This is a genomic window from Citrobacter freundii complex sp. 2024EL-00216, assembly GCF_043945515.1.
Taxonomy (GTDB): domain Bacteria; phylum Pseudomonadota; class Gammaproteobacteria; order Enterobacterales; family Enterobacteriaceae; genus Citrobacter; species Citrobacter portucalensis.
In genome coordinates this window covers 1-57,529 of the sequence record NZ_JBIMRA010000007.1, presented here as the reverse complement: position 1 = coordinate 57,529, position 57,529 = coordinate 1, and the positions used below count along the sequence as shown (strand labels likewise).

Genomic DNA, 57,529 nt, shown 5'->3' with positions numbered 1-57,529 from the left:
GTCATGTTTTGCACCAGATCGAACAGCCCCACGCTGCTGGTTAACTGATCGCCTTCACTGAGTTGCGCAATTTGTGCGTCAGTGGGGGAAAAGGCATGCCCTAACACCACTGTGATAAACGCGCACAACAACGATACCAGCAAGATGGTAATGAATTGATTACGGAAAAAGTTTCCCGTGTCACGGTAAACGGATTTCGCCGTGATAGACATGCACTCTCCTTGAGTTTTGCAGGTGTTCATTTGCGGGCAATTGTACCCTGGATAACTCTACAGTGGCAGCATCGCGCGATGTATGGAAAAGCATATCTTTGTAAAGCTGCAGTAATTTTTGGCTATGACTTCAGCGTCGTGCATGAACGCTGTTTGTTATCTGCGCATCACGCGCAGATATCCATCACCCATCAGCAATGAGCTGGAGGTACTTGCACATTGAAAATATATCAAAATTGATCTGAATTAATTTAACCAGGATTTTGAATGCAAGTTCTAACTTAATCTGGATCAATAAATGTTAAATTATCAAAGTCAATGTGATCCATGTTAGATCACTTATTACTCCAATGTGGGTATATTCGTTCCACTTTTATAACCATAACGATGGAGCGGACATGAAAAAATTAACAGTTGCAGCATTGGCTTTAACAACTCTTCTCTCTGGTAACGCATTTGCGCATGAAGCTGGAGAATTCTTTATTCGTGCAGGTTCAGCCACCGTCAGGCCGACGGAGGGTGCAGGTGGTACGCTGGGCAGCTTAGGTGGCTTTGATGTCAGCAATAACACGCAGTTGGGCCTGACATTTACCTACATGGCAACCGACAATATCGGTGTTGAATTACTGGCAGCTACGCCGTTCCGCCATAAAATCGGCACTGCTGCAACGGGTGATATTGCCACCGTACATCATCTACCGCCGACGTTAATGGCGCAGTGGTACTTCGGTGACTCCAGCAGTAAACTGCGTCCGTACGTAGGTGTTGGGGTGAACTACACGACCTTCTTCGATGAAGGCTTTAACGATAACGGTAAAGAAACGGGGTTATCGGACCTGAGCCTGAAAGATTCCTGGGGTGCAGCAGGGCAAGTCGGTATGGACTATCTGATTAACCGCGACTGGCTGATTAACATGTCGGTCTGGTACATGGATATCGATACCACCGCAAGCTATAAAATGGGTGGCGTCCAGCAGCGAGACAGTGTACGCCTCGATCCGTGGGTGTTTATGTTCTCTGCGGGTTATCGTTTTTAAGTTCTTCTGTAAAACCCCTGCAAAACTGGTCATCAAATGACCAGTTTTTTTTCATTCTTTTCCGCGCGTGTCGTTGTCTTGATCGGCCATTATTTTGCGCCTCTGGCCTGACAAAATTTGTGTGTCGATACCTCGCTATAAGCAGTGCAGCAGCAACTTTAATAGTAGAAGTGTTTGTCTGGAATATTACTTTTGTTTCTCTTCTCTTATGCATTATTGTTGCGGTTCATTTATTACGCACAAAAAAACCTGAAGATAGTCAGGGGATAATTTATCCAAAATGTTAACTATTGATAAAATTAAAGTAACATATCGTAAAATTTGGATATTTTATTTTTCATGGACGAGGATTTATACATCATGATATAATGTAATGCTAGGTTATTTACCTGTCGACTATGTAAATGAATTTTCGAGGAGATCATTCCAGTGGGACGTAAGTGGGCAAATATTGTTGCTAAAAAAACAGCTAAAGACGGTGCAACGTCTAATGTATATGCAAAATTCGGTGTAGAAATTTATGCAGCTGCTAAACAAGGCGAACCAGACCCAGAATTAAATACATCTTTAAAATTCGTTATTGAACGTGCGAAACAAGCGCAGGTTCCAAAACACGTTATTGATAAAGCCATTGATAAAGCCAAAGGCGGCAGCGATGAAACGTTCGTGCAAGGGCGTTATGAAGGCTTTGGTCCCAGTGGCTCACTGATTATCGCTGAAACATTGACTTCAAATGTTAACCGTACGATTGCTAATGTCCGCTCAATTTTTAATAAAAAAGGTGGGAATATCGGGGCGGCTGGTTCTGTCAGCTATATGTTTGACAATACCGGAGTGATTGTATTCGAAGGAACAGATCCTGATCATATTTTTGAAATTTTGCTTAATGCTGAAGTAGATGTTCGTGATGTAACCGAAGAAGAAGGAAACATCGTTATTTATACTGAATCTACAGATCTTCACAAAGGCATTGCAGCTCTAAAAGCAGCAGGGATTACTGAATTCTCTACCACAGAATTAGAGATGATTGCTCAATCAGAAATTGAACTTTCACCAGAAGATTTAGAAGTCTTTGCAGGGCTTGTTGATGCCCTTGAAGATGACGATGATGTTCAAAAAGTATATCATAACGTTGCAAATCTCTAATGATAGATTAAAGGAATCTGTCATTATGGCAGATTTTTTTTAACTCATAGAGTTGTTATGAAGAAGAATGTCTGGCCAGATATGTCTATTCTAAAAAATAGATAAAAACCACTATCTTTAAAAAGAAAATGTAATAATTAAAATCTCTGGCCTTAACTTTATAAGTACGCGATATCCTGCATCCACTCAGCGCCGCTATGAACAATTGAGATGTTAACTCCATCATTCCAGATCATTCTGATGCAAGCACAACGTGAGTTCCTCACTTATCGCTGTCCCGACATTATGAGTGAAGCTTTTCATCAGATAGTGTGGTCCGCTTCACGCTCAGAGTCGTCCAGCGATTGACAGTCTCAGGCAGTATGGAAACAATGAGTACAAGTACACTGTTATTACAAACTCGGATATTTTCCATCGTCATCAACTAAAAAAATCTGAGATAGATACCAGGTATCATTTTCTTTGGACAACTGATATTCATAAATAGGTGAATAATACTGCCTTGATAATTTTGTCGTTACGACCGCTATTTTTTCAGTAATCTGAACCGATATGATCTTCTCTTGCTCAGGGTCATGACTAGACTCAGAACCAAAAGCTATAGGCTCGCCCTGAAAACCAGGTTTTGTATATTTTTTCAAAAGCTCATTCCAACCCTTCTGGGCCTGGAGCATAACTTCTTGCTTTCCATCGTTCTGATTTCTCTGAAATGACTGGTCATTCCAATATTTATAATCCCTCTGGAAAGCGGTGACTACCTGTTCCGGAGTATTTGCCAGTATGTCCCCAGCGCTTAAAAATCCAACGCTTAACACAACTAATTTAATCAACAGATGTCTCAACAAGTTCACCCATATTTGGCATGCTTTAAAGCAGTGTCTCGCAAGGGACTTTTTGAAGTCAACTTAATTAATAGCTGCACAACCAGGATGATTGAACTGTATAGATTCCGAGCATGCCTGATAGTGGTTAGCAACCAGGAAACATTCCCCTCGTTCTTCATTTAAACATTCTGGGGAAAACATCGAGCCTTTCTCCCCTTTGATGTAGTGCTACTCTTTAAGCAAACCAACTTTGAGGGTATTGCTGATGATGTTGACCCGCCATCTGCTACAGCAAAAAATCACACTTCTGGAACCGTTCTCCGAAGACCAAACGGCAGCGTTTGCCGTGAGTGCTGCACGTGAGTTATTGCTTTACATGGATAAAATTGAGGCGCTGGAGAAAATTATTGCGACTCCGGTTACACTACCTTATTGCAGCGCAAGTCCGGTTTGTGAGATTGAGGCGGGCTATGCCGCAGGCGTAAACGACTGCCGCGAGGCCATCCGGCGGGCAGGATATCCTATCGAAGGTGATGATTAGTTTGCGCTTATGTTAACAAATATGTGCTTTTAATGTATAAATCTGTAACCTAAGCGCGACTGCGGGCTACATCAACTTACCTGCTTCGGAGTGGCAAACATTCTCTATCAACGTACAACGCTGTTATGCAACAACATAAACGGGTAACCGATTTGGCAATACTGTTAACTATCAGGGTGGACTCGTGAAGATTGTGCAGGATAAGCTCAGAAACAGGCAGGCACTGCTGGTATCAGGGCTCATTACGTTGATATTTACTTCGTTGTTTCTGTTTATTATTTATGAACAGCGAATGGCCGCTGCCAGCGAAGGTGTCAACCGCCTGCAAGCGCGCATGATGGACATTTTTAACGATAACGAGCTGATCGCCGATGCGATTGGTGAGCGTTATCACCATATCAAAACGGGGGAACAATGCGGCGATATTTCAAAATTTGTTCTCCGGGATGAGGATGAATGGGGAATTAACGCCGATCCAAAGCGACTGCATTCGGCGACGGGGACAATGGTTGCCCAGCAAACCAGTCACAACGCGCTGTGTATGTATACGGCGGCTGAATTTATTCGCGGTATGGTCAATGAGCTAAACCCGGGCAGCTTCGATGCACATCGTTATATCATCGCCAAAAATTCAGATTATTTTTACTGGTTTATGGCTTCCGATTCACGCAATTTCAGCTTCTCAAATTCTGAAATGGCGCGGGATATCACTCAATTTTTCTACCCGCCCGTCGATTTCTATACCCGATTGCTGCAAAAAAACGTCAAAAACAAAGCCCTCAGTTCAACGAATTTCTATACCGATAAAATTACCGGTGAAAAAGCTTACAGCGTGGTGAGTTATATCTACGATCTGTCTGGCAAAGAGATATCAGACCAAATCGTAGCCTATCTGGTCTATGACCATTCAAAATCCGAATTGCAGGAAGCGTTGGCGCAGGCATTTGACTATCAAGTTCCACCGGAGCTGAATGTGGAGTTGGTGAATTTAACAAACCATGAGAGTCTCTGTTTATCCGGTAAATGTACCGGTCAATCCCGCTTTATGGTGCGTAATTTTTCGGAGAAATATGCGCTGCACTATTCGCTTTCATTAGGCCGTTTTATGGCGCGCGACGCACATGCCGGGATTGTTATCCTGCTGGCACCGTTCTTTTTCATCATCATTAGCTTCTCGTTAAAGTCATGGCTAAACGAAAGCGACCTAAAAGTTTATATCGATACTCTGACCGGCTGTTTTAACCGCCGAATTCTCGACATCATCAAGCGTCGGGATTTATCACACTGCTCGGTGGTGCTACTTGACTGTAATAAGTTCAAGGCCGTCAATGACACCTGGGGCCACGCGGCAGGCGATCGTGCGCTGCAAATTATCGCCAACAGAATGCTGTCAAACACCCGCACCAGTCACGATATTGTGATTCGTACCGGCGGGGATGAATTTATGATCCTGCTGTTTCGATCGCAGGCAACTGACGCTATAGCAATCGCGCAACGTATTAGTGGGCAGGTGACCAGCCATGTGTTTGTGGTGGATGGCCATACCGTGCTATTGTCAGTATCGTGGGGGATTGCAGAGGTGAATGGTGAACTTGATGCGGCCATTCAGAATGCGGATAGCGCTATGTATAGAATGAAGCACACGAAAGAAGGATAAAACCGCCAGAAATTTCTGGCGGTTGATTTAGCTTACTGGTGGGTGGCGGCTTTCATCGTGCTGACAAACGCTTTCAGCTCAGCCAGCATCTGTTCCGGTGCCGCAACATTTTTCTCAATGATTTTCACAATTGCCGAGCCGGAAATTGCACCGGCGGCACCGGCTTCAATAGCACCAGCGACCTGTTCAGGCGCAGAAATACCAAAGCCCTGTAAAGAAGGTGGCGCACCATATTCTTTCAGCTTTTCGACCAGATGATGCAGCGGTAATGCCGCACGATTTTCGGCACCGGTCACACCTGCACGTGAAAGCAGATAAGTGTAGCCACGACCATAAGAGGCAATCTGGCGTAGCAGTTCTTCATCAGCGTTCGGCGGGCAGATGAAAATCGGCGCGATGTTGTGGCGCAGCGCTGCAGTTCTGAACGGAGCTGACTCCTCAACCGGCACATCGGCTACCAACACAGAATCCACACCGACTTTCTCACAATGGGCGTAAAATTCATCAATGCCCTTACTAAAGACCAGGTTGGCATACATCAGCAACCCAATGGGAATCGTCGGATGCTTCTGGCGAATCAGCGCCAGCATTTCAAAGCATTGCGACGGTGTAACGCCGGCGGCAAACGCTCGCAGGGTGGCTTCCTGTATGGTCGGACCGTCTGCCAGCGGATCGGAGAACGGAATGCCGAGCTCAAGCGCGTCGGCACCGGCTTCAATCAGCGTATCAATGATTTTCAGTGACTGCTCAACAGACGGATCGCCCAGGGTTACGAAGGGGACAAAAGCGCCTTCTTTGCGGTCCTTCAGCTGTGCAAACAGGTTTTCGTAACGTTCCATCAGATTTCCCCTCGCGCTTTCAGAATATCGTGTACGGTGAAAATGTCTTTGTCTCCGCGACCGGAGAGATTAACCACCAGTAACTGCTCTTTTTCCGGATTCTCACGCATCATTTTCAACGCGTGCGCCAGGGCATGGGAGGACTCCAGTGCCGGAATAATTCCCTCGTGCAGACACAGCGTTTTGAAGGCTTCCAGTGCTTCATCATCGGTGATTGAAACATAATCGGCGCGACCAATGCTGTTCAGGTACGCATGCTGTGGCCCAACTGACGGGAAGTCCAGCCCTGCAGAAATAGAGTAAGACTCTTCAATCTGTCCTTCTTCAGTCTGCATCATTGGGGACTTCATGCCGAAGTATATCCCGACACGACCATGCTTCAACGGCGCGCCGTGTTCTCCAGACTCAATCCCGTGACCGCCTGGCTCTACGCCAATCAGACCTACGCTGGTTTCATTAATAAAATCGGCAAACATCCCGATGGCGTTAGAACCGCCGCCCACGCAGGCGATAACGGCGTCCGGCAGACGGCCTTCTTTTTCCAGAATCTGCGCCTTGGTTTCTTCACCGATCATGCGCTGGAACTCACGCACAATGGTCGGGAAGGGGTGCGGACCAGCTGCCGTACCGAGCATGTAGTGCGCGGTATCGTAGCTGCCAGACCAGTCGCGAAGCGCTTCGTTACAGGCATCTTTCAGCGTTGCGGAACCGCTGTGAACGGGGATAACTTCAGCGCCCATCAAACGCATACGGAAAACGTTAGGCGACTGACGTTCAACATCTTTCGCGCCCATATAAATACGGCATTTCAACCCCAGCAATGCGCTGGCGAGAGCAGATGCAACACCGTGCTGACCCGCGCCTGTTTCGGCGATGATTTCCGTTTTACCCATGCGCTTCGCCAACAACGCCTGACCCAGCACCTGGTTGGTTTTGTGCGCGCCGCCGTGCAGTAAATCTTCGCGCTTGAGATACAGCGTCGTGTTGGTGCCTTGAGTAATGTTCTGGCACTTGGTCAGTGCGGTTGGGCGACCCGCATAGTTTTTCAGCAGATCTGTAAACTGCGCCTGAAATTCAGGATCCTTTTGTGCGCTGACAAAAGCTTCTTCCAGCTGGCGCAGGGCAGGCATCAGAATCTGTGGCACATACATACCGCCAAATTCACCAAAGTACGGATTGAGTAATGTTGTCATGTCCTTTTCCTTAATATGCGCGCAGCGTCTGAAAGACCGAAGCCAGAAGACGTGCATCTTTGATGCCCGGCTGTGACTCTACGCCAGAATTGAAATCGAGACCGGCACAGCCGGTTTTTGCCGCGTCAACGCAGTTATCTGCGCCGAGTCCGCCAGCCAGTAAAACGTTATCCAGCGATTGTCCGCCTAAAAGTGACCAGTCGAAGCGTTGACCGCTGCCGCCCTGGCCGTTGTCGAAGACGTATTTATCGACATGCTGATAATCACGGGCTGGCAACGTCTCGCTGACGCTGAGTGCCTTCCAGATTTGCACCTGTGCGGGCAGTAAGTCGCGCAGAGCGTCAACATAGGACTGGTCTTCGTTACCGTGCAGTTGCACGGCAGTTAGTCCCAGCTCCGCCGCTGTTGCGCTCACGTCGGTAATATCTGAGTTGCGAAACACCCCGACGTATTGCAGCGGCGCGCCGGTCATGACCTCTCGCGCCTGTGCTACGTTGACCGCGCGCGGTGATGTGGGGACAAAAATCAAGCCGCCGTAAATGGCGCCCGCTTCGTATGCCGCATTTGCATCCTGAGCCCGGGTTAAACCGCAGACTTTATTCTCGCCGAGCAGTACGCGACGCACGGCGGCGTGCAGATCAGCATGCGACATCAGCGCGGAGCCAATCAGAAAACCGTTAGCGAAGTGGCTGAGCTCGCGCACCTGACCGTAAGTATTGATGCCGGACTCGCTGATGACGGTCACACCATGACCCAGTCGCGGTGCCAGTTGACGGGTGCGATTCAGATCAATCGACAGATCGCGTAAGTCACGGTTGTTGATACCAACGACTTTGGCGCCCAGTGCGATAGCACGCTCCAGCTCTTCTTCGTTACTGACTTCGGTCAGTACGCCCATTTTCAGGCTGTGGGCGACGGCGGCGAGTTGACGATATTGCTCATCATCGAGCACCGACAGCATCAGCAAACAGGCGTCCGCCTGGTAGAAACGCGCCAGGTAAATCTGGTAAGGATCGATAATAAAGTCCTTGCACAGAATCGGCTGCGGTGCGATGCGGCTGACGATAGGCAGGAAATCAAAGCTCCCCTGGAAATACTTCTCATCGGTCAGTACGGAGATCGCGGAAGCATAATGTTTATAGATGCTCGCAATCTGTGCCGGGTCGAAGTCATCACGGATCACGCCTTTTGATGGAGATGCTTTTTTGCATTCCAGAATAAAGGCGGTGCGTGCACCTTGCAGCGCATCGTAGAAATCACGTGAGCCAGGCTGAACATCATTTTGAAAGCTGGCCAGCGGTTGTTGCTGTTTGCGGGCTTCTACCCAAATCGCCTTGTCTGCGACAATTTTCGCTAAAACGGTTTGCATCATTTACCCTCTTGCTGCCAGTGCAGTGACGCGGTCATAGGCCGCACCGCTACGCAGTACATTAATCACGGTTTGCGCATTGGCTTTTAAATCTTCTTCACCGTGCAGGCGCATTAACATGGCGACATTCGCGGCAACAGCAGCTTCATGAGCGGCTTCACCTTTACCTTGTAACAAGCGACTAAGAATGTCACGGTTTTCTTCCGGCGTGCCGCCAGCCAGCTGTTCCTGGTGGTAAGGCGTCAAACCAAAGTCTTCTGCCGTCAGTTGATAACTCTTGATTTCCCCATCGTGCAGCTCTGCCACAATGGTCGGCGCATGCAGCGAAACTTCGTCCATGCCACCACTGTGCACCACGGCTGCTCGTTGATATCCCAGCACGCGCAGCGTTTCAGCAATCGGTAGCACCAGTTCCGGGCTGTAAACGCCGATCAGCGCCAGCGGCGGATGCGCCGGGTTAATCAACGGGCCGAGCACGTTAAACAGCGTGCGGGTTTTCAGCTGCTGGCGTACCGGCATGGCATGGCGAAAACCGGTGTGATATTTCGGCGCAAACAGGAAGCACACCCCGAGGTCGTCTAGCGCCTGACGGGATTTATCAGCGTTCATATCCAGATTGATGCCAAATGCCGCTAACAGATCCGAAGAGCCAGACTTGCTGGAGACGCTGCGGTTGCCGTGTTTGGCAACTTTCAGTCCGCAAGCCGCCGCAACAAAGGCGCTGGCGGTAGAAATATTGATGCTGTTGCTGCCGTCGCCGCCGGTACCGACAATATCGGCAAACAGATAATCAGGGCGCGGGAACGGGGCGGCGTTTTCCAGCAGCGCGGTTGCCGCACCGGCAATTTCATTCGGGTGTTCGCCACGAATTTTCATGCTCACCAGCGCTGCAGCCAGTTGTTCCGGCTTCAGTTCACCGCGAACGACTGCGGAAAACAGCTGGTGACTTTCCTGCTGGGACAGCGTCTGGGCCTGATACAGTTTCTCCAGAATGGGTTGCAGCGTATTGGTTTGTTCAAGCTTCTGTTGCGCCCAGGCCAGCGTTTGTTCCAGCAAACGCGCGCCCTGGGTGGTCAGAATTGATTCCGGATGGAACTGGAAGCCGCAGACGCGATCGGTATCGTGACGTACCGCCATCACCATGCCGTTAAAGTGGGCGTTAATGGTCAACCCAGCAGGTACGTTGCTGCCAACCAGTGAATGATAGCGTGCCACCGGCAGCGGATTCGCCAGACCAGAAAACATCGCCTGACCGTCGTGTTCAATGCTGGACGCTTTGCCGTGAAGGATCTCTCCGGCCTGACCCACATATCCACCATAGGCTTCAACAATGGCTTGGTGTCCCAGACAAATACCGATGATTGGCAGCTTGCCGCGCAAACGGGTTAACAGCTCCGGCATGCAACCTGCCTCGCTTGGCGCGCCTGGTCCTGGAGAAAGCATCAGCACCGGATTTTTCATGGTTGCTAAGCGGTCAATCAACGTCTGGGCCGGAATATGGTTGCGGTAAATCACCACATTGTGACCATTAGTACGCAGCTGATCCGCCAGGTTATAGGTAAAAGAATCGATGTTATCAAGCAGCAGAATGTCAGCCATTAGAAGGTCTCCTGTGCGTGGTGCGCGGTAGCGATAGCACGTAGAACCGCGCGCGCTTTATTACGGGTTTCATCGGCTTCAGACTGCGGTACAGAATCCAGAACAATCCCGGCACCGGCTTGTACGGTGGCAATACCGTCTTCCACGAGGGCGGAGCGAATGACAATACAGGTATCCAGATCACCATGCGCCGTGAAGTAACCTACCGCACCGCCGTAGCTGCCACGGCGGCGACCCTCTGCCTCGGCGATAAGCTGCATGGCGCGAACTTTTGGCGCTCCGCTTAACGTGCCCATATTCATACAGGCGCGGTAAGCGTGCAGCACATCCAGATCGCTACGCAGTTCGCCGACCACGCGCGAAACCAGGTGCATAACGAAGGAGTAACGATCGACTTTGGTGAGGTCAGCAACATAGCGGCTGCCAGGCGTACAGATGCGCGCCAGGTCGTTACGCGCAAGGTCAACCAGCATCAGGTGCTCAGAAAGCTCTTTATGGTCGGTACGCATCTCCAGCTCGATACGGCTGTCGAGATCGCGATCAAGCGAACCGTCCGCACGACGACCGCGCGGGCGAGTACCAGCAATCGGGTAGATCTCAATCTGGCGGCTGGTGGCATCGTATTTCAGCGAGCTTTCCGGGGAGGCGCCAAACAGCGTGAACTCGTTGTCTTGCATGAAAAACATGTATGGGCTGGGGTTACTTTTCTTCAGCACATAGTAGGCCGCCAGCGGAGATGGGCAGGGCAGCGAGAAACGGCGGGATGGCACCACCTGGAAAATTTCGCCCGCGCGAATCGCTTTTTGCATGCCACGAACTACGGCGCCAAACTCTTCATCGCTCTGATTGCACTCGCAGCGCATCTGCGGGACTTCAGTGACCGGCAACGGCGGCGCAGGCTCGGTAAGCTGCTGGCTCAACTGCGCCAGCCGAGCGTTAAGACGCTGTTTTTCCGCATCATTGGGGGTAAAAATACTGGACTGAATACGAGTGCTTTTTTTCTGGTGGTCGATAACCATCAGCGTTTCTGCCAGATAGAAGCAGTAGTCAGGGCAACGGTTGCCCGCTTCAAGCTGAGGTAAATCTTCAAAACCGGCAACCAGGTCGTAGGAAAAAAGACCGCCGAAGAACATCGCTTCACGTTCTTGCACAGGAACATTCACCAGCTCCTGCAATAAACGGAATGCATCAAATACGGACAGGGAGCATAAGCGGGCGTCTTCATCGAGCAGTGGGCTGACGGCAGGGAATCGCAGATGACGACCATTCGGCTGTTGTTCGTTCTCAACGCCAGCGGGCAGGGCAGCATCCAGCAGGGGCAGCAGCGATGCGCCGTTTGCGGACAATGCCTGAATAGTGACAGTGTCACCGAGAGCGGTAATGCGTAATGCGCTGTCGACCAGCAGCAGACTCTTCAGATCGTCTTTGCTGTCGATGTCTGCAGATTCCAGCAGCAGTGTTGCTGGACGTGCGCCACACACCTGATGAAACAGCGCCGTCGGATTCTCACGGTAGGCGGCATCGCAGGCAAGCAGTTCGAGTGTCGGTTTTTGAGTTTGCATCGTTATTCTCATTAATTTTGTTCAAAAAAAAGCCCGCTCATTTGGCGGGCCGGGTATCTGGTTGCATATTGCAGACGTAAGACACTGCCCGAAATCAGGAAGTGCGCCACCAACCGTGCAGAACAAATGTTGCTTTCATCTCAGATACCTTCTTCATGTGAACTTGCGTACTAGTTAACTAGTTCGATGGAATAAAGTCAACACCTGATTTCAGTATATTTGTCGAAACCGCTATGATGGGCGTGATACGACATTTATTGAAACGGGAGCCGCCTTGAGCGACACGAATTACGCAGTGATTTATGACCTGCACAGTCATACTACAGCCTCCGATGGGCGGTTAACGCCAGAAGCCTTAGTACACCGTGCGGTAGAGATGCGAGTCGGTACACTGGCGATCACCGATCATGACACCACGGCCGGCATTGCGGCGGCAAGAGAAGAAATTTCACGTTCAGGTTTAGCCTTAAATTTGATCCCTGGCGTAGAGATATCAACGGTCTGGGAAAACCATGAGATCCATATAGTGGGTCTGAACATTGATATCGCCCATCCCATGATGTGTGAGTTTCTGGCGCAACAAACGGAACGTCGTCAGCAGCGTGCGCGCCTGATTGCCGAACGACTCGACAAAGCGCATATCCCCGGCGCGTGGGAAGGGGCGTTACGCCTGGCTGATGGCGGGGCGGTTACGCGGGGCCATTTTGCGCGTTTCCTGATGGAATGCGGAAAAGCCACAACCATGGCGGATGTCTTTAAAAAATATCTTGCCCGTGGGAAAACCGGTTACGTTCCGCCACAGTGGTGTACAATAGAACAAGCTATTGATGTCATTCATCATTCTGGCGGTAAGGCTGTTCTGGCTCATCCTGGGCGGTACGATCTTAGCGCTAAGTGGCTGAAAAGACTGGTTGCGCATTTTGCTGAACATCGCGGCGACGCGATGGAAGTAGCACAGTGCCAGCAGTCTCCCAATGAACGCACCCATCTGGCGACGCTTGCGCGTTCGCATCAACTGTGGGCATCGCAAGGGTCTGATTTTCATCTACCCTGCCCATGGATTGAGTTGGGTCGTAAACTTTGGTTGCCCGCAGGCGTAGAAGGCGTCTGGCAACTTTGGGAGCAGCCCGCGATCACAGAGAGGAAAGTATGAGTCAGTTTTTTTATATTCATCCCGAAAACCCGCAGCAGCGACTGATCAATCAGGTCGTTGAAATCGTGCGTAAAGGTGGGGTGATCGTCTATCCAACCGATTCCGGTTATGCGTTGGGCTGCAAAATTGAAGATAAAGGCGCCATGGAGCGCATTTGCCGCATCCGTCACCTGCCGGACGGACACAACTTTACGCTGATGTGTCGTGACCTGTCCGAACTGTCGACCTATTCGTTTGTCGACAACGTGGCATTCCGTTTAATTAAAAACAACACGCCGGGTAACTACACCTTCATCCTGAAAGGGACGAAAGAAGTTCCGCGCCGTTTGTTGCAGGAAAAACGTAAGACCATCGGCCTGCGTGTGCCATCGAATCCGATTGCGCTGGCGCTGCTGGAAGCACTGGGCGAGCCGATGCTATCTACATCGCTGATGCTGCCGGGCAGTGAATTTACTGAGTCAGACCCGGAAGAGATTAAAGACCGTCTGGAAAAACTGGTGGATTTGATTATTCACGGTGGCTATCTCGGTCAGCAGCCGACCACGGTCATCGATTTAACCGACGATTCCCCGGTGGTGTTGCGTGAAGGCGTCGGCGACGTTAAACCTTTCTTATAAGGGCGCGAACCGCTATACTACGCGGCCTTAAAATGGCGCTGACTGGCGCCGTTGATTCTCCTGTTCGACGCCTGTGAAGGTAAAAAATCACCAAATCCAATCAAGACGTTAGCGTTAACTCCATGAAATACATAACAAAATGGGTGGCGCAATGAGGAACAGAGTGTACAACAAGACTCCGCGATTCACGACGAAACGCGGTAACATCTACTACATCAACTTTCGACTTACAGATGGAACATTTTTTCGTCGAAGCCTCGGCACAGATTCCTTGCAAGCTGTCGAGGTTACAATGTCACGTCTTAGCGCTTACATCCCCCTTGTTCAAAGTGGTTCACTATCTGTTGAACAGTTCAAAATGCACATTGACGGCTTCAGAGAAGCGACACAGAGAGACTTTGATACTTATCTGTTGGATTGGCTTAGGATGGGCGTTGAAGAAGCTCAACGGATGCCGGAACTTGGACGGATGCAGCGAAAGATCGATCCTGAAAGTGCAATCTCTCCGATTGACAGTGTAACTGAGGCGAAAGGTCGTACGGAAGTTCATCTGAATCGTATATATAGCGGCGATGATTCAACGGCGCGGATGTTGCTTGCCACTTTGTTTAAGAAGAAAGTTTCTTTTGACCAAAGTGATGTAGAACAGGCTTACTACGTGGCGGGGCAGATTGATTTACATCAGGCCATGCTCCAACAAGCCTATGATGCTTTCTATTCTGGTGATCTTGTTCGATATCGCTCTTTGGTTGAGGAGATGCAATTCAAGCTAACAGAAGCAGAACGGCAGAAAAAGCCAGTAGCTAAAAAGGCTGTATCCCCTACGGTTGAACCTGAAAGCCACAATACACCTCTGCTCTCTGTCGCCTGGAAGATGTTTACCAGTGAGAAAGGAAAGGGCTGGGCGGTGGCTGTCGCCAACGAAAACCAGCGTTTCTATGACGTTTTGCTATGTGTTATCGGTGATCTTCCTGTTGGAGTGATCACGAAGCAGCAAATACGGCAGACGCTGGAAGTGATTAAAAACCTCCCGCGTAGAACTAAACTTCCATACTCTCGTTTGAGTCTTGAGGAATGTATTGAGTTCGATGTACCAGAAGATGATCTGATCAGTAGTGCCAACGTTAAAAAGCATCTCAAGATCTATTCTTCTTTTTTCAAAGTGTTCCTGAAAGATGAAAAAGACATTTTAGAAAAAGCGCCAACGGAAGGGATCAAATACGAAGTAATGGAGAATAAGGGCGGCTCTTACTCAAAATCTGAGATGCAGCGCTTTGTAAAATATCTGAATACTTGCACCGATTGGCGGCGTGATTATTTCCTGACTCTGATTTATACCGGGGCACGTCGGGGCGAAATTGCTGCTATCCGTAAAGAGCATATTCGAAAAGATGAAGAAACAGGACGCTGGTACATCTTCATTGACGGCGGGAAAACTGATCAGGCTGTGCGGCAGATACCGTTAAACAAAATTTTAGAAAAGTTACTTTTAGCGCGTATTAAATCGCTCAAATCTACTGAGCCTGTTTTCGGTGAGTTGCCAACGTATGAACAGATCGGGCTTGAGTGGCATAGCATCATGTCTGCTTGTGAAATACAAAAGTTTAATGAATTTGGACAGAAGAGGGTGATCCATGCCCTTCGTCACACTTTCATTTCGGGGGCAATGACAAAAGCTTTGCCCGTAATGGTGCAGTTTGTCGTTGGCCACAGTCGGACACAATCATTAGGTATAACAGCACGTTACACCCATAGACCACTATTGAGAGATTTACTTCCGGTAGTTGATTGCATAAACTGGTAACGTTGTTCCACCAAGGGGTTAAGTATTTTTTCCCTAAATTCAGTTGGTTGCAAAAATTATGCTTGATAGATTTCCTATGATACATCTTAGTTGTTGATGAGGGTTGGGTATGTCAAAAAAATCTAAGCGAACTTACAAGTATGGTGATCAACCAATGAGGGTTATCATTGTTCAGGTGGTGGAACTATTGGGTGGAGCTGCAACTTTGAAAAATGTCGATGCTTATCTGAGGTCAAAATTTCCTCATTATAGGGACAACACTCATTTAAACCTCGCCATTAACACTGTTAACTGTAATAGAAGCCATTGGGATTGTAATAAAGTTGCCAGAAGAACAGATGATGTAACTCATCGTTATCATGAATATGATCGATTATTCAAGCGTGGAAAGATTTTTGAAATCTATCAACCCTCTGTGCATGGCATTTGGGAGTTGTACCAAGATCAACAGGGTAAATGGTGTTACCGTCAAGTGAAGTCGGAGTTTGAAGAAGCAGTAGAGGCTGCTGCTAAATTACCCTCATCTATACGGGAGCGGATTTTAGCAACGGAAAGTAAAACTCCAGAGCTAACCGAAGTCACAACTCGAGTTTATAAGCGAAGCCCGTATGTGGTTGCAGAAGTTCTTTTAAGGGCTAATGGTAAGTGCCAAAACTGTAAGCGTGATGCACCCTTCCTGAAAGAAGATGGCACACCATTTCTTGAGGTTCACCACATTGAGTGGCTTTCTAAAGGTGGAGAAGATTCTGTTGAGAATGCGATTGCGTTATGTCCTAACTGTCATAGACAAGCGCATTATGGCATTCTGGAGTTATTATCAGTTAATAAATAAACCTAAATTTCATGAAGCCGCTACGCTCCGTTTGTCTCCTTACCACTAACGGGGCGTTATGGCTTCTATTGCTAGACACTTAACAAATTGATAAACCGTGTTTGCACGGACACAACTAAAAAAGGTTTTCAAATGGAAATGTTAAAAAGTGCAGTGTTCTCAGATTGCAAACAGTATCGCTATTCAATAACCAGAACCTGGGATGAAACAAAACCCTATGTGGTCTTTATAGGTCTGAATCCTTCTTATGCTGATGCTGAAAAAGATGATCGCACTATGGGCCGTTGTATCTCGTTTGCAAAAAGCTGGGGATGGGGTGGGGTGCGTATTGTCAATCTGTTTGCATACGTCCATACAAATCGCTTCGAAATGATGAGGATGGCTAATCCTGTTGGTTCAGATAATGATCGCTACATAGTTGAAACGGTAGCTAATGCTGGATTGGTAGTTGCTGCATGGGGTGATGACGGACGGCATTTGAATCGCTCTGATGCTGTGCGTGCGCTTCTGCCTTCTGATACGAAATGTTTTAAAATCAATGTAACAGGTGAACCAAAACATCCTCTCCTTGTGCATAGAGATGCGGTGCTGATTCCCTTTATTTAATTGGTAAGGCATTCAGTGAGCATAGTTATTCCGTATTGTGAAAAGGAGCATTGCGCCTCCCTCGTATTATTCCTGTAAAGCCCGTAGCCACATCAAAAGCAAATTAAGCTGACTTTCTGCCACGGCAGGTATTCGGACGGTTCTAGCCTTTCTCACTTCGCTTTCGTCCGTGTTACCAGCCAGCTATTCAATCAGGATTTCTAACAACTCCTTCGCTCTGTTCCAGTTGTGATTCTTTGGTCGCTCCTTGCTTGCATCTGCCATGAAACAGGCTTCTACATGGTCGTAATGAAACAGAAGGGCAAGAAAACTTTCATGTTGCCATTGTTCCGGCTTTTTCAATCCGTAACTGTTTTCCATGTTGATCACCATTCTAAAGAAAACTCCTCTGTTAAATCGTCCTGCACGTCCTGACCATACCCGATGTAGTACATTGTTGAGCGCGGATCTGTCTGTCCCAGGAAATGGGCGATTGTCTCTATAGCCACCCCTGCATCGAACATCACACGTCCACGGCTTTTACGAGGTGTATGGCATCCCACGTTAGAGAATCCCGCTCTACGGCCCATCTTTCCAAATTCAGCAAACACGGTGTTACGGGTTACGGCGTGGCCTTTGCTACGGAGATCGCCCTTGCTAAAGATGAAATCAGTTTTCACTGGCATAGTGGCTTGCTCTACCTTGCGTTGTTCCACTACTGACAACATGGAAGTAGTAACCTTTGGTCTTACCACGTTTCCTGTTTTCTCCTGCTTTACCTTCAAGTGAGATTGCCCCACTACGTCTTCATACTTGAGCTTGAGTACGTCAGAGATACGTAACCCGCTCTCATACATGAACACCCACAGGCAATAGAACAGATTGCTTCTGGCGTTGCGCTGTAGCTCTGCCGCCACTGCCTTAACTTCGTCTGCACTCTTTAGCGTTTGGCTAATACCTTTCATCTTTATCTCTCCTCTTGTTCGTTTCGGTGAAAACATCATTGATCAGAAAATGATTATTTTCAACATATTACACGATACGTTATTTATAAAGAGCACAGAATGATTAAAATGTGTGCGCGGTTGCCTGACGTGCTGAACGGCGTGATCGAGGCCACTCTCATTCCAGGCGTAGAAATGCCCAAATATCAGTAACTAATTGAAAAATAACTTAAAAATTGTTTGTTTAAATGATTCATGAAACGGCGTTTTTGTCAAGAGATTTATTTTCGATGGCGGGGAGTTACCCCTTTTTGCATGGTGAGGTGATGAAAAGGTGTGCTGAGTGAGTTAAATCAAAAGGTTACAGAATACACTTTGCTAAAGTGTATCGAATCGGGAGAGATTTTCACGGTAAATGATAGTATTTATCATTTGTAGTGAAGAGACCTCACGTGATGAGAGTTATTCTCAGTAATGACGGTTTTGGCATGAAAAATAGAGTTGTTACATTATTAACAATAAAACAAGGGAACTCGTTCAACGAATGTTGCACAGGTGAAAGTGCTCATTGTGGACAATGATCGATGATAGCCGCACGGCGTAAGGCTTTATAAAAGTTAAGTGATTCTGAAATAGAAGTTCAAAGTTTAACTTAGGCTACATTCCCGAGTTTATTTTATGGTTAATAACGTTGGATTACCGCTTGATTTGTAGTGTGTTTAATGGTCTATTTGTGCCACTTTCGGTGGCGATAGTGGCATGGAATAAATGACAGAACAGGGCGTAGACCTCAGCAGGTATTTAAGACACGGAACGAAGATTACAGAAAATGGTTCTGACGATTGGCAAACACCGAAAGTTATTTATGAGGTGTTGAATAAACGTTTCAAATTCACTCGTGATGCAGCAGCGTCGAAAGATAATAGCCACTGTGATAGATATTGGACAAAAGAAGATAATGCTTTATTGATGGATTGGAGCCAGGAGAAATCTATATTCTGTAACCCACCATATTCTAAAGTGGCTGAGTTTTTAGCAGAGGCACACAAGCCAGAAAGAGCAATATTTTTAATTCCGTTCAGACCTCAGACGGGATTTTTCTTGCGGTATGTTTGGGCTTCGCCGTATTTGCATGAAATGATGATTATCCATCGTGGTATGAGGTTTATTCATCCAGACCGTGCTGAAAGTGTCCGTTCGCCTATGCCTGTTGTATGTCTTGTTTATCACAAAGCACAACGAGAGCGTGATCTTCTGATAACTGTCAACTGTGCTGATACGCTGCAAACCTTGCATGTGGTGGCGGGGCAGAGACCAGGCCATCCCCTAGAGCATAGTCACAGCATTAAAGATAAAGTGATGCAGGACTATCTTAGGAATAATCTTAAGGTGAGTGACCTTGTTGAGAAATACCGCGCTGATGTTTCAAGACGGACGATCTACCGTTGGGTGAAGGTCTGATCGGTAATCGACGCGAAGCGCCGGAACCTTACTGTTATGCGCTGGCATCGGTGACAGGCTCACGCCGCGCATGTAAGATAGCCATTACAGGAGAGAGTATTTTTGGCAAGTTACCTTTATCAAAGGTGCTTCTCCTGTACAGATGCTTGTTATGCGCGCTACGCTCCCAAACATAACCCCATTAAACCCAACTAACTTAAAGTTAGTTAATCGGTATTCTATCTCTTGGGCTACTACCGCCCAAACTTTGCTTAATGCCATACAGCGACTACGCCGCCATTAACAACACTCTGCAATGATCCAATGGCATTCCTGCCTAATGTCATCCACCGATCTTGATTAACCACCAACCAAACAACCACCCTAAATCCTTTAGGCTGTCTGTTTATCTGGTGCAAGGTAGCTATGACATTACCATACGTGCAAACATCCCAATCCAATCATCACTGATTGTCTCGTGCTGATGCACTTCAGTGCAGAGAGAGAATCTCTCTACTATTATAGCGAATTTGGTAGGTATCTGTATTTAAAGGGAAAAATAGTGTGAAAATCGCCATTTTTCACTTTTTTTCTCAAGAAATGGCGAGATGGTGTTCGTGAATGGAAGGCAGGGCTGTCTTCTATGGTGGCAACTTCTACCACGGATTTTGATTGACAGCAACCATCTATTCCTGGTATAAAGAGCACTAATCGCAAAGCAAAAATTCAACATGTTGAAAATAATCAAAAATATTTTACGAAATCACCGTTTGGGTATTGACAAACGTTAGTGAAATAGTGTACTATGGTAAGTATGAAGGGGAGAAAACCTTCTGAAACTTTTCAGCCCTGGGCGGGGTAACTGCCTGGGGCTTTTTGCATCCAAAATCCGAAGGAGGCCATTATTGAAGTATTACAGCAGTGACCAGGTGTTTAATGACCTGGTAAACGGCGAAGTGAAACGCCACGTTATTTACGCATCAATGCAAGCAGCAAAATCGAGAGGGTATACAGACCGAATGGAAATGTTTCAATCTGCACTTATCCGTTATGACCAACACCGAAAGGAAAATACCAACTAAGGAGGAACATTGATTCAAGCATACGAAGACGGTTATTTTTTCAGAGATACCCCACAATACGATCACCCGCTTTCAGCATTTTCCAGACAATCCCAAAATCTCACCGTTATTGATAATGTTCTCTACGTTGTCGATATGGAAAGTGGTGAAATTCTTCACTACGACTCGATAGAATATTTGCTTGATGGTGGCATTGTTCAGGATCTGCATTTGAGCTACTCGACAGCAGACACCGCCAAATCAAGACAGGCCCACCGTGAATACGCTAATAAGCTGGGCGACCTTCCAGGAAATGCAGTCTATAACGGGATCAAGGAATACGCAGATGTTTTAAGCAAGCAAGATTTCACGAAAGTATTTGCATTGTGTAACGAAGTTGACAGGCGAAACGTAGCATTTATAAAACGTGCGGATCTGTGCGCAATACTGAACACCACGCCGGACCACCTCAATCGTGTTTTATCTGGTCTTGAACGTAAACACTACATCAAGGTTGATAAAGCTGAGCACCAGAAAGGCGTGCTAAAGGTGTGGGTTAATCCTTCGTTTGTCTGGAAAGGCGATTTAGCAAACCGCTACTTATCTGGACACATGCAGGGCTTTCCGATTCTGGAGCGTAAACGCCCCGTAAAACGCTCTGACGTGCTCGATATACTCACGGGGGCTGCAATGGTTGCCTATGATGCCTGGCACATTGAACACGGTTATAAGGCCAATCAACCTTATTCTAATGAATGGTATGCAGAGATCACGCTCTACGACAACGCCCACGGCGAAGGAGTGAGGCTTGCAGCAGAAAATCAGACATTGAGCAGGTTATTAAACCCGGCAACATCTGAGAGTGATTTCATTCGTGAGTTAATCACACCGGCTCAATACCAAACCTTATTAAGAGAAACCACTAAGAAAACAAGGAGAATACATTGATCCAATACTTAGTAAAAAACGGAATCACCCGTATTCAGATTAACGACGCTGGAAAGCGTGTATTAGAAACATTGCAATACTTCTACAAATCCAAACCAACCAAAATCCGATACGATGACATTATCGAACGCGCTGGATGTTCGCAAGGTGGTGTAATGTTCTGGCTACATTCCCTTAAATCTTTCGGTATGATTGATTTTAAAGAAACAGGGTATTTCGACGTAACTATAAAATCTATAGTTTCGGATTATGAGATCATCTATTCAAATGAATGATCAGCAACACGAATCTAAATAACACAATCGGGAAATAACATATGATTATTGCTTTCTACTGGTTCTTTGCATTCTATGCCACCTGGATATTAACAAGAAAATGGGTATTTCCTCCTGAGAGGAATAATGGGTAAAAGAAGAAACAACTTAATACGTATTGAAAAAACAGTACGCGTTAGCCCTAAATACAGTCATAAGCTGAAAGAACAATCACGAGAGTCTATTCCAGGTGAATGGATAACAGAAGTAATAGAACACCCTCCAACGGTTCCAACCGGATCAGAGTTTGAACTATTGCAGGATATTTTAGCCTCTTCTGAGAATGTCTTCTATAAACCACGCAGTAGGAAAGAATACCTTGTCGATAGCAGCCATTTAAAACGGTGGCAACTATTCGCTGAACATTACACAGATTATGTCGGTTATATCACCATAAATTCTTTATTCCGTCATATTCAAGACGTTGATATTTTATTTGATAATAAGGAAATAATCAGTAATGACTAATACAATGAGCACTGTTACCGCATTGCTAAACTCATTCCACGATGCGTGGCATATGCCTGTTCTCCAGCTTGTTAATGATACACACCGTGAAAGAACGCCACAGGTGCTCCTGAGAGCTGTTTCTCAGGCAGAGAAGGGGATAATCGCTCTGGTGCATCTCCTGAGGGTTACAGTGCTTCTGGTGGAGTATGACGGTAGCACAATCACACAGGAAGAGGCCTGGTGTGTAGAAAACGATCTTAAGGAACTTTCTTATTCCTTTCAGTGGATAACTCAGGAACTTATGGATCTTTCGCTTGAGATTGGGAATGAGGTACTTACGAAGCCTATTGCATAAAAATGCATATCTAATAAATAAAAATATTGACAATAAAGCAAAAATGTTGTATAATAAAAAATGATAAATAGTGTAAGTTGTTGCAACTTCTTTCGGAGCACCATTCTCCAATAAGTGGGGCTTTGTTCTCCCGAACTGTGGGATCCCTCCCTGAAAACTTTCTGGCTATTTTCTTTGTCATTATTATCAAAGGAATACAGCGGTCATATCGTCTTTGTGTTGGCGCTATGAACAATCACCGCCGTATCTCCGCTTTCAGATAATAAAGCAGATGTTTTCAACGAAAGCTTTTATAACTTTTTATATTATCTGTTAAAAGAATATATAGATGATGAAATAAATGATCTGTTATTGCCAGCGTGAGGGCTTCACGTTTAACAGACGCAAAGTACCCCCGATCTTTTAAATCTCCTAAGATAAATAAACGGGGGTTCTTTTTTATATTTTATTCTTAACCTCGTTCCTTCATTGGTAATGATGTTAATAATGATTTCTAGCAAAATCATTCTCTCCATGGGGTTAATCGCCTCTTTTTATTATTCATCGTGCAGCAATAATGTTGTATGAAAAAATGCGAAGGAACAATAATGTTTCTATTAAATAATCGCGACCGAGTCCTGAAATACAAATCTGAAGTGATTCAAGTTAATCCTGAACTAATAGCTAAAGTGGCTGAAATAGCAGGATGCACCGTAGAAGAAATAGAAAAAGCTGTAGAACAGTGTTTTCCTTCTGAGGATACAACTCAAATAAGTATGCAGGAACGGATCGCAATCAAATCAAAGGAAATAAAACAACAATGATTGTAGACCTAACCGAACTTTTCCTCATTCGTAAAAGTTTTACCGACGTAGTGAGTTACGCCACGGATTCTTTTGCAGCCGTCGAAGGTCATGTTTTCGACCTGCCAGCGGATATTCAGTGTGGTGACGTTATCGGCGCTGATGGTGCTCTGTACACCTCTGGCGCTGATGCCTTTGTGGTGGTGTCCGATTTCGTCAGCGCTGGCGGCGGTAAAACCGTGAATGTCCTACGTGCGCCAAACGTTGGCAGTTTCGTAGCACTGAAAGCCGACAATCTGAACGCTGCGAATCACGTCGCAGCTATCACCGCGCTCGAATCCAAAGGGTTCGTATGCCGTCCATTCTTCACTTCTTAATCAAGGATGATCACTAATGACTAAAATCGCAATTGGGCGTGAGATGGTGGACTTAGCGCCAATCTTCCAGGCTCTACCAGAACGGAACTACCTTATGAATGCCCTCGACCTCTTCGACGGGGTAGGCGTTCAGAGTCCGAAAGTGGTAGTAACACAGCTTCTTGATGATAACTACAGCCTGTTTAACATGCCACAGAGCCGTTATTCCTCAAACCACGACACTACAGCCCGTCAGAATGGCAAAGAATACCTTATCGAGATCCCCTGGTTTGCAAGGGAAGATGAGTTTAAACCTGTAGATGTACAAGGCCGCAGAGTGCAGGGAACGGACTACGAACAAACCGTTACCGACCTGTACACCGAATACACCGGGAAACATAAGATTGCTTATCTGCGTACCCGTGAATCTTACCTGGCCCGTGCACTGTTCAAAGGTGAAGTGTACACCCCTGCAACTGATGACCTGCTGATCTCTTATGCTGAACTGTTTGGCGTTGTGCCAATGACAGCCAGTGTGAGCACAGCGACGGCGGCACAAGATTTTGATGCCATTCTGGACAAGATTCAGGCTGCCGCAGGTGGGCAGGCTGGACAGATTGAACGAGTGATCGTATTCGCCAAACCTGCTGCATTCAGCCAGATCCGCTTCTCTGACAGTATGTCTAAGGTGTTCCAGTATGTAGCACCATACGATGAGCGTAATCTGTTCTACCAGCGTCATGAGCTTCTACCTGGCGTTTCAACTTTTAGCCTGCCTGGTGCGCCTATCGATGTAGTTAAAACCACAGATCCGCTGATCCTCGCACAGATGCCAGATGATGCCGATATGGTGGCGGTTCCTGTATTCAGCAAAGGCACAAACGCATATCAGAACATCTACGGCGCTGCCTCTGGCAATTTCGCGTTGATAGATGCTGCACCTGCTGAATATTACTCTTGGGGCTACCTGAGTGAGCGCGGTGATGCTTACCACGTTATGCACGAAAACAGCGCATTACCTGTTAACCACTGTTTAGGTATGCAGGTGAAGATCACTATCACTGCTTAATATTCAGGCTTTTTAATGAGGGATGCTTACTAACCCACAGTGCTAATGTGACTCTGGTGGCATCCCTTTTTTATTTCCAGATCATAATGAGGATATTTAAGTGGAAATGATTATTAAATCCAATCGTGGGTTACATGTACGAGTCAGCGCTGATGATGCAGAAGGATTATTAAAACTAAAATCTTTGTGCGATCTGCTTGATATTTCATATACAGGTGTTAGATCACGGATATTCCGTGGTGAAACGGTCGAACAGGCTATCCATCATTTTTTAGAAAAGTAAGGCGGTGAATAATGCTTGAGCTGAACGTCAGCCAAATCCGTAATACGGTGACATTCACCGTTGACAAGCAAAGTATTGCCGAAGCAAAGAAAGCAGCAGACAACTTGCAACGTCATTTCTCTAAGATCAAAGATCCCAAAATTCGCCTCAAGACTCAGAAACAACGCAGACAGAAAGCCCGACAGCAGGTCGATGATGCACGCTTTAATGATAAACCCCGTGACACTGCCGAACTGAAAGCACAACGTGCAGCAGAGAAGCAGAGAGCAAAGGATGAAAAAGCAAATCTGAGAGCACAGCAACAGCTACAAAAGCGTCAGGAGACAGCAGAACTCAAGCTACGCCATGCAGGTCTTCAGGTGTCCGGTATTAAAGGTAAATATGGACTTAACACTAAACAGCATTATGAAGCGTTACGTTTCATCCAGAAGCAAACAGAAGAGTATGCAAAAGGCAATATTAGCTCACAGCGTATGAATGCTCTGATCCGCGAGCGTACTACGCTTTTACGTAGAGAAGCTGCACAACAGGCTAAAGTTGTTCAAGCACAGCGTACACAGTATGCAGCGGCAACAGAGAAGCTTAAACATTCTAAAGCAAGTCATTCCCTAGGAATGGGAAATATATTGGGTAGTGTTGTATTGACAGCAGGATCTCTGGGCGTGGGACAACGCATTATTGATAAAGGGAATGAAAATCTTGAACTTATCCGAATGTCTGAGCGTACCAGGCTAAACCCGAATGCTGTTAAAACGATTGTAACCTGGGGGAAGCAAAATGGCGTGGACAGTGCGTCTGTTGACAAGATCACCGATGGTTTTGGGAAAGATACCCGAGAGAAAATCAGTGAAACCCTTATGAATAGCCAATTTGATCAGAAGTCTGGGAAATGGAAGGGCGGCAACACAAACACTGAAGAAATCCTTAACAAGTTTGGTTGGAGTAAGTCCAATATTGTCCAATATGAAGAGAACCCACTCGGTTTTTTACAGGCAGTAGTAAATGAAGGTCAGCGTCGTGGAATGAAAGACGGGGAGTTAGCCCACCTTCTGGAAAACATCTTCGACGATGGGGCGCACTATATAGACCTCTTCAAGAACAACGGCGAGCAGTTTAATGCCACCCTGAAAGGGCTTGTCGATTCAGGGCAAACACTATCAGATGATCAGATAGCCCTTACTTACAAGTTTGGTGATTTATCTGTGGCTATGGGGAATTTGCTCAACGGTGTAGATAATCAGATGTTTACGGGCTTCATGCGTGGTTTTGCTGATAGTGGTGATGAACTTGTGAAAAATACACAGGTGATTAACCAGAATGCAGGGCTGTTAGGTGAGGGGCTGGGCAATCTGGCATCTCAGGTGACGGGGTTTGTTTCTGAGATCTCAGGTGTAGTGGCTGATCTGAATAGTGCTCTACGCCAGCGCTTCCCTGAATGGTTTTTTGATACACAAAAGCCAGCAGCCCAGGCTCTATACGATGGCGCTGTTACTGGATCTGCCAATGATGCTGCACAGTGGATCGCTGATAGAACTGGGTTTGATACCCGTGCAGTGGGTCCAGTGGTTATGGATTGGCTGGGTATTGGAAGTCAGCAAGCAGGAACAGCAGTTAATCAATATAGCATGTCTGGTGAGTCGCTACGTGAAAGTGCAATGCTACTTGGCAGCGGTAATGCGCCAGCTTATAACCTTTCCCCTGTATTCAATCTAACGGTAGCGCCGGAAGTACCGCTAACGATTCAATCTGACACAGGTCGCTTGAGTGAGTATGTGGATTTTACGGCGAGAAGTTCGCAAGCCAGTTTCATGCAATCGCTTACGCTTTCAATGATGAGTGGTCAAAGTAGCACTGGTGGTTGATATATCAAAGGAGCTTCCGCTCCTTTTTCTTTGCGTAAAATATGATCAACATCTACGGTTAAAGTGATGCACATGGTGTACAACAAAGTAGGTTACAATGTGGTGAACATCGCGTATAATGGCTTTCATCTAAACATGCTAATGTATTGATTTATAAAGATTTGCTGATCATATATCGACGCCTGTGAAGGCGACATCTAAAGGAAGCTCTATGAGCGAAAAGTTACAAAAAGTGCTGGCGCGCGCTGGCCACGGTTCTCGCCGTGAAATCGAATCTATTATTGCCGCGGGTCGCGTGAGCGTTGATGGCAAAATTGCCACGCTCGGCGATCGCGTTGAAGTCACTCCGGGTCTGAAAATCCGTATCGACGGTCATCTGATTTCGGTTAAAGAGTCTGCGGAGCAAATCTGCCGCGTTCTGGCCTATTACAAGCCAGAAGGTGAACTGTGTACCCGTAACGACCCGGAAGGTCGTCCGACCGTGTTCGATCGTTTGCCAAAACTGCGTGATGCGCGCTGGATTGCCGTAGGGCGTCTGGACGTGAATACCTGCGGTTTACTGCTGTTTACCACCGATGGTGAACTGGCTAACCGTCTGATGCACCCAAGCCGTGAAGTTGAACGTGAATATGCGGTACGTGTGTTTGGTCAGGTTGATGATGCCAAACTGCGCGATCTGAGTCGTGGCGTACAGCTGGAAGATGGTCCGGCGGCATTTAAAACGATCAAATTCAGCGGTGGTGAAGGGATCAACCAGTGGTATAACGTCACGCTGACCGAAGGGCGTAACCGTGAAGTCCGTCGCCTGTGGGAAGCTGTAGGTGTACAGGTAAGCCGTCTTATTCGTGTTCGTTACGGTGATATCCCGCTGCCGAAAGGCCTGCCGCGTGGTGGCTGGACCGAGCTTGACCTCGCGCAGACCAACTATCTGCGTGAACTGGTGGAGCTGAAGCCGGAAACGACATCTAAAGTTGCCGTCGAGAAAGATCGTCGTCGCATGAAGGCAAATCAGATCCGTCGTGCGGTGAAGCGTCACTCACAGGTCGGTAGTAGCCGTCGTCCGGGTGGTCGTAGCAACAACGGTTAATCATGAGTAGGCCTGATGAGCAAAGCGCCATCAGGCGTTAGCGTGGAGCCGGATGCGGCGCAAGCGCCTTATCCGGCCTACTGTCAGTAATCAATCCCTATCTGGGCCTTCACGCCCGCTTCAAACGCATGCTTGACCGGGCGCAACTCGCTGACCGTATCCGCTAACTCCAGAATATCGCGATGACATCCACGGCCGGTGATAATCACCGTTTGATGGGCAGGGCGCGCGTTTAGGGCAGTGATGACCTCTTCAAGCGGCAGATAGTCGTATGCCACCATATAGGTCAACTCGTCCAGCACCACCATATCCAGTTCATCGTCGGCCAGCATCCGCTTACCGTGTTCCCACACGGCCATACAGGCCGCGGTGTCGGACTCACGGTTTTGCGTTTCCCAGGTAAATCCTGTCGCCATAACCTGAAACTCTACGCCGTGGGGTTCAAGTAAGTTACGTTCTCCGTTTGGCCACGTACCTTTAATAAATTGTACGACGCCGACTTTTTTACCGTGGCCCACCGCGCGCGTGGCGGTACCGAATGCGGCGGTGGTTTTACCCTTACCATTTCCGGTGAATACGATGATGATCCCGCGCTCGTCCGTAGCGGCGGCAACGCGTGCGTCAACCCGATCTTTTACGCGCTGTTGACGTTGCTGATAGCGTTCTTCACTCATTGGGCAATTCCTGGTTTACGGCCCGGCTGGGCGTCAAAAGTCATACCGGTTTTACGGCGGCTGTCATCGCCCATCAGCCACAGGTAGAGCGGCATAATATCGGCGGGAGTTTTCAATTTTTGTGGATCTTCCGTGGGGAATGCGCTGGCTCGCATGCCAGTTCGTGTTCCACCAGGATTGATACAGTTTACGCGCAGATGACGGTTTTGATACTCATCAGCCAGAACCTGCATCATCCCTTCGGTAGCAAATTTTGAGGTGGCATACGCCCCCCAATTGGCGCGTCCCTGGCGGCCGACGCTGGAAGAGGTAAAGACCAGCGATCCGGCATCGGATTTGAGTAACAACGGCAGCAATGCCTGAGTCAGCATAAAAGTGGCATTCACATTTACCTGCATCACATCCTGCCAGACCTGCGGGTTTTGTTCACTCATTGGGCAAATATCGCCGAGTAATCCGGCGTTATGCAGTACGCCATCCAGACGTGGGAAATGTGCGGCAATGCGCTGTGCAAGCTGGTGACATTCTTCAGAGGTACAGGTCAGTAAATCCAGTGTAAACCACTGTGGTTGTGTTCCGTTTTCATCGGCGATAGTGCGGGCAACCTGACGCAGTTTTTCTTCGTTACGCCCAAGCAGGATAACGGTCGCGCCATAGCGTGCATAGGTCTGCGCGGCTTCGCGTCCGATACCATCGCTGGCACCGGTGACAAGAATAATGCGGCCCTGTAAAAGGTCTTGTTTAGGTTGGTAATGCACGGCTACTCCTCGGCGATGCCCTGGCCATCTCGTTCGCAATAACTTTTGGGCTTTATGCCTTAAACCCTGTTCTTTTTCAATCAGCCAAAGGCAATAACACCGCAAAATGAACGCTTTGTCATGCTTTTTACTGATTCAGCACTGGATGTATGAAGCAAGACGAGGTGACACGCCTGTTGTACACTGAGCGGAAGTCGCGTTGTTTAACCAAGGTGGGTCTCGTGGAATTGTTGTCTGAATATGGGCTGTTTTTGGCAAAAATTGTCACTGTCGTGGTGGCTATTGCAGTGGTGGTGATGCTGATCGTAAACGCGACACAACGCAAACGTCAGCGTGGGGAATTGCGGGTTATTAACCTCAGCGATCAATATAAAGAGATGAAGGAAGACCTGTCGCTGGCCTTATTGGATGGGCATCAGCAAAAATTCTGGCATAAGGCGCAGAAAAAGAAACAGAAGCTGGAGGCGAAGGCTGCCAAGGCAAAAGCAAAACTGGGTGACAGTACGTCATCAGATAAACCTCGTGTATGGGTGCTTGATTTTAAAGGCAGTATGGATGCTCATGAGGTCAGCGCATTACGCGAAGAGGTGACGGCGGTACTGGCGGTTGTTAAACCTCAGGATCAGGTTGTGGTTCGTCTGGAAAGCCCGGGCGGTGTGGTACATGGTTATGGCCTGGCTGCGTCCCAGTTACAACGCCTGCGCGATAAGCAGATCCCGCTGACCGTCACGGTAGATAAAGTCGCGGCGAGCGGCGGATATATGATGGCCTGCGTGGCAGATAAAATTGTCTCGGCGCCGTTTGCTATCGTCGGCTCAATTGGCGTGGTGGCGCAGATCCCGAACTTTAACCGCTTCCTGAAAGGGAAAGATATTGATATCGAACTGCACACCGCCGGACAGTACAAGCGTACGCTGACGCTGCTTGGCGAGAACACGGAAGAAGGGCGGCAGAAATTCCGTGAAGATCTGAACGAAACGCATCATCTGTTTAAAGATTTTGTCCATCGTATGCGCCCGACCCTGGACATTGAGCAGGTTGCCACGGGTGAACACTGGTTTGGTCAACAGGCGCTGGCAAATGGGTTGGTGGATGAGATCAATACCAGCGATGAGGTGATCCTCGGGCTGATGGAAGGTCGTGAAGTGTTGAACGTTCGCTATCTGCAGCGTAAAAAGCTGATGGATCGTTTTACCGGTAGTGCGGCGGAGAGCGCCGATCGTTTGCTGATGCGCTGGTGGCAGCGGGGGCAGAAGCCACTGATGTAAAATTGTCATTGCCGGATAGCGATGCTCACATATCCTATCCGGCCTACAAATAGGCATCAATGTAGGCTGGATAAGGCGTTGCCGCCATCCGGCAAATTATTTCTCGAGTTAATCGATCAAGTGATACTTTTCAGAAAGTACGTGCGCCAGGTGTTTAAACATATTAAACACAGCCGTACTTTTGGGCGTTGGTAGCCCTTGCTCGTCTAAAAAGTAATCTCCGCTGAAAACCAGCACGCCGTTTCGCTGCGTAACGCCGGTGGCGACAATCCCCGCCAGCGTGTCCTCATGCTCACGAATGATTTTGTTGGCTTCAATCAGCAGTGTTTCGCGATCGATGGGTTGAGTGTCTTTATGCATGATTTACTCCTTAAACAAGGACATTAGTCTACGCTGAGCCCGCCTTATGGGCAAATATTCCCTGACATAAATGAAGGTTTTACGACAGTGTTACAACTGGCGAGATTTGTTTTTGCATGCTAATAAAGTTGCGTAACGCATTTTATCAGGTACAGTGTGACGCTTTCGTCAATCTGGCAACAGATTTGCTTGACATTCGACCAATACTTCGTCGTGCTAGAGCGTTTGTGAGAAAAAAAGCCTGTTAACTCAGTTACATGAGAGTTACATTACAAGCGCGAAACAGTTTAAGGGGTTGATATCCGCCGACGCAGAGACCATATCGATGTCTCGTCGCCAGTGGAAGGTGAATCAACGTGCGACGCATTCTGGAAGAATCAAATTAGGTAAAGGTGAATATGGGTAAAGCTCTTGTCATCGTTGAGTCCCCGGCAAAAGCCAAAACGATCAACAAGTATCTGGGTAATGACTACGTGGTGAAATCCAGCGTCGGTCATATCCGTGATTTGCCGACCAGTGGCTCAGCAACTAAAAAGAGCGCCGACTCAACCTCCACCAAAACGGCTAAAAAGCCCAAAAAGGATGAACGTGGCGCTCTCGTCAACCGTATGGGTGTTGACCCGTGGCACAACTGGGATGCGCGCTATGAAGTGCTGCCTGGTAAAGAGAAAGTTGTTTCTGAACTGAAGCAACTGGCTGAAAAAGCCGACCACATCTATCTCGCAACCGACCTTGACCGCGAAGGGGAAGCCATTGCATGGCACCTGCGGGAAGTCATCGGTGGCGACGACACCCGCTACAGCCGCGTGGTGTTTAACGAAATTACCAAAAATGCTATTCGCCAGGCGTTTGAAAAACCGGGCGAGTTGAACATCGATCGTGTTAATGCGCAACAGGCGCGCCGCTTTATGGACCGTGTTGTGGGCTATATGGTGTCGCCACTGCTGTGGAAAAAAATTGCGCGTGGTCTGTCTGCCGGTCGCGTACAGTCTGTGGCTGTGCGTCTGGTGGTTGAGCGTGAACGCGAAATCAAAGCATTTGTTCCAGAAGAGTTCTGGGAAATTGATGCTAACACGACCACGCCGGGCGGCGACGCGTTGCCGCTTGAGGTGACGCATCAAAATGATAAACCGTTCCGTCCTGTAAATCGGGAACAAACGCTTGCCGCTGTTAGCCTGTTGGAAAAAGCGCGCTATAGCGTCCTGGAACGTGAAGATAAACCGACCAGCAGCAAGCCGAGCGCACCGTTCATTACCTCCACGCTACAGCAGGCTGCGAGCACGCGTCTGGGCTTTGGTGTGAAGAAAACCATGATGATGGCGCAGCGCTTGTATGAAGCGGGTTACATCACTTACATGCGTACTGACTCAACCAACCTGAGCCAGGATGCTGTCACTATGGTTCGCGATTACATCAGTGATAATTTTGGCAAAAAATATTTGCCGGAGAGCGCGAACCAGTACGCCAGCAAAGAGAACTCGCAGGAAGCACACGAAGCTATCCGTCCTTCCGATGTCGCCGTACTGGCGGAGTCGCTGAAAGATATGGAAGCCGATGCGCAAAAACTGTATCAGCTGATCTGGCGCCAGTTTGTTGCTTGTCAGATGACGCCAGCGAAATATGACTCTACCACCCTGACCGTGGGTGCGGGTGATTTCCGTCTGAAAGCGCGTGGTCGTATTCTGCGCTTCGATGGTTGGACCAAAGTGATGCCAGCGCTGCGTAAGGGCGATGAAGATCGCATCTTACCGGCGGTGGACAAAGGCGATACCTTGACGCTTATCGAGCTGACACCTGCGCAGCATTTCACCAAGCCGCCTGCGCGCTTCAGTGAAGCTTCGCTGGTTAAAGAGCTTGAAAAGCGTGGCATTGGTCGTCCATCCACCTATGCGTCGATCATCTCTACGATTCAGGATCGCGGCTATGTTCGCGTTGAAAACCGTCGCTTCTACGCTGAAAAAATGGGTGAAATCGTCACCGATCGTCTGGAAGAAAACTTCCGCGAGCTGATGAACTACGATTTTACCGCGCAGATGGAAGACAGCCTCGACCAGGTGGCGAATCACGAAGCCGAATGGAAGGGCGTACTCGACAACTTCTTCACTGATTTTACTCAGCAGTTAGATAAAGCCGAGAAAGATCCTGAAGAAGGCGGTATGCGTCCGAACCAGATGGTGCTGACTAGCATTGATTGCCCGACCTGCGGACGCAAGATGGGTATTCGTACCGCCAGTACCGGCGTTTTCCTTGGTTGCTCCGGCTACGCACTTTCCCCGAAAGAGCGTTGCAAAACCACCATTAACCTGGTGCCGGAAAACGAAGTATTGAACGTGCTGGAAGGCGATGACGCGGAAACGAACGCATTGCGCGCCAAACGCCGCTGCCAGAAGTGCGGTACGGCAATGGACAGTTATCTCATCGATCCTAAGCGTAAATTGCATGTGTGTGGTAATAACCCAACCTGCGACGGCTACGAGATCGAAGAGGGTGAATTCCGTATCAAGGGTTATGACGGTCCTATCGTAGAGTGCGAAAAATGTGGTTCTGAAATGCACCTGAAAATGGGACGTTTCGGCAAGTACATGGCGTGTACTAACGACGAGTGTAAAAACACCCGTAAGATCCTGCGTAACGGTGAAGTTGCTCCGCCGAAAGAAGATCCGGTTCCGCTGCCGGAACTGCCGTGTGAAAAATCTGACGCGTATTTCGTGTTACGTGATGGTGCTGCAGGTATCTTCCTGGCGGCCAATACGTTCCCGAAATCACGTGAGACTCGTGCGCCGTTGGTGGAAGAGTTGTACCGCTTCCGCGATCGCCTGCCGGAAAAACTGCGTTATCTGGCAGATGCGCCGCAAACTGACCCGGATGGTAACAAGTCTATGGTTCGTTTCAGCCGTAAAACCAAGCAGCAATACGTTGCCGCTGAGAAAGACGGTAAGGCAACTGGCTGGTCCGCGTTCTTCGTTGACGGTAAATGGGTAGAAGGGAAGAAATAACAGCGTTTCGGCTGAATTTCTCCTCAAAGGGTCGCGTAAGCGGCCCTTTTTGTTTCTGGCATATTATTTTTTGTCATACCTATACAGCGGACATATAAATGATATAGTGGTTATAGTTAACAGTCTTTTTATTATTAAATCGTATTAGCAGCGCCCACGAGCCTGCACTGAAACGATGATATGATGGCGCGAATCGGGATGGCATAACATGAAATTACAGCAGCTTCGCTACATTGTTGAGGTGGTGAACCACAACCTTAATGTCTCCTCAACGGCGGAAGGGCTTTATACCTCTCAGCCCGGTATCAGTAAGCAAGTTCGTATGCTGGAAGATGAACTTGGCATCCAGATTTTCGCCCGTAGTGGTAAGCATCTGACCCAGGTTACGCCAGCGGGGCAGGAAGTCATCCGTATTGCGCGTGAAGTACTGTCTAAGGTAGATGCTATTAAGTCCGTTGCTGGCGAACATACCTGGCCGGATAAAGGCTCGCTGTATATCGCCACCACGCACACCCAGGCACGTTACGCTTTGCCGAACGTGATTAAGGGTTTTATTGAGCGATATCCTCGTGTTTCATTGCATATGCATCAGGGATCGCCGACGCAAATTGCCGAAGCCGTCTCGAAAGGGAATGCGGATTTTGCCATCGCGACGGAAGCCCTGCATCTGTATGACGATCTGGTGATGTTACCTTGCTACCACTGGAACCGTTCGATTGTCGTCACGCCGGATCATCCGCTGGCGGGAAAATCCTCGGTTTCTATTGAGGAACTGGCACAGTATCCACTGGTGACCTACACCTTTGGATTTACCGGGCGTTCGGAGCTGGACACCGCGTTTAACCGTGCGGGTCTGGAGCCGCGTATTGTTTTTACCGCGACCGATGCCGATGTTATTAAAACCTATGTCCGTCTGGGTCTCGGCGTGGGTGTAATTGCCAGTATGGCGGTTGATCCTGTTTCCGATCCTGACCTGGTACGTGTGGATGCGCACGATATCTTCAGCCATAGCACCACCAAAATTGGTTTTCGTCGCAGCACCTTCTTACGTAGTTACATGTATGATTTCATTCAACGTTTCGCGCCGCATCTGACGCGTGATGTGGTGGACACGGCGGTGGCGCTGCGTTCCAACGATGATATTGAAGCCATGTTTAAAGATATTAAATTGCCTGAGAAATAATAACGGTTGTTACCTCGTCGGTATCTGTAAGCATAAAGTGATACCGACGGGGGAGTCTGAATTCATTATTTCTCCTCCTATATATTAACCATATATTATTTATGGAAAAAGTTCTCTAAAGTAGTTTCAAATTAGTCAGCTTGCCAAAAATCACGCTCAAATATTCATAATTGATCAAACAATTGATTTATTTATCAGATCGACTCCGAAAATTAACTGGCTTTTTTTTGCCTTTTTTATTAGGATTCCTCCTATCTGATGATTAATTGTACCAATTGTTTGGTGCCTAAATGATAAGTGATTTCGATAGTATGAGGTTAGCGATGCCTTCAGGAAACCAGCCTGCACGCCGGGATCCCGCGATGAAACGTAAAGCCTGGTTCGCCGTGTTTCTTGGCTCTGCGATATTCTGGATTATTGTCGCACTCGTGGCCTGGAACGTGTGGGGGTAAGTATGTCCGCACCGGAGCAGCACTCTACCGTGACGCCAGCGTCTCATGACCATGAGCAAGAGAGCAAAACCGTCGCCGAGAAGGAGCCAAAGATACCCGAATCCTGGAATCTTTCTCCTGAACAACGGGCGTTTATTGATCTGTTAACCGATGATGATAAACAAAAACAATAATTCGTAGGTATTTTATAATAATAACGATTACCTCGTGGCCTTAAATATCGAATTGTTTATCCCATGTATTCACCATCAGCCACCTAATCAACGTATTATCGATTGCGCTATTGCCTGCTGAATATTCATCCTATTAATCTACACGGCTAGACCTTCTTCCCTACCATTGACCTCACTTCGCGCTTTTGTATCGCGCGCTACTTTTATCAATTTGAGTTGTTATCAAAGCGTTACATTTTGTTTGTGTTATCTTTAATACTAACCCTGAGGAAATCAGGGGATCCAACCCTGTCATTTAAGGAGGAGCTATGTCGTCGACCCTACGAGAAGCCAGTAAGGACACATTGCAGGTTAAAGATAAAACCTACCGCTACTACAGTTTACCTCTGGCCGCTAAATCACTGGGTGATATCACCCGACTACCAAAATCGCTGAAAGTGTTACTGGAAAACCTGCTTCGTTGGCAGGATGGTAATTCCGTAACCGAAGATGATATTCATGCGCTCGCGCATTGGCTGAAGACTGCCCATGCCGATCGTGAAATTGCCTATCGACCCGCTCGTGTTCTGATGCAGGATTTTACCGGCGTGCCGGCGGTGGTCGATCTGGCCGCCATGCGCGAAGCGGTGAAACGTTTGGGCGGAGATACAGCAAAGGTGAATCCGCTTTCGCCAGTGGACCTTGTCATTGACCACTCGGTAACGGTGGACCGTTTTGGTGATGATGATGCTTTCGAAGAAAACGTACGCCTGGAAATGGAACGTAACCATGAGCGTTATGTGTTCCTGAAATGGGGACAGCAGGCATTTAGTCGCTTCAGCGTTGTGCCACCGGGAACGGGGATTTGCCACCAGGTTAACCTTGAATACCTCGGCAAAGCCATCTGGAGCGAGTTACAGGACGGTGAGTGGGTGGCTTACCCTGACACGTTGGTCGGAACCGATTCCCATACGACAATGATTAATGGTCTCGGTGTGTTGGGATGGGGCGTTGGGGGCATTGAGGCCGAAGCAGCAATGCTGGGTCAACCCGTCTCTATGCTTATCCCGGATGTTGTGGGCTTTAAACTGGTGGGCAAGCTGCGGGAAGGTATCACCGCGACTGACCTGGTTCTGACCGTCACCCAGATGCTGCGTAAGCACGGCGTGGTCGGTAAATTTGTTGAATTCTACGGTGATGGCCTGGACACCTTACCGCTGGCCGACCGGGCAACCATTGCGAATATGTCACCGGAATACGGCGCAACCTGCGGTTTCTTCCCGATCGATAGCATCACTCTTGAATATATGCGTCTGAGTGGGCGCAGTGAGGAGCAGGTTGAGCTGGTCAGCGCCTATGCCAAAGCGCAGGGCATGTGGCGTAATCCTGGGGATGAACCCGTATTTACCAGTTCACTGGAGCTGGATATGGGCAGTGTAGAAGCTAGCCTTGCCGGACCGAAGCGTCCGCAGGATCGGGTGGCACTGGCTGATGTCCCGAAAGCGTTTTCGGCGAGTAATGAACTCGAAGTGAATAGCTCACTGAAAGATCGCCAGCCAGTGGACTATACAATGAACGGTCACCAGTACCAGCTGCCGGATGGTGCTGTGGTTATTGCGGCGATCACTTCCTGTACCAACACCTCTAACCCAAGCGTATTGATGGCGGCGGGGCTGCTGGCGAAGAAAGCAGTGACGCTTGGTCTGAAACGTCAGCCGTGGGTGAAAGCCTCGCTGGCTCCAGGATCGAAGGTGGTGTCTGATTATCTGGCGCAGGCAGGGTTCACGCCATACCTTGATGAGCTGGGATTTAACCTTGTAGGTTATGGCTGTACCACCTGTATCGGTAACTCGGGTCCGTTACCCGATCCTATCGAGACAGCTATCAAAAAAGGCGACCTCACCGTTGGTGCTGTGCTTTCCGGCAACCGAAACTTTGAGGGGCGTATCCATCCGCTCGTGAAGACCAACTGGTTGGCGTCTCCGCCGCTGGTGGTGGCCTATGCGCTGGCGGGGAATATGAATATCAATCTGACTAAAGATCCTTTAGGGCATGACAGAAAGGGCGATCCTGTATATCTGAAAGATATCTGGCCGACGGCTCAGGAAATTGCCCGTGCCGTGGAGCAGGTCTCTACCGCCATGTTCCATAAAGAGTATGCTGAAGTGTTTGAAGGCACGCCGGAATGGAAAGCAATCCAGGTTGATCGGGCTGATACCTATGGCTGGCAGTCTGACTCAACCTATATCCGCTTGTCGCCGTTCTTCGATGGTATGCAGGCGACGCCGGATCCGGTCCAGGACATTCATGGTGCGCGTATCCTTGCAATGCTTGGAGATTCCGTCACCACCGACCATATTTCTCCTGCCGGCAGTATCAAGCCGGATAGCCCGGCAGGTCGTTATCTGCAAAGCCACGGCGTGGAGCGTAAAGATTTTAACTCCTACGGTTCACGACGCGGGAATCATGAAGTGATGATGCGTGGCACCTTTGCCAATATTCGTATTCGCAATGAGATGGTACCCGGCGTGGAAGGTGGGATGACGCGTCATTTGCCGGGAACTGAGGTAGTGGCTATCTATGATGCGGCTATGCAATATCAACAGGAGAATATCCCTCTGGCGGTTATTGCCGGGAAAGAGTATGGCTCCGGCTCCAGCCGCGACTGGGCGGCGAAAGGCCCGCGCTTGCTGGGGGTTCGCGTGGTTATCGCAGAGTCCTTTGAGCGTATTCACCGTTCTAACCTGATTGGTATGGGGATTTTACCGCTGGAATTCCCACAGGGCGTCACGCGTAAAACGCTGGGACTAACCGGTGAGGAAGCGATCGATATTACGGATCTGCAAAACATCAAACCGGGTGCAACAGTGCCGGTGAGTATGGTTCGCTCGGATGGACGTAAAGAGGTGGTTTTATGCCGCTGCCGTATCGATACCGCGACGGAGCTAACGTACTACCAAAACGATGGCATACTGCACTACGTGATTCGTAATATGTTGAGCTAGAATGTAAAAAGCCTGCAAGAGCAGGCTTTTTTATCGGCGGTAACAATTATTACTTGCCCAGCAAATGTCCCATCTTGGCGGCTTTGGTGTCCAGGTAATGTTCATTGTTCGGGTTACGACCCACAATCAGCGGCACGCGTTCAACAATGTTGATTCCAGCTTCGGTCAGAATTTCCACTTTTTTCGGGTTATTGGTCAGCAAACGAACTTCGTCCACACCAAGCAGCTTGAACATATCCGCACACAGCGTGAAATCACGCTCATCTGCCGCAAAGCCCAACTGATGGTTAGCTTCAACGGTATCATAACCCTGGTCCTGCAACGCGTAGGCGCGGATTTTATTGAGCAGGCCGATATTGCGTCCTTCCTGACGATGATAAAGCAGGATACCGCGCCCTTCTTCAGCAATATGGGTGAGAGCCGCTTCGAGCTGGAAACCGCAATCGCAACGCAGGCTAAACAATGCATCGCCAGTCAGACATTCGGAGTGGACACGGGCCAGGACAGGCGTTTGGCCTGTGATATCGCCAAAAACCAGTGCGACGTGATCGTGTCCGGTTGCCAGTTCTTCAAATCCCACCATCAGGAAATCACCCCAGGGGGTTGGCAGTTTGGCTTCTGCCACACGTTTAAGCTGCATGTAATTCTCCAGATTATGCTGGCACTGTCGTGCCGTCGCCTGTTGGCTTCTGTTCTATATTGCACTATTTTGCCATAAGGCAACGATGTTCACCTAATCGCGACAACGGATTCGCTTTTGGAATGGCACAAAATTGTCAATTTCCCCGGCATGCGCTTTTTTCAGTTATGATTGTGAGACTTATCGACGAAAGGAGAGGCAATGCTGTCAATTGCAAAGCGCACTGCGGTCGGGGCCGGGCTGCTACTTATTATGCCGGTTGCCGTATGGGTATCGGGCTGGAGCTGGCAGCCGGGACATAACGTTTGGTGGCTAAAATCTCTGTACTGGATAACGGAAACGGTGACGCAGCCGTGGGGCATTATCACTCACGTTGTTCTCTGTGCATGGTTTCTGTGGTGTCTGCGTTTTCGTCTGAAAGCTGCGGTAATGCTGTTTGCGATCCTGGCTGCGGCAATTTTAGTCGGTCAGGGCGTGAAGTCCTGGGTTAAAGACAGGGTGCAGGAACCTCGGCCCTTTGTCGTGTGGCTGGAAAAAACGCACCATATCCCTGTTGATGAGTTCTACACTTTAAAACGTAAAGATCGTGGTCACTTAGTTAAAGAGCAATTGGCCGAACAACAGGATATTCCGACGTTTCTACGTAAGCACTGGCAAAAAGAAACAGGGTTTGCCTTTCCGTCAGGGCATACGATGTTTGCCGCCAGTTGGGCTTTACTGGCTGTAGGGCTGTTATGGCCACGCCGACGTACGCTGACGATTGTGTTTTTACTTATCTGGGCTACGGGCGTTATGGGCAGCCGCTTGCTATTAGGCATGCACTGGCCCCGTGATTTGGTCGTTGCAACGCTGATTTCATGGTTGCTGGTAACACTGGCGACATGGCTTGCGCAGCGGGTATGCGGACCATTAACGCCGCCTGTGCAGGAGGAAAAAGAAATCGCTCAGCGTGAACAAGAAAGTTAGCCATGATTGATTTTTCGAATTTTGCCCTTAAATCAGAAAGGGGAAAGCGCTTTTCCGTTTCGCACTCGTTGTGAAAATGGTAATTTAAAGGGCTCAACGCGGTAAGTTGTACACGATTTATTCGCTCAAACCACATAACGGGAAGTAATGTGAAATATTTACTCATTTTCTTACTGGTGTTGGCGATTTTTGTTATTTCGGTGACATTAGGTGCGCAAAACGATCAACAGGTTACGTTTAATTACCTGCTGGCTCAGGGCGAGTATCGTATCTCTACGCTGCTTGCTGTATTGTTTGCCGCAGGTTTCGCGATTGGTTGGTTAATTTGCGGCCTTTTCTGGCTGAAGGTTCGTGTGTCTCTTGCGCGTGCCGAACGTAAAATCAAACGACTGGAAAACCAGCTTACGCCTGCGACCGACGTTGCGGTTTCTGCCGATTCGTCGGTTGTGAAGGAATAATTATTTATGTTGGAGTTGTTGTTTCTGCTTTTGCCTGTAGCCGCTGCCTATGGGTGGTATATGGGTCGCAGAAGTGCGCAACAAACCAAGCAGGATGAAGCTAACCGTCTTTCCCGTGACTATGTCGCCGGGGTTAACTTCCTCCTGAGCAACCAACAAGACAAAGCGGTGGATCTGTTCCTCGATATGCTAAAAGAGGATACGGGCACCGTTGAGGCTCATCTCACCCTCGGAAACCTGTTTCGCTCGCGCGGTGAAGTCGACCGTGCAATCCGCATCCATCAAACGTTAATGGAAAGTGCTTCGCTAACCTACGAGCAGCGTTTGTTGGCCGTACAACAGCTGGGGCGCGACTACATGGCCGCAGGTCTGTACGACCGCGCGGAAGACATGTTTAATCAGCTTACCGATGAAACAGATTTTCGCGTCGGTGCATTACAGCAACTGCTGCAAATTTATCAGGCAACCAGCGAATGGCAGAAAGCGATTGATGTTGCAGAACGCCTGGTGAAGCTCGGTAAAGATAAACAACGTATCGAGATAGCTCACTTCTACTGCGAACTGGCCTTACAGCAGATGGGCAGCGACGATATGGATCGCGCCATGACGCTGTTGAAAAAAGGGGCTGCGGCAGACAAAAACAGTGCACGTGTTTCCATCATGATGGGCCGTGTGTACATGGTGAAAGGCGATTACGCGAAGGCCGTTGAAAGTCTGCAACGCGTGATTTCTCAGGATAAAGAACTGGTCAGCGAAACGCTGGAAATGCTGCAAAGCTGCTACCAGCATCTGGGGAAAAACGATGAGTGGGCCGAGTTTTTACGTCGGGCCGTTGAGGAGAATACTGGCGCCGCCGCAGAGCTGATGCTGGCCGATATTCTTGAAGCGCGTGAGGGGACTGATACCGCTCAGGTTTATATTACCCGCCAGCTACAACGCCATCCTACGATGCGCGTGTTCCACAAGTTGATGGATTACCATCTTAACGAAGCAGAAGAAGGGCGCGCGAAAGAGAGCCTGATGGTTCTGCGCGATATGGTCGGGGAGCAGGTGCGCAGCAAGCCTCGGTATCGTTGCCAGAAGTGCGGATTTACCGCATATACACTGTACTGGCACTGCCCATCCTGTCGCTCATGGTCAACCATTAAGCCTATTCGCGGACTTGATGGGCTGTAATTTTTAAAAAAACTTCACTTTAGTTACAACATACTAATGAACTGTAACCAATCCATCCTCAGCCACCGTTGCCAAATTCGCCTGGCAGAAATGTAATCGCGCCTGTTAATTTTCTATTGCCGCAGGTAGAATGCACGCCGTTTACCCATTTTGCGCCGCCGATGGCGCCCATCCTCAGGAAGGTCTGGTCATGACGTTTACTGCTTCATCTTCTTCTCGTGCTGTTACTGATTCTCCTGTCGTTGTCGCTCTCGATTATTCCAATCGTGATAAAGCATTAGCTTTTGTCGACAGAATTGATCCTCGTGATTGCCGTTTGAAAGTGGGCAAAGAGATGTTCACGCTTTTTGGACCTCAGTTGGTTCGCGATTTACAACAGCGTGGCTTTGACGTTTTTCTTGATTTGAAATTTCATGATATTCCCAACACTACCGCACATGCCGTTGCGGCAGCTGCCGAGCTTGGCGTGTGGATGGTTAACGTTCATGCTTCAGGTGGGGCGCGTATGATGACCGCCGCACGTGAAGCCCTGGCGCCTTTTGGCAAGGATGCGCCGCTGCTGATTGCAGTAACAGTTCTGACCAGTATGGAAGCCAGCGATCTTGCCGACCTAGGCGTGACGTTGTCACCTGCGGAGCATGCGGAAAGGCTGGCGTGCTTAACCCAACATTGTGGTTTGGATGGCGTCGTATGCTCCGCGCAGGAAGCAGTGCGATTCAAGCAGGCATTTGGCCAGGCATTTAAACTGGTTACGCCGGGTATTCGCCCTGAAGGTAGCGAGGCAGGCGACCAGCGTCGCATTATGACGCCGGAACAGGCACAGTCAGCTGGCGTGGATTATATGGTTATTGGTCGTCCGGTCACACAGTCGGCAGATCCGGCTCAGACGCTGAAGATGATCAATGCCTCCCTGAAACGAGGTGCGTAAATGAATGACTCAAATTCTCGTCTGGTCTACTCAACTGACACCGGGCGTATTGATGAACCGAAAGCCGTCCCAGAGCGTCCCAAAGGCGACGGCATTGTCCGTATCCAGCGACAGACCAGTGGCCGCAAAGGTAAGGGCGTGTGCCTGATTACTGGAATAGATCAGGACGATGCTGAACTGACCAAATTAGCTGCGGAACTGAAGAAAAAATGTGGTTGCGGCGGGGCAGTGAAGGATGGCGTGATTGAGATACAGGGTGATAAACGCGACCTGATTAAATCGCTGCTGGAAGCCAAAGGAATGAAAGTTAAATTGGCTGGCGGTTAATAAAAAAAGCCACGGAATTTTTCCGTGGCTTTTTAATAATACAGACCTGAAAAAGTAAACGTATTATTATATCGAGCCGTTTAACCGTAAATTATTTACCCACCTGGTGGCCAATAATACCACCTACTGCAGCACCACCCAGCGTGCCTAGCGTGCTGCCGTCAGTCAGGACTGCACCACCGATTGCACCAGCACCAGCACCAATTGCGGTGTTACGGTCACGTTTGGACCAGTTAGAGCAGGCACTCAGCGACATTGCCAGAGTAATCGCCAAAATGGCAGCGGTCATTTTTTTGCTCGTTACTAACATAATACTTTCTCCTGAATTATTGATTCACGGAATCCAGTGTTCTTTAAGAATAGCGCTAAATTTAGGCTAACGAAGATATTTCCGTGAAACCGTTTAGCGAAGGCATGACAAACACTATCCTGAGATTGGAGGTTCGTTCCTGTTATATCGCTAACATTAATTTTACGACTTAATCCTGTTAACGACAGGTAAAAAGTCTTAATTGGACTGTCAGATAACTCTCAGAGAGGAGATGATTTGCCGACTGACAAATCATCTGCTGAAGATTTTATGCGTTCGCATCAATGATATTGACGGTTAATCCTGAATGCTCAAGCTGCATTTGTACGCTGGCGCTGAGTCTGGAATCCGTGACTACGCGGCTGAATCGCTCTAATGGACCTAGTGTGTAAGGGTGAATGGCTTCGAATTTTGAGCTGTCAGTAAGCACAATAACTTCTGCACCTTTTTCCAGCACCGCGTTAACCACATCAGAACGCATCATGTCGCGTCCGGTGAAGCCGGTGTCAGCCTGCCAGCCATCAATGCCGATAAAGGCCTTACTGAAGTGTACCTGCTGGATAAACTGGCGAGTTAAGGGCCCCACCATGCTTTCGCTTTTTTTCTGATAGATGCCGCCAAGGAGAATCACTTCGCAGGGGGTTTCTTTCAGCAGATGGGCTATATAGCTGCTGACGGTAATGATGGTGACATCTTTTTGCTCCGCCAGCGTTCTGGCCAAGAGCGCATTGCTGCTGCCGTTTTCAATGAATACGGACTCGCCAGGGCTTACCAAAGATGCGGCAAATTCGGCCAGCTCACGCTTCAGCGTAAAATTAGTCATCATGCGCGTTTCCACATCATCACTGTTCAATGAAACAGCAAAACCGTGCGCACGGCGTAAATAGCTCTGTTTCTCCAGTGTGTTCAGATCCTGTCGAATCGTCACTTCTGAGACACCGGTGATTTTTGCCAGTTCGGCAACGCTCATCTGACCTTTATCAGTCACCATCTGCAAAATAGATTGTTGTCGGGAATTCATAATATTAATTTTATTGCGATATCGTATCGGAAATTAAACGGAAACTGCCTCATATGCAGTTTGCTGATAGCAGCGACATTAAAGGGTTAATGTCATCAGATCTCCCAGGGAGCCTTGTGCTTTTTGGGCAAAGACTCGGCATCTTCTTTGGCCGTGTCTAGCAGCTCAGCCTTCAGAATTTCGAGATTGTGGATGGCTGAGTGGTAATCACCTGCAACGAGGATATCCAGCACGGTATCAATGCGTTCGGCCAGACGCTGAGCGTCGATATCAGACATGGTTATCATCCTAATGGCAATCGAGTTTGAATTTCATGATGCAGAATTTCATGGCAAAAGAGAAGGGAAAAATAGTATTAACTATCAATGATAGAAGAATATTATATATTCCGTGATTACATGCAGATAGGATCGTTACGTTATGTCCATTTATGGCTATTAACGACGTTTGATCCCACTGCGTTAGCGCGTTTTTTTATTCAGATGTCGTCGATACCAACGTTCAAATGCAGCCGCTGGCATTGGTTTGGCAAACAAAAAACCCTGACGTTCGTTGACGCCATTTTTGGTTAAAAAGGCATCCTCTTTCGCGCTTTCAACACCTTCGGCGATGACCTGCAGATTGAGTGCTTGTGCGACCGCAACAATGGCACGTACCAGCGACTGCGAAATAGGTTGTTTGTGTACATCCCTGACAAAGGTTTGATCCAATTTAATTGCATCAAGCGGGAAGCGGGCCAGTTGAGACAGTGACGAATATCCAGTACCAAAATCATCCAAATGGATTTGCGCCCCCAACTGGCTAAACTGCTGAATGACGGACAGTGCCAACTGCTCATTTTCAATCAAACTGCTTTCCGTTAACTCGACATCAATGGGGCAATATTCAAAGTCGAGTTCATGAAGCACCTGTTTGAGATCGGTAAATAGCGTCTGATCGGCGAGCTGGCGGGCAGAAACGTTTACCGCCACGCGCAGATTGATTCCCTTGGCGCGCCATTTTGCGACCTGACGCACAACGTCCAGAATAACCCAGCGACCCAGCGGAACAATAAGCCCTGATTCTTCGGCGTAGGAGATAAATTCCAGTGGTGGAATGAGGCCGCGTTCCGGAGACTGCCAGCGTACCAGCGCCTCCAGGCTGCGCACTTCGCCTCGCCAGGTTATCTTTGGCTGATAATGGATAACCAGTTGATCGTTTTCCAGCGCCTTGCGCAGGTTAGTATCCAGCCACAGGTATTCAAATACCCGCTGATTCATTTCCGGAGAGAAAACACAAAACTGTCCGCGGCCGCCTTCTTTCGCGGTGTACATGGCCGTATCGGCGTTACGAATGACGCTCTCGCAGTCCTGACCATGCTGTGGAGCGAGGGAAATACCAATAGAGCAGCCGGTATAGACTTCAATCAGGCCAATGCGAAAGGGTTGACGCAGGCGTGTCAGAATGCGCGATGCGGTAGCTTCCAGAGTGCTCTGGGACGTTTCGGTGGCAAGGACGATAAATTCATCACCGCCAAACCGAGCCAATAGCTGGTTGTCGTCAAGACAACTGAGAATTGCCAGCGACACGCTCTGCAACAGCTGATCGCCAAACATGTGCCCGTAGGCATCGTTCACCTTTTTGAAGTTATCCAGATCGAGATATACAATCCCAACCTGAGTATCACCTGCGTTCTCAATCGCGTCGCTTATCAGCTCATGAATGGCGTTACGGTTCGGTAATCCGGTGATGGAGTCGGTATTAGCCAACATACGCAGGCGTTCCTGCGCGCGGCGTTCTTCAGTGATATCGGTGCCGGAACAGATCAGAAATATTTCGTTCTTGCCGCTACCGTTATGTACAAACTTATTGCGAAAAAGAAACAGGCGCTGACCTTTGCAGGTCTTCACCCAACGTTCGACTTCATATGAGTTGCCTTCGCGAAAAAAGACCTCGATGTTGCGTCTGGAGGCTGCGGCTTCACGTCGACTCATAAACAGTGTGAATACGCTTTGGCCAATGACTTCACGTTCTCTGAGTCCGGTGTACTCTTCGCACAGACGGTTAAAACGCTGAATGTTGCCCATGCGGTCAAGAATGACAATAACGGAATTGGCTTCTGAAACCACCTGTTCGGCAAAAGAGAGACCTTGAGCCAGGTCGCGTGCGACGGAAGGGGTGTCATCCCAGGCTGATGCGCTGCCGGCCCATTCGCGCTTATTGATTTTCCGCCCGACCAAATGTACCGGAATATCGTCATCTTCAATGGGTAACGTCATCAACAGGCTTGACGTAATTACCGTCATCTCGCGAATGCGGTCGGCCTGCTCGGGTGATAATTCGATGGTCTGCTCAGCGTCTGCTGTTTCGTCAATAGAGAAATGCAGGATGTTGCAATCCTCTGACAAACGCCAGTAGGGGTTATGAGTGCCCACATAGCTATACAACGTAACCAGCTCCCGGACGTCTTTCATGATGTGTACTATCCCGTTTAAAGCGCATAAAGCCTCAAAAGTAAGGGTAGCCATGATTCATTCAGGGTGATTATGGCTGAACGTATTGTTTTATTTATATATTTATATGTAATCCAGAATCCATAAAAAGCAAAGCCAGCGGAACTGAAAAATAGTAAAAAAAAATTTTGACTGGATAAGAGAAGTGTAGTGTGTGGTTGAAATTTGGCCGCTAAAAAAAGAAAACGACCTTTCAAAAAAGAGAAAGGTCGTTGGATTTGTCAGTTTACGCTGCTGGACGCGCGATAACGCTACGGGTTTCCATGCGAACTTCGGCGATAGTTACGTCAATCACATCAGTGACTTTGTAAACTACTTCACCTTTGATTTGTACGGTACCACTTTCCTGGCTGCAGACCAGTTCATCACGCACGGCGTGCAGGAAGGGGGCAGGAATAAAGGCAACAGCGCCATTATCAACCAAACGTACGCGCATGCCGCCGCGGCTGACGTCGATGATCTCGGCCGCAAAGCGGGTGTCGGTTCCGGCTTTATCACTCAGGAAACGGGCGTATAGCCAGTCACCCACGTCACGCTCAGCCATCCGGTTCAGGCGACGACGTTCTGCCATTTGCACGGTGGTATCATCCTGAGGTCGAGCGACGGTTTCGCCTTTGATGACAGCCTTAAGCAGACGGTGGTTGATCATATCGCCGTACTTACGGATTGGGGAAGTCCAGGTGGCATATGCCTCCAGACCCAGCCCAAAGTGTGGACCTGGCTCAATACTAATTTCAGCGTAAGACTGGAAGCGGCGAATTCGGCTGTCGAGGAAACCGGATGGCTGTGCATCCAGTTCGCGGCGCAGTTTGCAGAAACCTTCCAGTGTTAGAACTTCTTCGGCATCGACGTGCATACCGTGGGTTTTCAGCAGCGAGGCCAGAGCGTCGGCGTTGGCATGGTCGAATCCCATATGGATGTTATAAATACCGAAGCCCAGCTTGTCGCGAAGCACACGGGCGGCGCAAATATTTGCCGCAATCATGGATTCTTCCACGATACGGTTTGCGATGCGGCGTGGTTCAGCGACGATGTCCAGTACTTCACCTTTTTCACCGAGAACGAAACGGTAATCCGGGCGATCTTTAAAGACCAGCGCGTGGTTATGACGCCACTCTCCTCGGCTCAGGCAAATACGATGCAGCAGACGGATTTGTTCCGCAATCGCGTCGTTTTCTGGTTGCCACTCGCCAGTACCTTCCAGCCAGTCGGAAACATTGTCATAGGCCAGCTTCGCTTTAGACTCGATGGTTGCGGCGAAGAAGGTGATGTTGTCTTCAATCGTGCCATCGGCGGTAATGCTCATACGACAAGCTAAAACCGGGCGCACTTCGTTCGCGCGCAGAGAGCAGAGATCGTCAGACAATTCACGTGGTAACATCGGGATATTGAACCCCGGTAAATAATTGGTGAACGCGCGAATTTTAGCCGTTTTATCCAGCTTGCTGCCTTCTGCAATCCAGGCTGTTGGGTCGGCAATGGCGACGGTTAATTGTAGCGTGCCGTCAGCTTGTTCTTCAGCATACAGCGCATCGTCCATATCTTCGGTGCTGGCGCTGTCGATGGTGACGAAATTGAGGGCGGTTAAATCTTCACGAACCAGGCCTTCGTCCAGCATTTCGGTTGCTACACCGTCTGGTGCTTCTTTTTCCAGATTATGGCGTGCCAGTGTGACCCACCACGGGACAAAGTGGTCATCAGCAAAAGTGATAAATTGGGTTAACTCGGCGTAGAAGGTGCGATCGCCTTTCAGCGGATGGCGGCGCATTTCTGCAACAGCCCAGTCGCCTTCTTTAAATTCATGTTCAACGCCGCGGGCTGCACGACAAGGAATAGCATCTTTCAGTAACGGATGATCCGGCACAATGGACAGACGGTCATTTTTGCCCTGAACTTTACCCACGAAGCGCGTCAGGAAGGGTTCGATCAGTTCTTCCGGCTCAGCAGACTCACGGTCTTTTTCTGTATGGATAACCGCAACAATACGGTCGCCATGCATCACTTTTTTCATCTGCGGCGGTGGAATGAAATAGCTTTTTTGTGCATCGACTTCCAGGAAGCCAAAGCCTTTTTCCGTGGCTTTTACCACCCCTTCAGCACGTGGCGTCTGGGAATGTAGTTGCTGTTTAAGCTGCGCTAGCAGCGGGTTGTCCTGAAGCATAATTGTCTATTTTCGTGGCTAAAAGAGCGGCTGACAGTTTTACGCGATTCTGCCAGTTGCAGCAAGCGCTCTTTCAGTAAGTGGATCGGTTAATCAGTGTCGCCCAGCGCGATTTTCAAGCGATTCAACCATCCGCACAATCCACTCCAGGCTAGCAGGTTAATGGCCTGCTCTGAAGAGATTCCCTGATCGAACAAAGGCGTTAACAGTGCGGTGCTAAAGCGGTCGGGCGCCCGGGTCAGCCATTGTACCGCCTGTAGGGTGACGCGCTCAACCGGATGTCGTTGTTCCCACCGTTGTAATTCACGTTCATCCTGACGAAGAACGGTAATGGCCTCGGTTAATTCATGAGCTGAATACGCATGTTCATTAAAACAGGCCACGCTGCCATTAATCCGCGAAGTCATCAGCGCCGCCAATGAAAATGCCTGTACCGGTATCCCGCTACGTTGCGTGCTGGAAATGAGCGACCCGAATAAATCCAAAATGACGGGGGAATGTATCAGTAATGGCAGTAACGCTTGCAGTTCCTCGGGATAACGTCTGTCTATCGACTCATCATGATTAAGATGTTTTTCAATCGGAAATGGCGAAGCGTGCCAGGTAGCGTGTGCTGCACTAAATGGTGAAGCGTGAGCGAATTGTTGTATATCGAGACCCGGAATTCGGCGCACCGGATGTCCACACCAGGCCTGAAACAGGGCCACGATACGGGCCTGAAAACCGACGAATCCGATAATTTGATTCATCAGAATGCTATCGCTGGTGGTCAGCCCGACTGCATCCAGATGATGGCGATCGCGCGCGCCTATCACGGCAGGAGAGCTGGCAAGTTGACGAGCATATTGGGTGATTTGCGCCAGTCGATGGTTACTTTCCCGCGAGGAGTCCGGCCCAGGAAGCGGTGTTAGACGCGCGGCATAGTGATTACATAATCGCTGGACGCCATATACCTGAGCGACGGTTAACGCCGTACTCATCCGTTCATAGGCGCTGAATGTGTGCATCTGACTCAGGTTTACGTGGATCGGGAAGAGGATCTGTGCAAGTTTACGGGCAGGGATTAACCAGGATTGAAAAGGTAAAAGGGCGTCATCAGATATCGCCAGATCCAGTAAAAAGCAGTCGTCGACATGAGCGGCTTCCGGCACCAGCGGCAGAACATCTTGTGGATACATGCTGGATTGCGTCTCATGATACCAGTGGCTTTTGCCTTCAATTCGGCGTTGTTCCATGGGCGGTCCTTGGTCTAAAAAGTGGCGACCCGGACACGTCGTCATACCACTACGCCGGATCGTTTGCGCTGCAATATCCTGACGTAAGCAGAAGAGGGGATGAAAGATTGTTACGTGATAATAAATATCAGAAAAGCATATATGGGACTGGGTAGAGGGGAATTAAAAACGAGCATCACGGGCGACGGTGGGCCGCCCGGAGAAGAGTGGAAGATTATTTCAGCTCCAGTTCGTTCATTGCAGCGATGCTGAAACCACCGTCAACGTGTACAACTTCACCTGAGATACCGGCAGAAAGATCGGAACACAGGAATGCCGCAGAGTTGCCCACATCTTCAATGGTAACAGTGCGACGAATCGGCGTAACGGCTTCGCAATGGGCCAGCATTTTACGGAAATCTTTGATACCGGAAGCAGCGAGGGTGCGGATTGGACCTGCGGAAATTGCGTTTACGCGTACGCCTTCAGGCCCCATTGCGTTAGCCATATAACGGACGTTTGCTTCCAATGAGGCTTTCGCCAGGCCCATCACGTTATAGTTAGGGATTGCACGCTCTGCGCCCAGATAGGACAACGTCAGTAGCGCAGAGCCAGGGTTTAGCATGGAACGACATGCTTTTGCCATCGCAACAAAGCTATAAGCGCTAATGTCATGCGCAATTTTAAATCCTTCGCGGGTAACTGCGTTCACATAATCGCCTTCCAGTTGGTCAGCAGGTGCGAAGCCGATGGAGTGTACGAAACCGTCGAATTTCGGCCAGGCTTTGCTCAGTTCAGCAAACATGGCGTCAATGCTGGCATCTTCAGCTACATCACACTGCAAAACAATGTTGGAGCCTAACTGCGCTGCAAATTCTTCCACACGACCTTTCAGCTTGTCGTTCTGGTAGGTGAACGCCAGTTCGGCACCTTCGCGATGCATCGCCTGAGCGATTCCCCATGCGATAGACAATTTACTGGCAAGGCCTGTCACCAGAATGCGCTTACCTGATAAAAAACCCATGGCTTTAATCCTTTTGGTTAACACTTATCTTTTATCAATCAATGAGTTATGATTGACACATTAAATGCACTCGAAATTGGCCTGAAATTATATCCCACGCTTTTTCCCTGGAGAATGGTTATCCGCCTCACGTGACCTGTCACGTCATTACATGTGAGGAGTATATCATCCCCCTCCGCTTATGCTTCGTTCAGGCATCTAACGTCGGTGAATCAGAGAAAATACGAGGTTTCAAAGGCATTGAAATGGTATTATTTCATTGCTAGCTGATGTTAATAAACATAGCAAGGTAGGAACTTTCTTAAAACATAAAATATGACAATATTCAGCTTGTTATGATATATTGTTTTTATCGATCAATATCGATTCATTGATCGATATTATTGATTGATTGTGATTAGAAGTGCATTATCAGGATGTTATGATCAATTGGAGTGGTCTTATGCACTATCATTTCATCGCGGAACCGATGAGAGACACAACAGATAAATTACTGGGTGTAGAGATTAACGCCCGGTTTACTTCAGATACGGTTCACCCGTTGCATCCAGATTTCATCATTTCAGCGTGGGATAGCGAACAAAAGCGTAATTTCATGCTCGAGCAAATTCGACTAATTGCCGAAAAGCGTGACTGGTTTGAGCGCAACAGCCTTATTTGCACCCTGAACCTCATTGACGAAATGGCACTGCTGGCGATTGGTGATCCAGCCATCAAGTCGGCCTTACATGCTCTACCATTTATTGCACTGGAACTTTCAGAACGTTTTCTGTCGAATACCGTGTGCCTGAATAATCTGCTGATTAATTCACTTCGCGACGGCCCAAACGCATTGTGGTTGGGCGATCTTGGCTCCGGCAGCGTAGGGGCCAGTCCGCTGGTTTGCGGTCATTTTGACGTTGTGAAACTGGATCGCGGTTTCTTCCTGGAACAGGTAGAAAAACCGATGTTCCCGGTGCTGATCAAAAATATCAGGGAATATTGCGACCGTGTTGTGGTGAAGGGAGTAGAAACAGTACGACTTATCGACGAGGCCAGTACCGCAGGTGTCTGGGCAATGCAAGGTGGTGCCCTTTACCCGTCAGTCGCGTTTACCGAAGTTGATACGCTGCTCTTACCCACGTTGTGTCACTGATGACAGATTGCCCCCCGGTTGAGGAGGGCTGCCGTTTGCTAACGATCTTTTCGCCAGGCATCAGCGGTAAGCGCTTCGCCGAAATGACCTGCAATCAGGCGGCGGGTAAGCTCATGAAGCGGGGACGCCAGAACATCCGCTGTACTGCCGCGTTCTACCACTTCGCCCTGATGCATGACTAATACCTGATCGCTGATGTGCTTCATCATGCCAATATGTTGGGTCACATAGATATACGAAATCCCCTGTTTTTCCTGCAATTCCAGCATCAGATTGATGAGCTGTGAACGCATCGACATGTCCAGAGAGGCCAGGGCTTCGTCGGCGATAATGACTTTGGGGCGTAAAATGAGCGCACGGGCAAGGCCCAGACGCTGTTTTTGCCCTGGGGCCAACATATGTGGGTAATAGCTTACGTGATCGGGCAGCAGCCCGACCATGCGCATGGTCTCCACGATCTGTTTACGACGCTGCTCAGGCTCGAGGTCGGTGTTCAGACGTAGCGGAAAATCGAGGATCTGCGAGATACGTTGCCGCGGATTAAGCGATGTTGACGGATCCTGGAAAATCATACGGATCCGCTGGCTACGAAATGAATAATCGCCATATTTTAACGGATGATCGTCAATCAGCAGCTCACCGCTGGTGGGTTCAATCATACCCGCCAACATTTTTGCCAGCGTAGATTTCCCCGAACCGTTTTCACCAATGACGGCGAGCGTCTGACGTTCACGCAGGGTGAAACTCAGGGGCTTAACGGCCTCAACGGTCTGGCGGCGAAATAAACCTGTCCGGTAGCGAAAGGTTTTGCTCAGATTACGAACTTCGAGCAGGGTTTCTACCATCTCACTCTCTCTCCATGTTCAGCGGGAAATGACAGGCGTAGAGATGATTCTTTGCTCCGGTCAGTCTTGGGGTTTCAATACATTCGCGTTGTGCATAAGGGCAGCGTGGCCCCAGACGACAGCCGATGGGTAATTGTTCCAGCAATGGAATAGCTCCTGGCATGGTATTCAGGCGGCTTTTGTGCGGCATTGCGCTACCAAAATCAGGAATAGCGCGAATCAACGCTTGAGTATAAGGATGATGAGGAATGGTCACCAAATCTTTACTTGGCGCGGTTTCGACCGTTTGCCCGCAGTACATCACGTTGATTTTGTCAGCCCACTGGCTGAGCATTTGCAGGTCATGGCTTATCAACAAAATGGTGGTATTGCTGTTTTGATTCAGACGGGTTAGCAGACGGAAAATTTGCGCCTGGGTGGTTGGCTCCATCGCGTTCGTCGGTTCATCGGCAATCAGCAAACGCGGCTGATTCGCTAATGCGATAGCGATCATGACCTTCTGACATTCACCGTCGGTTAGTTCATATGGGAAGCTGCGCATGGCGTCTTTATGGTCTTTTATCCCGACGCGGTGCAAGAGTTCAATCGCACGGCGCTTGCGCCAACCGATGCGCTGCCACCAGCGACCTTTGTAGGTCCATGCCGGAATATTTTGCATCAGTTGACGTCCGATACGCTCGGACGGATCGAGACATGACTGCGGCTCCTGAAAGATCATGGAGACGTTATGACCGACCAGTTTGCGTCGTTCACGCGCGGAAAGGCGTAGCAGATCGATATCATCAAAACGCATACGGTCTGCGGTTACGCGCCAGTTATCTTTAGCGACGCCGCAAATGGCCTTAGCGATCAGACTCTTGCCGGAGCCAGATTCGCCGACCAGCCCGCGGATTTCACCCTCATTCAAGGTCATGCTGACACGATCAACAGCCTTTACCCAGTCGTCACCGGTCCTGAATTCAATGGTCAGGTTGCGGATATCAAGTAATGGCATTACTCCACCCCCGCAATAATTGCGCGGCGCACGCCGTCACCCAATAGGTTAACCAGCAACACGCTTATCATAATTGCCGCGCCTGGCAGCATCACCGTCCACGGTGCGACATAAATCAGCTCCAGCGCGTCGCCGAGCATGGCTCCCCATTCCGGGGACGGCAGCTGTGCGCCAAGATCGAGAAAACCCAGCGCGGCGATATCCAGAATCGCCATCGACAGTGCGCGGGTGATTTCAGTAATAAGGCCAGCGGTAATATTGGGCAGAACGGCGAACCACAGAATATTCAGTGTGGTTGCACCGTCCAGGCGAGCGGCAATGACGTACTCTTTCTCCAGCTCGTCATGCACCATGCTGTAAACGGAGCGCACCATGCGCGGCAGCAGCGCCAGCCAGACGGCAAACATGGCGTGTGTCAGGTGCGGCCCGGCAAAGGCCACCACAATAATCGCCAGCAGCAGAGAAGGGATCGACAGCAGGGTGTCCAGAATGTGGTTCAGCACCGCAGAGCGCAAGCCGTGCGTCGCACCGGCAACTACGCCCAATACCAGGCCACACAGCGTGGCGGCAAGAGTGACGACAAACGCGCCGCCAACGGTCGGGGCCGCGCCGCTGAGCAGACGACTTAAAACGTCACGTCCTAGATCGTCAGTCCCGAGGAAGAATGAGACTTCGCCATAGCGCGACCATGACGGCGGTAAAAGCTGATAGCCGAGAAATTGCTGATCGATGCCGTAAGGGGCAAACCAACCACCAAAAATACACAGAATAGCCAGTCCCGCACAGCCGTACAGGCCAATCATCGCAGTCGCATCGCCATAGAAATTGCGCCATGCGGTGCGCAACGTACCTGGCGGGCGTTTTTCGCTGTAGACGCTATCGTAAGGCATACCATTCCTTATGTTTCAGAGGGTTAGCCATAGCACCCAAAATATCAGAGATGACGTTAACGATAATAACCAGTGAGCCAATCACCATCACGCCCGCTGAAATCGCCGCGTAATCCTGCTGGCGAATCGCGTTAATCAGCCAACGACCAAGACCTGGCCAGCTAAAGACCATCTCGGTGATCATCGCCAATGTCAGCATGGTGGAAAACTGTAAGCCCAGACGCGGGATCACCGGCGGAAGAGCGTTGTGCAGGACGTGACGACGCAGAATCGTTAATCGTGACAGACCGCGCGTGGCCGCCGCTTTGACGTAGTTCTGGTCAAAGACCTCAATGGTGCTGATACGCATCAGGCGGATAACTTCTGTGGTGGGCGCAACGGAGAGCGTCAGCACCGGGAGCACCATATGACGGATAGCGCTGACCAGCATTTCATCGCGCCAGGGCGAGTCGGAGATCCACGCATCAATAATGGCAAAACCGGTAACAGGTTTCACCTCGTAGAGAAGATCAAAACGCCCGGAAACGGGTAACCAGCCGAGGGTCAGTGAGAAGAGCAATGTCAGCAGCAGCGCCAGCCAAAAAACGGGGATAGAAAACCCCATCAGAGCCAATGCGCTGATGCAGCGGTCCTGCCATTTGTTCCGCGTGATACCGGCCAGCATACCAACGGGGATCCCAACCATTAGTGCAAAACCAAAGGCAAGAATGCACAGTTCCATTGTGGCCGGGAACACCTCTTTCAGCTGCTCTGAGATCAACTGACCGTTGATACTGGATACGCCGAAATCCCAGTGAATGAGACCATTGAACCAGAATACCCATGCGTTCCACAGCGATGCACCCTGTAACGGCGCATGAGGCGTGAAGTAGCTCAGGCTGAAGCCAATAAAGGTCAGGAAGAACAGGGTTACCAGTAGCAATAAAAATCGACGCAAGGTGAAGATAATCATGGTTTTTTCACCTCATCTTTCTTTTCCCTGGACACGCCGGCAAAAGAGGCATTACCGAATGGACTGAGCACCAACCCTTTGATGTCGTAACGATAAGCCTGCAGACGCAGTGAAGAGGCCAGTGGCAGGATCGGTAACTCTTGTGCAAGAATATTTTGCGCTTCGTCATAGGCATCAATTCGCGATGATAGCTGCTGCGAAGAGAGGGCCTTGCGCAGAATGCTGTCAAACTGTGGATTACACCAGTGGGCAAAGTTGGTCTGCGAATTGATGGCGGCACAGCTGAGCAACGGCCGGAAAAAACTGTCAGGATCGTTACTGTCCGTCGCCCAGCCGGATAACGTCAGATCATGGTTCATATCCATTAATCTCGCCTCCTGAAAACGACCTTCTACCGGGATGATCTTCACTTTCACACCCACCTGAGCCATATCTGCCTGAATCAGCTCGGCGGTTTTCAGCGGACTGGGGTTCCAGGCCTGAGAGCTGGTAGGGACCCAAAGTTGTAACGTCAGATTCTCCAGCCCCAGCGTTTTTAGCTGCTCGCGCGATTTTGCCGGGTTGTATTCTGTAATTTTAGCTTCGTTATCATAAGCCCACGAGGCGCGAGGCAAAATAGATGCCGCGGTTTCTGCTGTCCCGTAGTAGATAGACTGCATTAAGCGCTGGTTGTTGATCGCTAGCGCCAGCGCATGCCGCACGGCAGGGTTATTCAACGGCGGTTTATTGGTGTTGAACGCCAGATAGGCAATGTTCATCCCCGGGCGCAGCGTCAAACGCAGGCGAGGGTCATCACGCAATATGCTGAGCTGGCTGGCGGCAGGCCAGGCAAGGACGTCACATTCGCCAGTGAGTAATTTCGATAAGCGTCCGGTTCCACCAGAACCGAGATCCACTACGACCTGCGGCATCAGAGGAGTGCCACGCCAGAATTTTTCATGTCGCTGCAACCGAATATATTGGCCGGCACGATTCTCCGAAAGCTGGTACGGGCCTGTGCCGACGGGTTGTCTGTCGAGCAACTCCTGGCGATCCTGTTTTGCCAGATTAGCGGCATATTCCGCCGACATTACGGAGGCATAGTGTGTGGCAAGGTGCCACATAAAGGAGGCATCCGGTTGCGTTAAGCGGAATTCAACGGTGTTGTTGTCCAGTTTGCGCACGCTTTGGACGTTATCGGCAAACTGCAGGCTGTCGAAGTAGGGGAAACTGCTGCCGTTCACATTG

Annotated in this window: 58 protein-coding genes, 1 pseudogene and 1 other annotated feature (1 of these 60 cut by a window edge); of the genes and pseudogenes, 32 read left to right on the top strand and 27 right to left on the bottom strand. The window is 49.0% G+C overall.

The genetic code is table 11. The annotated features are described in order from the left end of the window. Window positions 1–212, bottom strand: partial view of a YciC family protein gene (locus ACHHZ7_RS11060; protein WP_003020663.1) — the 5' portion only. Its footprint begins 532 nt before the window's first position; 212 of the gene's 744 nt are visible here — the first part of the coding sequence; the start codon lies at window positions 210–212; its stop codon lies beyond the left edge, outside the window. Window positions 213–240: 28 nt separating this feature from the next. After that, window positions 241–318: pseudogene (locus ACHHZ7_RS11055) on the bottom strand (YkgJ family cysteine cluster protein); the annotation flags it as partial. Window positions 319–610: 292 nt separating this feature from the next. Between ACHHZ7_RS11055 and ompW the strand changes: the two are divergent. Continuing rightward, a complete protein-coding gene (gene ompW / locus ACHHZ7_RS11050) occupies window positions 611–1,249 on the top strand; it encodes an outer membrane protein OmpW (protein WP_003833354.1) in 639 nt (212 codons plus the stop codon). 429 nt (window positions 1,250–1,678) lie between these two features. Further along, on the top strand, window positions 1,679–2,395 hold the full coding sequence (locus ACHHZ7_RS11045; protein WP_003020658.1) for a YebC/PmpR family DNA-binding transcriptional regulator: 717 nt from the start codon (window positions 1,679–1,681) through the stop codon (window positions 2,393–2,395). A gap of 392 nt (window positions 2,396–2,787) precedes the next feature. Here the strand turns inward: ACHHZ7_RS11045 and ACHHZ7_RS11040 are convergent, their stop codons facing one another. Next, window positions 2,788–3,225 carry a hypothetical protein gene (locus ACHHZ7_RS11040; RefSeq protein ID WP_223240868.1) on the bottom strand — a complete coding sequence of 146 codons (438 nt, stop codon included), beginning with the start codon at window positions 3,223–3,225 and terminating at the stop codon, window positions 2,788–2,790. A 259-nt stretch (window positions 3,226–3,484) separates the two neighbouring features. Between ACHHZ7_RS11040 and ACHHZ7_RS11035 the strand changes: the two genes are divergently transcribed. Continuing rightward, complete coding sequence (locus tag ACHHZ7_RS11035) at window positions 3,485–3,760, top strand: hypothetical protein (RefSeq protein ID WP_003833349.1); 276 nt, start codon at window positions 3,485–3,487, stop codon at window positions 3,758–3,760. Between the two features lie 184 nt (window positions 3,761–3,944). Continuing rightward, on the top strand, window positions 3,945–5,417 hold the full coding sequence (locus ACHHZ7_RS11030) for a GGDEF domain-containing protein (protein WP_395149068.1): 1,473 nt from the start codon (window positions 3,945–3,947) through the stop codon (window positions 5,415–5,417). 32 nt (window positions 5,418–5,449) lie between these two features. Here the strand turns inward: ACHHZ7_RS11030 and trpA are convergent, their stop codons facing one another. The 6 genes from trpA to trpL all read right to left on the bottom strand — a co-directional run bounded on the left by trpA (window position 5,450) and on the right by trpL (window position 12,118). Further along, on the bottom strand, window positions 5,450–6,256 hold the full coding sequence (gene trpA, locus ACHHZ7_RS11025) for a tryptophan synthase subunit alpha (protein WP_008784942.1): 807 nt from the start codon (window positions 6,254–6,256) through the stop codon (window positions 5,450–5,452). Continuing rightward, the gene (gene trpB / locus ACHHZ7_RS11020) at window positions 6,256–7,449 is read right to left on the bottom strand and encodes a tryptophan synthase subunit beta (RefSeq protein ID WP_003020645.1); all 1,194 of its coding nucleotides are present in this window, start codon (window positions 7,447–7,449) and stop codon (window positions 6,256–6,258) included. The genes trpA and trpB overlap by 1 nt, the downstream gene beginning before the upstream one ends. Window positions 7,450–7,459: 10 nt before the next feature. Further along, entirely contained in the window at window positions 7,460–8,821 is a 1,362-nt protein-coding gene (trpCF, locus tag ACHHZ7_RS11015) for a bifunctional indole-3-glycerol-phosphate synthase TrpC/phosphoribosylanthranilate isomerase TrpF (protein ID WP_225623043.1), read from the bottom strand. Continuing rightward, a complete protein-coding gene (gene trpD, locus ACHHZ7_RS11010) occupies window positions 8,822–10,417 on the bottom strand; it encodes a bifunctional anthranilate synthase glutamate amidotransferase component TrpG/anthranilate phosphoribosyltransferase TrpD (RefSeq protein ID WP_057067328.1) in 1,596 nt (531 codons plus the stop codon). It abuts the gene before it with no gap. Beyond that, window positions 10,417–11,979, bottom strand: a complete 1,563-nt coding sequence (locus ACHHZ7_RS11005) for an anthranilate synthase component 1 (protein WP_060682124.1) — start codon at window positions 11,977–11,979, stop codon at window positions 10,417–10,419. The genes trpD and ACHHZ7_RS11005 overlap by 1 nt, the downstream gene beginning before the upstream one ends. A 23-nt stretch (window positions 11,980–12,002) precedes the next feature. Next, window positions 12,003–12,097, bottom strand: a sequence feature (Trp leader region). Continuing rightward, on the bottom strand, window positions 12,074–12,118 hold the full coding sequence (gene trpL, locus ACHHZ7_RS11000; protein ID WP_012905981.1) for a trp operon leader peptide: 45 nt from the start codon (window positions 12,116–12,118) through the stop codon (window positions 12,074–12,076). (Overlaps the previous feature by 24 nt.) A gap of 135 nt (window positions 12,119–12,253) precedes the next feature. Between trpL and rnm the strand changes: the two genes are divergently transcribed. From rnm to ACHHZ7_RS10975, 5 genes are all read left to right on the top strand, one after another. After that, window positions 12,254–13,132 carry an RNase AM gene (gene rnm, locus ACHHZ7_RS10995; RefSeq protein ID WP_060682125.1) on the top strand — a complete coding sequence of 293 codons (879 nt, stop codon included), beginning with the start codon at window positions 12,254–12,256 and terminating at the stop codon, window positions 13,130–13,132. Next, complete coding sequence (locus tag ACHHZ7_RS10990; protein WP_060682126.1) at window positions 13,129–13,749, top strand: L-threonylcarbamoyladenylate synthase; 621 nt, start codon at window positions 13,129–13,131, stop codon at window positions 13,747–13,749. The genes rnm and ACHHZ7_RS10990 overlap by 4 nt, the downstream gene beginning before the upstream one ends. 292 nt (window positions 13,750–14,041) lie before the next feature. After that, window positions 14,042–15,553, top strand: coding sequence for a tyrosine-type recombinase/integrase (locus ACHHZ7_RS10985; RefSeq protein WP_225623044.1), 1,512 nt, complete (start codon window positions 14,042–14,044; stop codon window positions 15,551–15,553). A gap of 109 nt (window positions 15,554–15,662) precedes the next feature. After that, window positions 15,663–16,385 (top strand): HNH endonuclease signature motif containing protein, encoded by a 723-nt coding sequence (locus ACHHZ7_RS10980; RefSeq protein WP_060682127.1) that lies wholly within the window; start codon window positions 15,663–15,665, stop codon window positions 16,383–16,385. Between the two features lie 138 nt (window positions 16,386–16,523). Beyond that, a complete protein-coding gene (locus ACHHZ7_RS10975) occupies window positions 16,524–16,991 on the top strand; it encodes a DUF1643 domain-containing protein (protein WP_071845323.1) in 468 nt (155 codons plus the stop codon). A gap of 183 nt (window positions 16,992–17,174) precedes the next feature. Here the strand turns inward: ACHHZ7_RS10975 and ACHHZ7_RS10970 are convergent, their stop codons facing one another. Beyond that, a complete protein-coding gene (locus ACHHZ7_RS10970) occupies window positions 17,175–17,351 on the bottom strand; it encodes a hypothetical protein (RefSeq protein ID WP_160311308.1) in 177 nt (58 codons plus the stop codon). Window positions 17,352–17,356: 5 nt separating this feature from the next. Beyond that, window positions 17,357–17,935 (bottom strand): tyrosine-type recombinase/integrase, encoded by a 579-nt coding sequence (locus ACHHZ7_RS10965; protein WP_060682129.1) that lies wholly within the window; start codon window positions 17,933–17,935, stop codon window positions 17,357–17,359. Between the two features lie 747 nt (window positions 17,936–18,682). Here ACHHZ7_RS10965 and ACHHZ7_RS10960 point away from each other — a divergent pair. From ACHHZ7_RS10960 to rluB, 11 genes are all read left to right on the top strand, one after another. Continuing rightward, window positions 18,683–19,375 carry a DNA N-6-adenine-methyltransferase gene (locus tag ACHHZ7_RS10960; protein WP_049014264.1) on the top strand — a complete coding sequence of 231 codons (693 nt, stop codon included), beginning with the start codon at window positions 18,683–18,685 and terminating at the stop codon, window positions 19,373–19,375. Window positions 19,376–20,445: 1,070 nt separating this feature from the next. After that, window positions 20,446–21,363, top strand: a complete 918-nt coding sequence (locus ACHHZ7_RS10955; RefSeq protein WP_060682130.1) for a hypothetical protein — start codon at window positions 20,446–20,448, stop codon at window positions 21,361–21,363. Beyond that, a complete protein-coding gene (locus ACHHZ7_RS10950) occupies window positions 21,360–21,638 on the top strand; it encodes a hypothetical protein (protein WP_049014261.1) in 279 nt (92 codons plus the stop codon). The genes ACHHZ7_RS10955 and ACHHZ7_RS10950 overlap by 4 nt, the downstream gene beginning before the upstream one ends. Window positions 21,639–21,764: 126 nt before the next feature. Then, complete coding sequence (locus tag ACHHZ7_RS10945) at window positions 21,765–22,145, top strand: hypothetical protein (RefSeq protein ID WP_049014258.1); 381 nt, start codon at window positions 21,765–21,767, stop codon at window positions 22,143–22,145. Continuing rightward, window positions 22,138–22,482, top strand: a complete 345-nt coding sequence (locus ACHHZ7_RS10940; protein WP_049014256.1) for a hypothetical protein — start codon at window positions 22,138–22,140, stop codon at window positions 22,480–22,482. Before ACHHZ7_RS10945 ends, ACHHZ7_RS10940 begins: the two co-directional genes overlap by 8 nt. Window positions 22,483–23,069: 587 nt before the next feature. Further along, complete coding sequence (locus ACHHZ7_RS10935) at window positions 23,070–23,285, top strand: hypothetical protein (RefSeq protein WP_049015081.1); 216 nt, start codon at window positions 23,070–23,072, stop codon at window positions 23,283–23,285. After that, entirely contained in the window at window positions 23,282–23,641 is a 360-nt protein-coding gene (locus ACHHZ7_RS10930; RefSeq protein WP_049015085.1) for a hypothetical protein, read from the top strand. Before ACHHZ7_RS10935 ends, ACHHZ7_RS10930 begins: the two co-directional genes overlap by 4 nt. 16 nt (window positions 23,642–23,657) lie before the next feature. Next, entirely contained in the window at window positions 23,658–24,689 is a 1,032-nt protein-coding gene (locus ACHHZ7_RS10925) for a major capsid protein (RefSeq protein ID WP_060682131.1), read from the top strand. 100 nt (window positions 24,690–24,789) lie between these two features. Next, a complete protein-coding gene (locus ACHHZ7_RS10920) occupies window positions 24,790–24,972 on the top strand; it encodes a hypothetical protein (RefSeq protein WP_071845189.1) in 183 nt (60 codons plus the stop codon). A gap of 11 nt (window positions 24,973–24,983) precedes the next feature. Next, on the top strand, window positions 24,984–26,834 hold the full coding sequence (locus ACHHZ7_RS10915) for a hypothetical protein (RefSeq protein ID WP_049015510.1): 1,851 nt from the start codon (window positions 24,984–24,986) through the stop codon (window positions 26,832–26,834). A gap of 211 nt (window positions 26,835–27,045) precedes the next feature. Then, window positions 27,046–27,921 carry a 23S rRNA pseudouridine(2605) synthase RluB gene (rluB, locus tag ACHHZ7_RS10910; protein WP_003020625.1) on the top strand — a complete coding sequence of 292 codons (876 nt, stop codon included), beginning with the start codon at window positions 27,046–27,048 and terminating at the stop codon, window positions 27,919–27,921. 83 nt (window positions 27,922–28,004) lie between these two features. Here rluB and cobO read toward each other — a convergent pair whose 3' ends face one another. Together cobO and ACHHZ7_RS10900 are read right to left on the bottom strand one after the other, a co-directional pair. Beyond that, window positions 28,005–28,595: a cob(I)yrinic acid a,c-diamide adenosyltransferase gene (cobO, locus tag ACHHZ7_RS10905; protein WP_003833333.1), complete on the bottom strand. Its 591-nt coding sequence runs from the start codon at window positions 28,593–28,595 to the stop codon at window positions 28,005–28,007. After that, window positions 28,592–29,353: a YciK family oxidoreductase gene (locus tag ACHHZ7_RS10900; RefSeq protein WP_008784935.1), complete on the bottom strand. Its 762-nt coding sequence runs from the start codon at window positions 29,351–29,353 to the stop codon at window positions 28,592–28,594. The genes cobO and ACHHZ7_RS10900 overlap by 4 nt, the downstream gene beginning before the upstream one ends. Window positions 29,354–29,574: 221 nt before the next feature. On the opposite strand from ACHHZ7_RS10900, the gene sohB reads away from it, so the two are divergent. Next, entirely contained in the window at window positions 29,575–30,621 is a 1,047-nt protein-coding gene (gene sohB, locus ACHHZ7_RS10895) for a protease SohB (RefSeq protein ID WP_032934465.1), read from the top strand. A 108-nt stretch (window positions 30,622–30,729) separates the two neighbouring features. Here sohB and ACHHZ7_RS10890 read toward each other — a convergent pair whose 3' ends face one another. Next, window positions 30,730–30,981: a YciN family protein gene (locus ACHHZ7_RS10890; protein ID WP_003020616.1), complete on the bottom strand. Its 252-nt coding sequence runs from the start codon at window positions 30,979–30,981 to the stop codon at window positions 30,730–30,732. A 398-nt stretch (window positions 30,982–31,379) separates the two neighbouring features. Between ACHHZ7_RS10890 and topA the strand changes: the two genes are divergently transcribed. The 5 genes from topA to acnA all read left to right on the top strand — a co-directional run bounded on the left by topA (window position 31,380) and on the right by acnA (window position 38,769). Continuing rightward, complete coding sequence (gene topA / locus ACHHZ7_RS10885) at window positions 31,380–33,977, top strand: type I DNA topoisomerase (protein WP_003833325.1); 2,598 nt, start codon at window positions 31,380–31,382, stop codon at window positions 33,975–33,977. 208 nt (window positions 33,978–34,185) lie between these two features. After that, window positions 34,186–35,160 (top strand): HTH-type transcriptional regulator CysB, encoded by a 975-nt coding sequence (gene cysB, locus ACHHZ7_RS10880; RefSeq protein WP_003020610.1) that lies wholly within the window; start codon window positions 34,186–34,188, stop codon window positions 35,158–35,160. A 311-nt stretch (window positions 35,161–35,471) separates the two neighbouring features. Next, window positions 35,472–35,612, top strand: coding sequence for a YmiA family putative membrane protein (locus tag ACHHZ7_RS10875; RefSeq protein WP_213732144.1), 141 nt, complete (start codon window positions 35,472–35,474; stop codon window positions 35,610–35,612). A gap of 2 nt (window positions 35,613–35,614) precedes the next feature. Continuing rightward, the gene (locus ACHHZ7_RS10870) at window positions 35,615–35,785 is read left to right on the top strand and encodes a hypothetical protein (RefSeq protein WP_164091695.1); all 171 of its coding nucleotides are present in this window, start codon (window positions 35,615–35,617) and stop codon (window positions 35,783–35,785) included. A gap of 308 nt (window positions 35,786–36,093) precedes the next feature. After that, window positions 36,094–38,769: an aconitate hydratase AcnA gene (gene acnA / locus ACHHZ7_RS10865; protein WP_060682132.1), complete on the top strand. Its 2,676-nt coding sequence runs from the start codon at window positions 36,094–36,096 to the stop codon at window positions 38,767–38,769. Window positions 38,770–38,818: 49 nt separating this feature from the next. Here the strand turns inward: acnA and ribA are convergent, their stop codons facing one another. Continuing rightward, window positions 38,819–39,409 carry a GTP cyclohydrolase II gene (ribA, locus tag ACHHZ7_RS10860; RefSeq protein ID WP_003020601.1) on the bottom strand — a complete coding sequence of 197 codons (591 nt, stop codon included), beginning with the start codon at window positions 39,407–39,409 and terminating at the stop codon, window positions 38,819–38,821. Between the two features lie 201 nt (window positions 39,410–39,610). Here ribA and pgpB point away from each other — a divergent pair, with 201 nt between their 5' ends. From pgpB to yciH, 5 genes are all read left to right on the top strand, one after another. Then, complete coding sequence (pgpB, locus tag ACHHZ7_RS10855) at window positions 39,611–40,375, top strand: phosphatidylglycerophosphatase B (protein WP_003833318.1); 765 nt, start codon at window positions 39,611–39,613, stop codon at window positions 40,373–40,375. Window positions 40,376–40,524: 149 nt separating this feature from the next. Next, window positions 40,525–40,833, top strand: a complete 309-nt coding sequence (locus tag ACHHZ7_RS10850; RefSeq protein WP_003020595.1) for a LapA family protein — start codon at window positions 40,525–40,527, stop codon at window positions 40,831–40,833. A gap of 6 nt (window positions 40,834–40,839) precedes the next feature. Further along, a complete protein-coding gene (gene lapB, locus ACHHZ7_RS10845; RefSeq protein ID WP_008784929.1) occupies window positions 40,840–42,009 on the top strand; it encodes a lipopolysaccharide assembly protein LapB in 1,170 nt (389 codons plus the stop codon). A 190-nt stretch (window positions 42,010–42,199) separates the two neighbouring features. Next, window positions 42,200–42,937 carry an orotidine-5'-phosphate decarboxylase gene (pyrF, locus tag ACHHZ7_RS10840; protein ID WP_123969796.1) on the top strand — a complete coding sequence of 246 codons (738 nt, stop codon included), beginning with the start codon at window positions 42,200–42,202 and terminating at the stop codon, window positions 42,935–42,937. Beyond that, complete coding sequence (gene yciH / locus ACHHZ7_RS10835) at window positions 42,938–43,264, top strand: stress response translation initiation inhibitor YciH (RefSeq protein WP_003833315.1); 327 nt, start codon at window positions 42,938–42,940, stop codon at window positions 43,262–43,264. It abuts the gene before it with no gap. A 91-nt stretch (window positions 43,265–43,355) separates the two neighbouring features. On the opposite strand, the gene osmB is transcribed toward yciH, so the two are convergent. From osmB to fabI, 7 genes are all read right to left on the bottom strand, one after another. Further along, window positions 43,356–43,574, bottom strand: coding sequence for an osmotically-inducible lipoprotein OsmB (gene osmB / locus ACHHZ7_RS10830; RefSeq protein WP_003020583.1), 219 nt, complete (start codon window positions 43,572–43,574; stop codon window positions 43,356–43,358). 268 nt (window positions 43,575–43,842) lie between these two features. Then, window positions 43,843–44,595, bottom strand: a complete 753-nt coding sequence (locus tag ACHHZ7_RS10825; protein WP_032943602.1) for a DNA-binding transcriptional regulator YciT — start codon at window positions 44,593–44,595, stop codon at window positions 43,843–43,845. Window positions 44,596–44,690: 95 nt separating this feature from the next. Continuing rightward, window positions 44,691–44,873, bottom strand: coding sequence for a hypothetical protein (locus ACHHZ7_RS10820; RefSeq protein WP_003833313.1), 183 nt, complete (start codon window positions 44,871–44,873; stop codon window positions 44,691–44,693). A 183-nt stretch (window positions 44,874–45,056) separates the two neighbouring features. Then, a complete protein-coding gene (gene pdeR / locus ACHHZ7_RS10815) occupies window positions 45,057–47,048 on the bottom strand; it encodes a cyclic di-GMP phosphodiesterase (RefSeq protein ID WP_008784927.1) in 1,992 nt (663 codons plus the stop codon). Window positions 47,049–47,313: 265 nt separating this feature from the next. Further along, on the bottom strand, window positions 47,314–49,248 hold the full coding sequence (locus ACHHZ7_RS10810; protein ID WP_192463861.1) for an exoribonuclease II: 1,935 nt from the start codon (window positions 49,246–49,248) through the stop codon (window positions 47,314–47,316). 89 nt (window positions 49,249–49,337) lie between these two features. Beyond that, window positions 49,338–50,483 (bottom strand): CMD domain-containing protein, encoded by a 1,146-nt coding sequence (locus ACHHZ7_RS10805; RefSeq protein WP_060682135.1) that lies wholly within the window; start codon window positions 50,481–50,483, stop codon window positions 49,338–49,340. A 214-nt stretch (window positions 50,484–50,697) separates the two neighbouring features. After that, window positions 50,698–51,486 carry an enoyl-ACP reductase FabI gene (gene fabI, locus ACHHZ7_RS10800; RefSeq protein WP_032943597.1) on the bottom strand — a complete coding sequence of 263 codons (789 nt, stop codon included), beginning with the start codon at window positions 51,484–51,486 and terminating at the stop codon, window positions 50,698–50,700. A gap of 442 nt (window positions 51,487–51,928) precedes the next feature. Here fabI and ACHHZ7_RS10795 point away from each other — a divergent pair, with 442 nt between their 5' ends. Continuing rightward, window positions 51,929–52,621, top strand: a complete 693-nt coding sequence (locus ACHHZ7_RS10795) for an EAL domain-containing protein (protein ID WP_032943595.1) — start codon at window positions 51,929–51,931, stop codon at window positions 52,619–52,621. A 38-nt stretch (window positions 52,622–52,659) separates the two neighbouring features. Here ACHHZ7_RS10795 and sapF read toward each other — a convergent pair whose 3' ends face one another. The 5 genes from sapF to sapA all read right to left on the bottom strand — a co-directional run. Continuing rightward, window positions 52,660–53,466: a peptide ABC transporter ATP-binding protein SapF gene (gene sapF, locus ACHHZ7_RS10790; RefSeq protein ID WP_003020558.1), complete on the bottom strand. Its 807-nt coding sequence runs from the start codon at window positions 53,464–53,466 to the stop codon at window positions 52,660–52,662. A 1-nt stretch (window position 53,467) separates the two neighbouring features. Next, complete coding sequence (gene sapD / locus ACHHZ7_RS10785) at window positions 53,468–54,460, bottom strand: peptide ABC transporter ATP-binding protein SapD (RefSeq protein WP_003020556.1); 993 nt, start codon at window positions 54,458–54,460, stop codon at window positions 53,468–53,470. Continuing rightward, entirely contained in the window at window positions 54,460–55,350 is an 891-nt protein-coding gene (gene sapC, locus ACHHZ7_RS10780; RefSeq protein ID WP_003833291.1) for a peptide ABC transporter permease SapC, read from the bottom strand. Before sapC ends, sapD begins: the two co-directional genes overlap by 1 nt. Continuing rightward, window positions 55,337–56,302, bottom strand: coding sequence for a peptide ABC transporter permease SapB (sapB, locus tag ACHHZ7_RS10775; protein WP_003020545.1), 966 nt, complete (start codon window positions 56,300–56,302; stop codon window positions 55,337–55,339). Before sapB ends, sapC begins: the two co-directional genes overlap by 14 nt. Next, window positions 56,299–57,529: ABC transporter substrate-binding protein SapA (gene sapA / locus ACHHZ7_RS10770; RefSeq protein ID WP_395149055.1), on the bottom strand; the 1,231-nt coding region annotated here is incomplete at its 5' end. The genes sapB and sapA, both read right to left, overlap by 4 nt.

What these genes read in the sequence shown, in the direction of transcription:
- ompW (WP_003833354.1), top strand. Translation starts at nt 611, where the DNA reads ATGAAAAAATTAACAGTTGCAGCATTGGCTTTAACAACTCTTCTCTCT.
- ACHHZ7_RS11035 (WP_003833349.1), top strand. Translation starts at nt 3,485, where the DNA reads ATGATGTTGACCCGCCATCTGCTACAGCAAAAAATCACACTTCTGGAA.
- trpA (WP_008784942.1), bottom strand. Translation starts at nt 6,256, where the DNA reads ATGGAACGTTACGAAAACCTGTTTGCACAGCTGAAGGACCGCAAAGAA.
- trpB (WP_003020645.1), bottom strand. Translation starts at nt 7,449, where the DNA reads ATGACAACATTACTCAATCCGTACTTTGGTGAATTTGGCGGTATGTAT.
- trpCF (WP_225623043.1), bottom strand. Translation starts at nt 8,821, where the DNA reads ATGATGCAAACCGTTTTAGCGAAAATTGTCGCAGACAAGGCGATTTGG.
- trpD (WP_057067328.1), bottom strand. Translation starts at nt 10,417, where the DNA reads ATGGCTGACATTCTGCTGCTTGATAACATCGATTCTTTTACCTATAAC.
- ACHHZ7_RS11005 (WP_060682124.1), bottom strand. Translation starts at nt 11,979, where the DNA reads ATGCAAACTCAAAAACCGACACTCGAACTGCTTGCCTGCGATGCCGCC.
- ACHHZ7_RS10990 (WP_060682126.1), top strand. Translation starts at nt 13,129, where the DNA reads ATGAGTCAGTTTTTTTATATTCATCCCGAAAACCCGCAGCAGCGACTG.
- ACHHZ7_RS10985 (WP_225623044.1), top strand. Translation starts at nt 14,042, where the DNA reads ATGTCACGTCTTAGCGCTTACATCCCCCTTGTTCAAAGTGGTTCACTA.
- ACHHZ7_RS10980 (WP_060682127.1), top strand. Translation starts at nt 15,663, where the DNA reads ATGTCAAAAAAATCTAAGCGAACTTACAAGTATGGTGATCAACCAATG.
- ACHHZ7_RS10975 (WP_071845323.1), top strand. Translation starts at nt 16,524, where the DNA reads ATGTTAAAAAGTGCAGTGTTCTCAGATTGCAAACAGTATCGCTATTCA.
- ACHHZ7_RS10970 (WP_160311308.1), bottom strand. Translation starts at nt 17,351, where the DNA reads ATGGAAAACAGTTACGGATTGAAAAAGCCGGAACAATGGCAACATGAA.
- ACHHZ7_RS10965 (WP_060682129.1), bottom strand. Translation starts at nt 17,935, where the DNA reads ATGAAAGGTATTAGCCAAACGCTAAAGAGTGCAGACGAAGTTAAGGCA.
- ACHHZ7_RS10960 (WP_049014264.1), top strand. Translation starts at nt 18,683, where the DNA reads ATGACAGAACAGGGCGTAGACCTCAGCAGGTATTTAAGACACGGAACG.
- ACHHZ7_RS10945 (WP_049014258.1), top strand. Translation starts at nt 21,765, where the DNA reads ATGGGTAAAAGAAGAAACAACTTAATACGTATTGAAAAAACAGTACGC.
- ACHHZ7_RS10940 (WP_049014256.1), top strand. Translation starts at nt 22,138, where the DNA reads ATGACTAATACAATGAGCACTGTTACCGCATTGCTAAACTCATTCCAC.
- ACHHZ7_RS10935 (WP_049015081.1), top strand. Translation starts at nt 23,070, where the DNA reads ATGTTTCTATTAAATAATCGCGACCGAGTCCTGAAATACAAATCTGAA.
- ACHHZ7_RS10930 (WP_049015085.1), top strand. Translation starts at nt 23,282, where the DNA reads ATGATTGTAGACCTAACCGAACTTTTCCTCATTCGTAAAAGTTTTACC.
- ACHHZ7_RS10925 (WP_060682131.1), top strand. Translation starts at nt 23,658, where the DNA reads ATGACTAAAATCGCAATTGGGCGTGAGATGGTGGACTTAGCGCCAATC.
- ACHHZ7_RS10915 (WP_049015510.1), top strand. Translation starts at nt 24,984, where the DNA reads ATGCTTGAGCTGAACGTCAGCCAAATCCGTAATACGGTGACATTCACC.
- rluB (WP_003020625.1), top strand. Translation starts at nt 27,046, where the DNA reads ATGAGCGAAAAGTTACAAAAAGTGCTGGCGCGCGCTGGCCACGGTTCT.
- cobO (WP_003833333.1), bottom strand. Translation starts at nt 28,595, where the DNA reads ATGAGTGAAGAACGCTATCAGCAACGTCAACAGCGCGTAAAAGATCGG.
- ACHHZ7_RS10890 (WP_003020616.1), bottom strand. Translation starts at nt 30,981, where the DNA reads ATGCATAAAGACACTCAACCCATCGATCGCGAAACACTGCTGATTGAA.
- topA (WP_003833325.1), top strand. Translation starts at nt 31,380, where the DNA reads ATGGGTAAAGCTCTTGTCATCGTTGAGTCCCCGGCAAAAGCCAAAACG.
- cysB (WP_003020610.1), top strand. Translation starts at nt 34,186, where the DNA reads ATGAAATTACAGCAGCTTCGCTACATTGTTGAGGTGGTGAACCACAAC.
- ACHHZ7_RS10875 (WP_213732144.1), top strand. Translation starts at nt 35,472, where the DNA reads ATGAGGTTAGCGATGCCTTCAGGAAACCAGCCTGCACGCCGGGATCCC.
- ACHHZ7_RS10870 (WP_164091695.1), top strand. Translation starts at nt 35,615, where the DNA reads ATGTCCGCACCGGAGCAGCACTCTACCGTGACGCCAGCGTCTCATGAC.
- acnA (WP_060682132.1), top strand. Translation starts at nt 36,094, where the DNA reads ATGTCGTCGACCCTACGAGAAGCCAGTAAGGACACATTGCAGGTTAAA.
- ribA (WP_003020601.1), bottom strand. Translation starts at nt 39,409, where the DNA reads ATGCAGCTTAAACGTGTGGCAGAAGCCAAACTGCCAACCCCCTGGGGT.
- pgpB (WP_003833318.1), top strand. Translation starts at nt 39,611, where the DNA reads ATGCTGTCAATTGCAAAGCGCACTGCGGTCGGGGCCGGGCTGCTACTT.
- lapB (WP_008784929.1), top strand. Translation starts at nt 40,840, where the DNA reads ATGTTGGAGTTGTTGTTTCTGCTTTTGCCTGTAGCCGCTGCCTATGGG.
- pyrF (WP_123969796.1), top strand. Translation starts at nt 42,200, where the DNA reads ATGACGTTTACTGCTTCATCTTCTTCTCGTGCTGTTACTGATTCTCCT.
- yciH (WP_003833315.1), top strand. Translation starts at nt 42,938, where the DNA reads ATGAATGACTCAAATTCTCGTCTGGTCTACTCAACTGACACCGGGCGT.
- osmB (WP_003020583.1), bottom strand. Translation starts at nt 43,574, where the DNA reads ATGTTAGTAACGAGCAAAAAAATGACCGCTGCCATTTTGGCGATTACT.
- ACHHZ7_RS10825 (WP_032943602.1), bottom strand. Translation starts at nt 44,595, where the DNA reads ATGAATTCCCGACAACAATCTATTTTGCAGATGGTGACTGATAAAGGT.
- ACHHZ7_RS10820 (WP_003833313.1), bottom strand. Translation starts at nt 44,873, where the DNA reads ATGTCTGATATCGACGCTCAGCGTCTGGCCGAACGCATTGATACCGTG.
- pdeR (WP_008784927.1), bottom strand. Translation starts at nt 47,048, where the DNA reads ATGAAAGACGTCCGGGAGCTGGTTACGTTGTATAGCTATGTGGGCACT.
- ACHHZ7_RS10810 (WP_192463861.1), bottom strand. Translation starts at nt 49,248, where the DNA reads ATGCTTCAGGACAACCCGCTGCTAGCGCAGCTTAAACAGCAACTACAT.
- ACHHZ7_RS10805 (WP_060682135.1), bottom strand. Translation starts at nt 50,483, where the DNA reads ATGGAACAACGCCGAATTGAAGGCAAAAGCCACTGGTATCATGAGACG.
- fabI (WP_032943597.1), bottom strand. Translation starts at nt 51,486, where the DNA reads ATGGGTTTTTTATCAGGTAAGCGCATTCTGGTGACAGGCCTTGCCAGT.
- ACHHZ7_RS10795 (WP_032943595.1), top strand. Translation starts at nt 51,929, where the DNA reads ATGCACTATCATTTCATCGCGGAACCGATGAGAGACACAACAGATAAA.
- sapF (WP_003020558.1), bottom strand. Translation starts at nt 53,466, where the DNA reads ATGGTAGAAACCCTGCTCGAAGTTCGTAATCTGAGCAAAACCTTTCGC.
- sapD (WP_003020556.1), bottom strand. Translation starts at nt 54,460, where the DNA reads ATGCCATTACTTGATATCCGCAACCTGACCATTGAATTCAGGACCGGT.
- sapC (WP_003833291.1), bottom strand. Translation starts at nt 55,350, where the DNA reads ATGCCTTACGATAGCGTCTACAGCGAAAAACGCCCGCCAGGTACGTTG.
- sapB (WP_003020545.1), bottom strand. Translation starts at nt 56,302, where the DNA reads ATGATTATCTTCACCTTGCGTCGATTTTTATTGCTACTGGTAACCCTG.